Below are 56,177 nucleotides of genomic sequence, written 5' to 3' on the forward strand. Positions count from 1 at the left end.
ATGCCCGCCAGGCTCCGCTCGCGGTTCTGGCCGTACTTCAGCTCGACGACCAGTCGCTTGCCGACGGCGCTCTCCTCGGGCTCCTCGACCACCCAGGTGCTGATGTACCCCTCGGACTTGAGGACCTCGGCGATATTCGCCTTGATCTTCGAGTAGGGCATCGTCACCCGGTCGTGGTACGCCTGGTTGGCGTTACGCAGACGCGTGAGCATGTCTGCGATCGGGTCGGTCATCGTCATTAAACTCGTCAACCTTTCTCGCCGGGGTTCCCGGGTGATCCCGGGCCTACGGCGAAGAGACAGTGCAGCTGACGCGCGGAGCGCGCCGGGCTATTACCAGGAAGCCTTGGACACGCCGGGCAGCTCACCGCGGTGGGCCATCTCCCGGATGCAGACCCGGCAGAGACCGAACTTGCGGTAGACCGCCTTCGGACGCCCGCACCGCTGGCAGCGGGTGTACGCGCGAACCGAGAACTTCGGCTTCGCGGCAGCCTTGAGGATCAGCGCCTTCTTCGCCATCTCAGTTCTCCTTGAACGGGAAGCCCAGGAACTTGAGCAGCGCCCGGCCCTCATCGTCGGTCGTGGCGGTGGTGACCACCGTGATGTCCATGCCCCGCTGGCGATCGATCTTGTCCTGGTCGATCTCGTGGAACACCGACTGCTCGGTCAGACCGAACGTGTAGTTGCCGTTCCCGTCGAGCTTGCGCCCGTCGAGACCGCGGAAGTCACGGATTCGCGGCAGCGCGATGGAGAGCAGCCGGTCCAGGAACTCCCACATCCGGTCGCCGCGCAGAGTGACCTTCGCGCCGATCGGCATCCCCTCCCGCAGCTTGAACTGCGCGATGGACTTGGTGGCCCGCCTAACCTGCGGCTTCTGGCCGGTGATGGTGGCCAGATCGCGGACCGCGCCGTCGATCAGCTTGGCGTCCCGAGCGGCCTCGCCGACGCCCATGTTGACGACGATCTTGACCAGGCCCGGCACCTGCATCGGGTTGCCGTACTTGTACTGCTCCCGCAGCTGGCCCACGATCTCGTTGCGGTACCGCTCCTTGAGGCGCGGCATGGTCTTGGTTTCGGTAGCCGTGGTCATGATGGCAGGTCCTTACCGGTGCTACGCGCGATGCGGACCTTCTGGCCATTGTCGTCGATCCGGTAGCCGACCCGGGTCGGCTTGCCGTCGGAGTCCAAGACCATCACGTTCGAGACGTGGATCGGAGCCTCCTGGGTGACGATGCCACCGGTCTTCGCGCCACGCTGGGTGGTGCTGATGCGAGTGTGCTTCTTGACCCGGTTCACGCCCTCGACCAGGACCTTGTCCTGCCGCGGGTAGGCCGCGATGACCTTACCCTTGGCACCCTTGTCCTTGCCGGCGATGACGACGACCGTGTCGCCCTTCCTGACCTTCACGGTCACAACACCTCCGGCGCGAGAGAAATAATCTTCATGAACCGCTTGTCCCGCAGCTCCCGGCCAACCGGGCCGAAGATACGGGTGCCACGCGGATCCCCGCCGTCCTTGATGATGACGGCGGCGTTCTCGTCGAAGCGGATGTACGAGCCGTCCGGCCGCCGCCTCTCCTTGGCGGTACGAACGACGACCGCCTTCACGACATCGCCCTTCTTGACACCGGCGCCCGGGATCGCGTCCTTAACGGTGGCCACGATGACGTCGCCGATGCTCGCGTAGCGCCGACCGGAGCCACCGAGCACCCGGATGCACAGGATCTCCCGGGCACCCGTGTTGTCGGCGACGCGCAGTCGCGACTCCTGCTGAATCACGTCTATCTCCTATGTCTGCCGGTTCTCCGGCCGCACCACGGCGGCCGGAGCCTGGCGGAACCTGCGCCCGACCGGAACCGGCCGAGCTCGAGCCTTCGCTACTTGGCCTTCTCGAGGATCTCCACGAGCCGCCACCGCTTGGTGGCAGACAACGGCCGGGTCTCCATGATCAGAACCCGGTCGCCGATGCCCGCCGAGTTCTGCTCGTCGTGGACCTTCAGCTTGCTGGTGCGGCGCATGATCTTGCCGTACAGCCCGTGCTTGACGCGGTCCTCGACCTCGACGACAACCGTCTTGTCCATCTTGTCGCTGACCACGAGGCCCTCACGAACCTTCCGGCGGGCCCGCGTGGTCGCGGTGGTGTTCTCGCTCATCCTGCAGTCACCTCAGTCGGCGCGGCCGAGAGCCCCAGCTCGCGTTCACGCATGATCGTGTAGATCCGGGCGATCTCCCGACGAATGACCTGCAGCCGCCGGTTGTTGTCCAGCTGCCCGGTTGCGGCCTGCACGCGGAGGTTGAACAGCTCCGCCTTAGCCTCGCGCAGCTTCGTGACCAACTCCTCCTCGGAGAGCTCACGCAGCTCGGCGGCCTTAACGCCCGCTGCCATCAGGATTCACCCACTTCGCGTGTAACAATCCGGCACTTCATCGGGAGCTTGTGGATCGCGCGACGCATCGCCTCACGCGCGATCTGCTCGTTGGGGAAGGACATCTCGAAGAGAACCCGCCCCGGCTTCACGTTCGCGACCCACCACTCGGGAGAGCCCTTACCGGAACCCATCCGGGTCTCCGCCGGCTTCTTGGTTAGCGCCTGGTCCGGGAAGATCGTGATCCAGACCTTGCCACCACGCTTGATGTGCCGGGTCATCGCGATACGCGCCGACTCGATCTGGCGGTTGGTCACGTAGGCCGGCTCGAGAGCCTGAATCCCGAACTCGCCGAACACCACCCGGTTACCGCCCTTGGACGCGCCACTGCGGTCCGGGTGGTGCGGCTTGCGGAAGCCCTTCGGGGGCTTGCGCGGCATCAGCATCTGTCAGCCCTCCTGCTGCGTTTCTGCCGGCTGGGTAGCGGCCGACGCGATCGCGCCAGCGTCCACCGACTCGCCGCTCGGCGTCTCAGCCGCCTGCGCGATGGTGGTCGCGGCGGCTCGGCCGGCCTCGGTGCCACCGGCGGTGGTGCCGGACGAACCGGACCTACCCCGACGCGGACGCTCCGAGCGGTCGCCGCGCTCCCGGCGCGGACGCGACGGAGCCTCAGCCGGGGTCTCCCGGCCCGGCACCGCGTCGCCCTTGTAGATCCAAACCTTCACACCGATCCGGCCGAAGGTGGTCCGGGCCTCAAAGAAGCCGTACTCGATGTTGGCCCGCAGCGTGTGCAGCGGGACCCGGCCTTCGCGGTAGAACTCGGTCCGGCTCATCTCGGCACCGCCGAGCCGCCCCGAGACCTGCACCCGGATGCCCTTGCAGACCGGGTTCTTCATGGCCGACTGCATAGCCTTGCGCATCGCCCGACGGAAGCTGACCCGGCTGGACAGCTGCTCGGCCACGCCCTGCGCGACGAGCTGCGCGTCCGACTCCGGGCTCTTCACCTCGATGATGTTGAGCTGAACCTGCTTGCCGGTCAGCTTCTCCAGCTCCCCGCGGATCCGGTCGGCCTCAGCACCCTTACGGCCGATCACGATGCCCGGCCGGGCGGTGTGGATGTCGACGCGGACCCGGTCCCGGGTGCGCTCGATGTCGACCTTGGAGATCCCCGCCCGCTCCAGGCCCTTGGACATCATCCGCCGGATCTTGACATCCTCGCCGACGTAGTCCTTGTAGAGCTTGTCCGCGAACCAGCGCGACTTCCAGTCGGTCGAGATGCCGAGCCGGAACCCGTGCGGGTGAACCTTCTGACCCATTACTCGGCACCCTCCGTCTTGCTCTCGGTCGCAGCTGGCGTGGTCTCCTTCGCCGGGGCCGCCTTCTTCGCCGCCGCCTTCTTCGGCGCAGCCGGCGCGACCGCCTCAACCACCACCGTGATGTGAGAGGTGCGCTTCCGGATCCGGTACGCCCGACCCTGGGCGCGCGGCTGGAACCGCTTCATCGTCGGGCCCTCGTCCACGTACGCCTCGCGGACGAGCAGCGCGTCGGGGTCCAGCCGCTCGTTGTTCTCCGCGTTGGCGATCGCGCTCGCGAGTACCTTGTACACCTGCTCGCTCGCGGCCTGTGGCGCGAACTGCAGCACCGTGAGCGCCTCCTTCGCGGGCAGGCCGCGGACGAGGTTGACCACCCGGCGCGCCTTCATCGGCGAGATGCGCACGTATCGCGCAACCGCCCGCGCGCCCGGAAGCACCGGAGCGTCGCCCTTTCCTGGCATCGCTGTAACCCCTTGTTCCTCTATCCGTATGCCCGCGGCGTCAGCGCCGACGGCTCTTCCGGTCGTCCTTCTCGTGACCCTTGAACGTGCGGGTCAGCGCGAACTCGCCGAGCTTGTGCCCGACCATCGCCTCGGTCACGAACACCGGGACGTGTTTGCGTCCGTCGTGCACAGCGATCGTGTGGCCGAGCATCTCCGGGATGATCGTCGAACGCCGCGACCAGGTCTTGATGACGTTCTTGGTGCCCTTGTCGTTCTGCGTTTCCACCTTCTTGAGCAGGTGGTCGTCGATGAACGGGCCCTTCTTCAGGCTGCGAGGCATCTCTTATCTCCCTCAGCCGCGCTTACGCGTGGCGTAGCGACGGCGGACGATCAGCCGGTCACTCGGCTGGCCCTTACGGCGGGTACGGCCCTCGGGCTTACCCTGCGGGTTGACCGGGTGACGGCCACCAGAGGTCTTACCCTCACCACCACCGTGCGGGTGGTCGACCGGGTTCATGGCCACACCACGGACGGTCGGGCGCTTGCCCTTCCACCGCATCCGGCCGGCCTTACCCCAGTTGATGTTTGACTGGTCGGCGTTGCCGATCTCACCGATGCTGGCCCGGCAGCGCACGTCGACGCGACGGATCTCACCGGAGGGCATACGCAGGGTCGCGTAGGCGCCCTCCCGGCCGAGCAGCTGGATTCCCGTCCCCGCGGAGCGGGCCAGCTTGGCACCGCCGCCCGGACGCAGCTCCACGTTGTGGATCGTCAGACCGACCGGGATGTTCCGCAACGGCAGGTTGTTGCCCGGCTTGATGTCGGCGCCCGGACCCGACTCGACGGTGTCGCCCTGCTTCAGGTCCTTCGGTGCGAGGATGTACCGCTTCTCGCCGTCCAGGAAGTGCAGCAGCGCGATCCGCGCGGTGCGGTTCGGGTCGTACTCGATGTGCGCGACCTTCGCCGGCACGCCGTCCTTGTCGACCCGCTTGAAGTCGATGATTCGGTACTGACGCTTGTGGCCGCCACCCTGGTGCCGGGCGGTGATCCGACCGTGGGCGTTCCGCCCGCCCTTCTTCGGCAGCGGGGCCAGCAGCGACTTCTCCGGCGTGGACCGGGTGATCTCGGCGAAGTCGGCAACGCTCGAGCCACGCCGGCCCGGCGTCGTCGGCTTGTACTTACGGATAGCCATTGTCTACACCCCTCAGCTGACCGGGCCGCCGAAGGCCTCGATGCGGTCACCGTCAGCCAGCTTCACCATCGCCCGCTTGGTGTCCTTGCGCTTACCGAATCCGGTCCGGGTCCGCTTGCGCTTGCCCACGCGGTTGAGCGTGTTGACCGTAAGGACGCGGACGTTGAAGATCTGCTCAATGGCGATCTTGATCGCGGTCTTGTTCGCGTCCGGGTGCACCAGGAACGTGTACCAGTTACGGTTCAGCTCGCTGTAGCTCTTCTCCGAGACGACCGGCGCAATGATGATGTCGCGCGGGTCGGCGATCGTGCTCACTTGCCACCCTCCTCGGTGGTCTCAGCGGGAACGCCCAGGAACTCCTCCAGGGCCTCCTTGGTGAAGACCACGTCGTCGGCCAGCAGCACGTCGTACGTGTTGAGCTGGCCGGACTCGATCAGGTGCACCCGCGGCTCGTTGCGCAGCGACACCCAGTTCAGCTCATCGGTGCTGCTAAGCACCACCAGCACCCGGCGTGCGTCGGTCAGCTTCGCCAAGGTGGTCAGGGCCGCCTTCGTCGACGGCTGCTCACCGGCGACGAACGCCTCAACGACGTGCACCTTGTCGGCGCGGGCCCGGTCCGAGAGGGCACCCCGCAGCGCGGCGGCCTTCATCTTCTTCGGGGTCCGCTGGCTGTAGTCGCGCGGCACTGGGCCGTGCACCACGCCGCCTCCGGCGAACTGCGGGGCGCGGATCGAGCCCTGACGGGCCCGGCCGGTCCCCTTCTGCTTGTAGGGCTTCTTGCCGCCGCCGGCGACCTCGCCCCGCGTCTTGGTCTTGTGCGTGCCCTGTCGAGCCGCCGCGAGCTGAGCCACCACAACCTGGTGCATCAGCGCGATGTTGGCCTGCGCGTCGAAGATGTCAGCGGGCAACTCGACGGAGCCGGCCTTGGTACCTTCGACGGTGAGGACATCAACGGTGGTCACTTGGCTGCCCCACCCTTCTTCGCCTTGGCCGCAGTGCGAACCAGGACCAGCGCGCCCTTGGGGCCAGGGATGGCACCCCGGACGAGCAGGAGATTGTTCTCGGTGTCAACCGCCTGGACGGTGAGGTTCTGGACGGTGTAGCGCACACCACCCATCCGGCCGGCCATCCGGGTGCCCTTGAAGACGCGCCCCGGAGTGGCGCAGCCGCCGATCGAGCCCGGCGACCGGTGCTTGCGCTCCACACCGTGGCTGGCGCGCAGACCGTGGAAACCGTGCCGCTTCATCGGGCCGGCGTAGCCCTTGCCCTTAGTCTTTCCGGTCACGTCGACCGAGATACCGGCCGGGAACTCCTCGACCGTGACCTCCTGGCCGAGCGAGTACTCGGCGGCGTCGGTCGTGCGCAGCTCGACGATGCGCCGGCGCGGCGCGACCTCGGCCTTTGCGAAGTGGCCGCTGATCGGCTTCTTGACCTTGCGTGGGTCGATGGCGCCGTACGCCAACTGGACCGCCGCGTAGCCGTCCTTCTCCTGGCTACGGACCTGGCTGACGACACACGGGCCGGCCTGCACCACAGTCACCGGAACAACACGGTTGTTGTCCCAGACCTGGGTCATGCCGAGCTTCGCGCCCAGGATCCCCTTGACTTGCCTGTCCATTTGTCCGATCCCTACAGCTTGATCTCGATGTCGACGCCAGCCGGCAGGTCGAGGCGCATGAGCGAGTCGACCGTCTTCGGGGTCGGGTCGATAATGTCGATCAGCCGCTTGTGCGTGCGCATCTCGAAGTGCTCGCGCGAGTCCTTGTACTTGTGCGGCGAGCGGATAACGCAGAAACGGTTGATCTCCGTGGGCAGCGGCACCGGGCCTGCGACCTGCGCCCCGGTGCGCGTCACCGTCTCGACGATCTTCCGAGCCGAGGAGTCGACGACCTCGTGGTCATAGGCCTTGAGCCGGATGCGGATCTTCTGTCCCGCCATAGTGGCTTCTGTTCCTTCTCTCGATGCCGCTGTGTTGCGGACGCCCGCGCCGAATGGCACCGGGCCCGCTTCGCCGACCCCCGCGGTCGGGCGTGTCGCGCCCTCGGTTCAGAATCCGCCCCGGGATTCCGGAGCGATCCTGCCGCGGTGGGTCATCACGTCGATCGCACTACGGCGACCTAGACGCCGCGCGAGGGTGGTCAGCGAAACGAGTCGCCAACCACCCTGCGCCCGACTGGTTCACCCGCCCGGAGGTTCGGCGCTGCCGAACGCGAACGGGGAAACCATCGTTACGCAACCTGACCAGTATGCCGCACGGGTGGCGGCATGCCTAATCGGGGTTACCTAGCTCACTTGATGATCTTGGTGACGCGACCAGCGCCAACCGTGCGGCCGCCCTCGCGGATCGCGAACTTGAGGTTTTCCTCCATCGCGACGGGCTGGATCAGCTTCACGGTCATCGTGGTGTTGTCGCCCGGCATGACCATCTCGGTACCCTCGGGGAGGGTAACGACACCGGTAACGTCCGTGGTCCGGAAGTAGAACTGCGGACGGTAGTTCTGGAAGAACGGCGTGTGGCGGCCGCCCTCCTCCTTGGAAAGGATGTAGACCGTCGCCTCGAACTCGGTGTGCGGGGTGGCGGTGCCCGGCTTGATGACGACCATGCCGCGCTCGACGTCCTCGCGCTTCACACCACGCAGCAGCAGACCGACGTTCTCACCCGCGCGCGCCTCGTCCAGCAGCTTGCGGAACATCTCGATGCCGGTGCAGGTGGTCTTCGTCGACTTCTCACGGATGCCGACGAGCTCCACCTCCTCGTTCGGCTTCAGCACGCCACGCTCGGCGCGACCGGTGACGACCGTACCCCGACCGGTGATCGTAAAGACGTCCTCGATCGGCATCAGGAACGGCTTCTCGGTCTCGCGCTCCGGCTGCGGGATCGAGGTGTCGACCGCGGTCATCAGCTCCATGAGCTTGCCGCCCCACTCCGGGTCACCCTCAAGGGCCTTCAGCGCGGACACCCGCACGACCGGCAGGTCGTCGCCCGGGTACTCCTGCGAGGAGAGCAGCTCACGGACCTCGAGCTCGACGAGCTCAAGGAGCTCCTCGTCGTCAACCATGTCGCTCTTGTTGAGCGCCACGACGATGTACGGCACGCCAACCTGGCGGGCCAGCAGCACGTGCTCGCGGGTCTGCGGCATCGGGCCGTCGGTCGCCGCGACCACGAGGATCGCGCCGTCCATCTGGGCCGCACCGGTGATCATGTTCTTGATGTAGTCGGCGTGCCCGGGGCAGTCGACGTGCGCGTAGTGCCGCGCCTCGGTCTGGTACTCGACGTGCGCGATCGAGATCGTGATGCCGCGGGCCTTCTCCTCCGGCGCCTTGTCGATCTCGTCGAACGGCATGTACGGGTTCAGGTCCGGGTACTGGTCGTGCAGGACCTTGGTGATGGCCGCCGTCAGCGTCGTCTTACCGTGGTCGATGTGACCAATGGTGCCGATGTTGACGTGCGGCTTAGTCCGCTCGAACTTCGCCTTCGCCACTGGTGTCCTCCTGTGGACTTTCTTGGTTCGTTCGCCCCGGTGCGCCGGTCGGCGCTTAGGACTCTGTCGACAGCCTTTCCGGCCTTACGGCCGGGAAGCCATTTGTGGGCTCTGCGGCGATGAAGCCTACAGGCCCGGAATCATGCGGTCCGACCGAGGTGGTCGCGGGCGGGATACCCTCCCGCGACCCCCCGGCTCATCGACCGGCTCAGACGAGTGTCACTCGCCGGTCGCCTTAGCGATGATCTCCTTCGCCACGGAGGCCGGAACCTCGGCGTAGGAGTCGAACTGCATGCTGTAGCTAGCCCGGCCCTGGGTCTTCGACCGCAGGTCGCCGACGTAGCCGAACATCTCCGACAACGGCACCAGGGCACGGACGACGCGGGCACCGCCGCGATCCTCCATCGCCTGGATTATGCCGCGACGGGAGTTAATGTCGCCGACGACGTCACCCATGTTCTCCTCTGGAGTGGTGACCTCGACGGCCATCATCGGCTCGAGCAGTGCCGGATCGGCCTTGCGGGCCGCATCCTTCAGCACCATCGAGCCGGCGATCTTGAATGCCATCTCGGACGAGTCGACCTCGTGGTACTGACCGTCGACCAGCGTCAGCTTCACCCCGACCAGCGGGAAGCCGGCCAGGATGCCGTACTGCATGGCATCCTGCGCACCCGCGTCTACCGAGGGGATGAACTCCCGGGGGATGCGACCGCCGGTGACGGCGTTGGCGAACTCGTAGGTCGGAGCATCGTTGTCAAGAGGCAACGGCTCCAGGCTGATGATCACACGAGCGTACTGGCCGGAACCACCGGTCTGCTTCTTGTGGGTGTACTCGACCTTCTCCACCTTGCGGCGGATGGTCTCGCGGTACGCCACCTGCGGCTTACCGATGTTCGCCTCGACGTTGAACTCGCGGCGCATCCGGTCCACCAGGATGTCCAGGTGCAGCTCACCCATGCCGGAGATGACCGTCTGCCCGGTCTCGTCGTCCAGCTTGACGCGGAAGGTCGGGTCCTCCTCGGCCAGCCGCTGGATGGCGGTGCTGAGCTTCTCCTGGTCGGCCTTGGTCTTCGGCTCGATGGCCACCTCGATGACCGGCTCCGGGAAGGTCATCGACTCGAGGATGACCGGGTTCGCCGGGTCGCAGAGGGTGTCACCGGTGGTGGTCTGCTTCAGACCCTGAACCGCGATGATGTCGCCAGCCTTGGCGGAGCCACGCTCCTCCCGCTTGTTGGCGTGCATCTGGTAGATCTTGCCGATCCGCTCCTTGCGGTCCTTGGTGGAGTTGACCACCTGTGAACCGGTCTCGACCACACCGGAGTAGACCCGGACGTAGGTGAGCTTCCCGAGGTGCTTATCGGTCTGGATCTTGAATGCGAGACCGGAGAAGGGCTCCGAGGTGGACGGCTTCCGCAGCATCGGGGTCTCACCGTCGGTCGCGGTACCCTCAATCGCCGGGACGTCCAGCGGCGACGGCAGGTAGTCGACCACGGCGTCGAGCATCGGCTGGACGCCCTTGTTCTTGAAGGCGGAGCCGCAGAGGACCGGGTTGGCCTTACCGGCGATGGTCGCCCGGCGGATGGCAGCCTTGATCTCCTCGACGGAGAACTCCCCACCCTCCAGGTACTTCTCCATCACCGCGTCGTCGACGTCGGCCAGCGTCTCCATCAGCTTCTCGCGCCACTCGGTGGCAACGTCGGCCAGCTCAGCCGGGATCTCCTCGACCGCGTAGTCCTCGCCCTTCTGGGTTTCCCCACGCCAGGTAAGGGCACGCATGCCGATCAAGTCAACGACGCCGATGTGCTCAGACTCGAGCCCAATCGGGACCTGGAGCACCAACGGGATGGCGTTGAGCCGGTCGATCATCATCTGGACGCAGCGGAAGAAGTCCGCACCGGTCCGGTCAAGCTTGTTGACAAAGCACATCCGCGGAACGTTGTACTTGTCGGCCTGACGCCAGACGTTCTCCGTCTGCGGCTCCACGCCGGCGACTCCGTCGTAGACCGCGACCGCACCATCCAGAACCCGCAGCGACCGCTCGACCTCGACCGTGAAGTCGACGTGGCCGGGCGTATCGATGATCTGAATCGTGTGGCCCTTCCACTCGCACTTCGTGGCGGCGGAAGTGATCGTGATACCGCGCTCCTGCTCCTGCGCCATCCAGTCCATGACGGCGGCGCCCTCATGAACCTCACCGATCTTGTAGGTGATACCGGTGTAGAACAGGATTCGCTCGGTGGTAGTGGTCTTACCGGCATCGATGTGCGCCATGATGCCGATGTTGCGTACGTTGGCGAGCGCGTCTGCGGCGGCCACTTCAATCCCTACTTATCGTCGTCTCGACACAACTGGTGTGGTTCCGGCGCCGAGACGACGCCGGAACCTGGGTGTTACCAGCGGTAGTGCGCGAAGGCCTTGTTGGACTCGGCCATCTTGTGGGTGTCCTCGCGCCGCTTGACGGCGGCACCGAGGCCGTTGCTCGCGTCCAGCAGCTCGTTCATCAGCCGCTCAACCATGGTCTTCTCGCGCCGAGCGCGGGCGTAGGTGACCAGCCAGCGCAGGCCCAGGGTGGTGGCGCGGGCCGGACGAACCTCGACCGGCACCTGGTAGGTGGCGCCACCGACACGGCGGCTGCGCACCTCGAGCGTCGGCTTGACGTTGTCCATCGCCCGCTTGAGGGTGACCACCGGGTCGGTGCCGGACTTCTCCCGGCAGCCCTCCAGCGCCGCGTAGACGAGGGTCTCGGCGAGCTGACGCTTGCCGCGGAGCAAGATCTTGTTTACCAGCTGGGTGACCAGCGGCGAGTTGTACACCGGGTCAGCGACCAGCGGCCGCCGCGGAGCGGGTCCCTTACGCGGCATGTCAGCTCTTCTCCTTCTTCGCGCCGTAGCGGCTACGCGCCTGCTTGCGGTTGCGGACACCCTGGGTGTCCAGCGAGCCACGTACGATCTTGTACCGCACACCGGGGAGGTCCTTCACCCGGCCACCGCGGACGAGCACGATCGAGTGCTCCTGGAGGTTGTGACCGACGCCCGGAATGTAGGCGGTCACCTCGATCTGGCTGCTGAGCTTGACCCGAGCGACCTTACGCAGCGCCGAGTTCGGCTTCTTCGGGGTGGTGGTGTACACACGGGTGCACACGCCCCGCCGCTGCGGGGACCCCTTCAGGGCGGGGGTTTTCGTCTTGGTCGTCTTGGCCTGACGGCCCTTTCGGACCAGCTGCTGAATGGTGGGCACCGGGTTTCTCCGCTCCCTTCGGCCGCCCGGAGGCGACCGCGCCGTTTGCTTCTAGCCGGCCGGATGGACGGCTCTCCTACATTCCAACCAGGGCCACCTGCCGGGGTCCCAGCACCCGCGGTCGGGCGTGTCGCCGACCCACGGTTTCCCGGTCGTCACTCACGGGCGAAAACCGGGTTTGGTCACCGGCGCGAGGTGGCCGGATCTCTGGCTGTCGTCGCGCACCGCGAGAACACCCCACAAAGTGAGATCACAGCGCACGCACGAACTGCCCAGGCACGCCTGGGCACAAGGGGAAAGAGTACCTACCACAACCGCGCAGGTCAAAACTGGGCGGCCAGCGGGTTCACCCACCGGTCGAGACCATTCGGCCTGCGCGCCCGTGCCGGGCACCTACCGAGTCGAGTGTACCGGCTGCACCCGGCGACGATCCCACGGCCCTCGGTTCCCAATACCCACAAAATCAGGCATAAAACCGACGGTCAGGACAACCCCAGGAGCAACGCCAACCCAAGCCCGCCCACGTTGAGCAGCAGCCCGACACCACCGCAGCTCACTCCAACCCAGGCTAGTCCCGGCCCGCTAAACCGGACCGCCGGCGGTGGCAACGGCTGGCGGATCTGCCGGAGCCCGAACAGACCGACACCAACAGCGCCCGCCCCGGTGAGAGCACCCAGCGTGGTGAAGGCTCCCGCGGCCCACGCGCCGTCCGCATCCGCCCCAACCACGCCGACACAGGCCACCAGCAGCGAGACCAAAATCGAAGCAATCCCGGTGACCAGGGACCCCACCGCGAGACCGGAGGTTACCGCCGGCACGTCGAGGTGCACCACGCCGAACGGCGTGCCCGGCACGGGCTGAATGCGACTCGGCTGACCCAACGCGTCCCGCGGCGGAGGCGGAGGCACCACCGGCAGAGGTCCCCAACCGGGCGTTGAGGTCGGTGGCGTGCCCGCCGGGCCAGACGGCGCTGGTGGCCGGGCCCACGGGTCCGGCGTCGGCGCCCTCAGCCCCGACGGGCCGGGCTCGCCCTCCGCTGGCCCCCACGGCCCGCCGGGCGCCGTCGGGTCAGTGCCCTGCGGGCGTGCCGGATCCGTCACAGCTCCTCCAAGTCGGCAGTCGACGCCCAAGCGCCGAACACCGGTCAGGCTACCGCTGCGCGGCCAGCGGGCGATGCCCGACTTGGTCAACGCTCCCAGCGGTCAGTCCACGTTCGGGGCGAAGTCCTGGCCGTAGGGGGCCTCTGCCAGCCGGATGACACCGATCACCAGCAGGACGGTCACCACGACCATGGTCAACAAAAGGCCGGTCCACGCCAGTCGCTCCCCCCGCCGCAGCCATGCCGCGCCGGTGAGAAACCCCCCAGAAAGGTACGCCTCACGACGCGCCTGCCGCGCCAACACGAGTGCCACGGTGGCCGGTACCGCTCCCCCGACGAACAGGCCGGTCAGTGCCCCGAAGAGCCCGAGCGCGAAGACCGCCCGCGCCTTGGTCGACCGAACCGGGTCCGGGTCCTGCGGGTGCCGGGGCAGCCCCAGCGGGGCAAGCGGGTCAGGCCCGGAAGCAGTGCGCATGCCCCCATCATGCCCGGACCGAATAGGAACAGACCTCGAGCCGGTTACCCAGCGGATCACGGAACCAGAACCAGGTCACCGGCTGGTCCGGGGCCTGATTCAGCTCACCGACCTCAGCCCCACGCTCGATCAGCCACTGGCGGGCGGCGACGGCGTCGGGGGTGTGGAAGTTGAAACCGGACCACTCGCCCCCCTCCGGGTTGAGCAGGGTCACCGGCGGGCCCTCCGGGGCCTGGAGCACCACGATGTGCGAGGTGCGGAAGAGCTCGGGCCAGCCCAGGGTGTCCTGGTACCACCCGGCCACCGCATGTGGATCATCGACCTTGACGAAGACGGTGTCTACCTTACGTAGCGGACTGTCAGACATGCCGGGACGGTAGCCGCCGGCACCGACACCCGCCGGACACGACGCGGCCCCCGGCATCGCCGGGGGCCGCGTCAACAACCATCGTGCCTAGCGGTACGACCCGAAGTCGAAGTCGTCCAGCGGGACCGCCTGGCCACTGGCCGGCCCGAAGCCGTAATCGGTCTCCGGGTAGCCGGTCATCGAGTAGACCTTGGCCTTCGCCTCCTCGGTCGGCTCGACCCGGACATTGCGGTACTTGCTGATGCCAGTACCAGCCGGGATGAGCTTACCGATGATCACGTTCTCCTTGAGACCGATCAACGAGTCGCTGCGAGCGTGGATCGCCGCGTCCGTCAGCACCCGGGTGGTCTCCTGGAAGGAGGCCGCCGAGAGCCAGGAGTCGGTGGCCAAGGAGGCCTTGGTGATACCCATCAGCACCGGACGGCCGGCGGCGGGCTCGCCGCCCTCGGAGACGAGCCGGCGGTTCTCCGACTCGAACAGCGCCCGGTCCACGAGCACGCCCGGCAGGAACTCGGTCGAGCCGGAGTCGATGACCGTCACCCGCTTGAGCATCTGCCGGATGATGATCTCGATGTGCTTGTCGTGGATGAGCACACCCTGTGAGCGGTAGACCTCCTGGACCTCCTGGGTCAGGTGGACCTGGACCGCCCGCGGACCCAGGATGCGGAGCAGCTCGTGCGGGTCGATCGTACCCACGGTGAGCTTCTCGCCGACCTCGACGTGGTCGCCGTCGTTGGCCAACAGTCGGACCCGCTTCGAGATCTTGTCGTAGGCGATCTCGTCGCTGCCGTCGTCCGGTACCACAATGATCTTCCGGGACCGCTCGCCGTCCTCAATCCGGACTCGACCAGGGGTGTCCGCGATCGGGGCCTTGCCCTTCGGGATTCGAGCTTCGAAGATCTCCTGGACCCGGGGCAGACCCTGGGTGATGTCCTCCCCAGCGACACCACCGGTGTGGAAGGTACGCATCGTCAGCTGCGTACCCGGCTCACCAATCGACTGGGCGGCGATAATTCCGACCGCCTCGCCGACATCCACGGTCTTGCCGGTCGGCAGCGAACGGCCGTAGCAGGCCCCGCAGACGCCCAGCTTCGACTCGCAGGTGAGGACACTGCGGACCCGGACGGACTCCACCCCAGCGGCGACGATCTTGTCCACCAGGATCGAGTTGATGTCCGCACCCCGCTCGGCGACGACGGTGCCGTCCGGCCCCTTGATGTCGTCAGCCAACGTCCGGGCGTGCACGCTGGTCTCCGCGTGCTCGTGCACGACCAGCGAACCGGCCTCCCCGGCCAGCTGGCCCACCTGCATCGGAATGGCCCGGTCGGTGCCGCAGTCCTCCTCGCGGATGATCACATCCTGCGAGACATCCACCAGACGACGGGTCAGGTAGCCCGAGTCGGCGGTACGCAGGGCGGTGTCCGCCAGACCCTTACGGGCACCGTGCGTGGAGATGAAGTACTCCAGCACGGAGAGACCCTCGCGGTAGGAGGCCTTGATCGGGCGCGGGATGATTTCACCCTTCGGGTTCGCCACCAAGCCACGGATCGCGGCGATCTGCCGGAGCTGAAGCAGGTTACCGCGGGCGCCCGAGTTAATCATCTTCCAGAGCGGGTTCTCCTGCGGTAGCGCGGTGTCCATCTCCTTGGCGACCTCATTGGTCGCCTTGGTCCAGATCTCGATGAGCTCACCGCGACGTTCCTCGGCGGTCATCAGACCACGCTGGTACTGCTTGTCGATCCGGTCGGCCTCCTGCTCATACCGACCAAGGATCTCCCGCTTGCGCGGCGGTGCGAGGACGTCCTCCATGCCGATGGTCACCCCGGACCAGGTGGCCCAGTGGAAGCCGGCCTCCTTGAGCCCATCCAGGGTGGCCGCGAGGGCGACCTTCGGGAAACGCTCGGCGAGGTCGTTGACGATCGCGGAGAGCTGACCCTTGCGGATCTCATAGTTCACGAACCGGTAGCCCGGCGGCAGGGTCTCGTTGAACAGAACCCGACCAAGCGTCGTCTCCACCGTGACCGGGTCGCCCTCGACCCAGCCCTCCGGTGCGGTCCACGGCTCGGCGCCGGGGCCACTCTCCACCCCGACGAGACCCCGCAGGCGGATCTTCACCGGCGCCTGCAGGTGCAGCTCACCGTTGTCGAACGCCATCCGGGCCTCGGCGTCGGAGCTGAACGCCCGACCCTCACCCCGCTCACCCGCGGTGCGGTGGGTGAGGTGGTAGAGACCGATGATCATGTCCTGGGTGGGCATGGTCACCGGCTTGCCGTCAGCCGGCTTGAGGATGTTGTTGGAGGAGAGCATCAGGATCCGCGCCTCGGCCTGAGCCTCGGCCGACAGCGGCACGTGGACCGCCATCTGGTCACCGTCGAAGTCAGCGTTGAACGCGGTGCAGACCAACGGGTGGATCTGGATTGCCTTACCCTCGACCAGCTGCGGCTCGAACGCCTGGATACCCAGTCGGTGCAGGGTCGGCGCGCGGTTGAGCAGCACCGGGTGCTCGCCGATGACTTCCTCGAGCACATCCCAGACGACCGGCCGCTGCCGCTCGACCATCCGCTTGGCGGACTTGATGTTCTGTGCGTGGTTGAGATCCACCAGCCGCTTCATCACGAACGGCTTGAACAGCTCCAACGCCATCTGCTTGGGCAGGCCGCACTGGTGCAGCTTGAGCTTCGGACCGACCACGATGACCGATCGACCCGAGTAGTCGACCCGCTTGCCGAGCAGGTTCTGCCGGAACCGACCCTGCTTGCCCTTGAGCATGTCGGACAACGACTTGAGCGGACGGTTACCCGGACCGGTGACCGGTCGACCACGACGACCGTTGTCGAACAACGCGTCAACGGCCTCCTGGAGCATCCGCTTCTCGTTGTTGACGATGATCTCGGGAGCGCCGAGATCGATCAGCCGCTTGAGCCGGTTGTTCCGGTTGATCACCCGACGGTAGAGGTCGTTCAGGTCGGAGGTCGCGAAGCGGCCACCGTCGAGCTGCACCATCGGGCGCAGGTCCGGCGGGATGACCGGGACGCAGTCCAGCACCATACCGAGCGGCGAGTTGCTGGTGTTCAGGAACGCGGCGACCACCTTGAGTCGCTTGAGCGCCCGGATCTTCCGCTGCCCCTTACCGGTGCGAATGGTCTCGCGCAGGCTCTCCGCCTCGGCGTCGAGGTCCATGTTCTGGACCAGGGCCTTGATCGCCTCGGCCCCCATCCCACCAGTGAAGTACTCGCCGAACCGGTCGCGCAGCTCCCGGTACAGCAGCTCGTCGGTGACCAGCTGCTTCGGCTCCAGCTTGCGGAAGGTGTCCAGCACCTCGTCCAGGCGGTCGATCTCACGCTGGGCCCGGTCGCGGATCTGGCGCATCTCGCGCTCTCCGCCTTCCTTGACCTTGCGCCGGACGTCCGCCTTGGCGCCCTCGGCCTCCAGCTCGGCGAGGTCGGCTTCGAGCTTGCCCGCCCGCTTCTCGATCTCCGAATCCCGGCTGTTCTCGGACTGCCGCTTCTCGGCGAGAATCTCGTTCTCGATCGTGGCGAGATCCCGGTGACGCGCATCGGCGTCCACACTCGTCACCACGTACGAGGCGAAGTAAATGATCTTCTCGAGGTCCTTGGGGGCAAGATCCAGCAGGTAGCCCAGCCGGCTCGGCACGCCCTTGAAGTACCAGATGTGGGTCACCGAGGCGGCGAGCTCGATGTGCCCCATCCGCTCCCGGCGGACCTTGGAGCGAGTCACCTCAACGCCACAGCGCTCACAGATGATGCCCTTGAAGCGGACCCGCTTGTACTTGCCGCAGTAGCACTCCCAGTCCCGCTGAGGACCGAAGATCTTCTCGCAGAAAAGCCCGTCCTTCTCCGGCTTGAGAGTGCGGTAGTTGATGGTCTCCGGCTTCTTGACCTCGCCGTGGGACCACTGCCGGATGTCGTCGGCGGTGGCGAGGCCGATGCGCAGCTCGTCGAAGAAGTTGACGTCGAGCACGTTATATCCCTCGTGTCGTGTCTGATCTCTAGCTAGCTCTCGGCGGGGTTGCGGGCCGGCCGGCGAACTTCCGGATCAGGCCGGAAGTGCCCGGCCAGGCCGGCCCACAACCCTCGCCACTCACACCTCTTCGACCGAGCTCGGCTCGCGCCGGGACAGGTCGATGCCCAGCTCCTCCGCGGCCCGGAACACCTCGTCGTCGGTCTCCCGCATCTCCAGGGCCACACCGTCGCTGGAGAGCACCTCGACATTGAGGCAGAGCGACTGAAGCTCCTTGAGTAGCACCTTGAACGACTCCGGAATGCCCGGCTCCGGGATGTTCTCGCCCTTGACGATCGCCTCGTAGACCTTCACTCGGCCGAGGACGTCATCGGACTTGATCGTCAGCAGCTCCTGCAGGGCGTACGCGGCACCGTACGCCTGCATCGCCCAGCACTCCATCTCACCGAAGCGCTGGCCACCGAACTGCGCCTTACCACCCAGCGGCTGCTGCGTGATCATCGAGTACGGACCGGTCGACCGTGCGTGGATCTTGTCGTCGACCAGGTGGTTGAGCTTCAGGATGTAGATGTAGCCGACCGCGATCGGGTCCGGCAGCGGCTCACCGGAGCGACCGTCGAAGAGCTGGGCCTTGCCCGACGAGCCGATCAACTGCTTGCCATCCCGGTTGGCCCGGGTGGACGCGAGCAGACCGGAGATCTCCTCTTCGCGGGCACCGTCGAAGACCGGGGTGGCCACGTTGCTGTCCGGCTCGGACTCGTCGGCACTGATCGCCTGGAGCTGCCGCTTCCACTCGGCGTCGTCGCCCTCGACCTTCCACCCGGTCTTGGCCACCCAGCCGAGGTGCGTCTCCAGCACCTGGCCGATGTTCATCCGGGACGGCACACCGAGCGGGTTCAGCACGATGTCGACCGGGGTCCCGTCCTCGAGGAACGGCATGTCCTCCACCGGAAGAATCTTGGAGATGACACCCTTGTTGCCGTGCCGGCCGGCGAGCTTGTCGCCGTCCTGGATCTTCCGCTTCTGCGCGACGTAGACCCGGACCAGTTCGTTGACGCCCGGCGGCAGCTCGTCGCCCTCCTCGCGGGAGAAGGTGCGCACCCCGATGACCGTGCCGGTCTCACCGTGCGGCACCTTCAGCGAGGTGTCCCGGACCTCACGCGCCTTCTCGCCGAAGATCGCGCGGAGCAGCCGCTCCTCGGGGGTCAGCTCCGTCTCACCCTTGGGCGTGACCTTGCCGACCAGCACATCGCCGGGAACGACCTCGGCGCCGATCCGGATGATGCCCCGCTCATCGAGGTCGGCGAGCATCTCCTCGCTGACGTTCGGGATGTCGCGGGTGATCTCTTCCGGGCCGAGCTTGGTGTCCCGGGCGTCAACCTCGTGCTCCTCGATGTGAATCGAGGTCAACACGTCCTGCTGCACGAGGCGCTGCGACAGGATGATCGCGTCCTCGTAGTTGTGCCCTTCCCAGGTCATGAACGCCACGAGCAGGTTGCGCCCGAGCGCCATCTCACCGTCGTCGGTACACGGACCGTCGGCGATCACCTGACCGGCCTCGACCCGGTCACCCTCGAAGACGACCGGCTTCTGGTTGACGCAGGAGCCGGCGTTGGAGCGGCGGAACTTGTGCAGCAGGTAGGTGCGACGGTGGCCGTCGTCCTGGTGCACGGTGATGTAGTCGGCGCAGAGGTCCTCAACGACCCCACCGAACTCGGCGACCACCACGTCACCGGCGTCCACCGCGGCCCGGTACTCCATGCCGGTACCGACCAGCGGCGCCTCGGCCTTGACCAGCGGCACCGCCTGACGCTGCATGTTCGCGCCCATCAGCGCGCGGTTGGCGTCGTCGTGCTCGAGGAACGGGATCATCGCGGTCGCGACCGAGGTCATCTGCCGCGGCGACACGTCCATGTAGTCCACGGCCGCCGGCGCCACATCCTCGGTCTCGCCGCCCTTACGACGGACCAGGACGCGGTCTTCGGCGAACGAGCCGTCCGCCCGCAGCGGCGCGTTGGCCTGCGCCTTGACGAAGCGGTCCTCCTCGTCCGCGGTCAGGTAGTCGATCTGGTCGGTGACCCGACCGTCCACAACCTTCCGGTACGGCGTCTCGATGAAGCCGAACGGGTTGACCCGGGCAAAGGTGGACAGCGCGCCGATCAGACCGATGTTCGGGCCTTCCGGCGTCTCGATCGGACACATCCGGCCGTAGTGCGACGGGTGCACGTCGCGGACCTCGAATCCGGCCCGCTCCCGGGACAGACCACCGGGGCCGAGAGCACTCAGCCGACGCCGGTGGGTGAGGCCCGCCAGCGGGTTGGTCTGATCCATGAACTGGGACAGCTGCGACGTACCGAAGAACTCCTTGATCGCCGCCACCACCGGACGGATGTTGATCAGAGTCTGCGGCGTGATCGCCTCGACGTCCTGCGTGGTCATCCGCTCCCGGACGACCCGCTCCATCCGGGACAAGCCGACCCGGACCTGGTTCTGGATCAACTCGCCCACGGTACGCAGCCGACGGTTACCGAAGTGATCGATGTCGTCGGCCTCGTAGCCCTCCTCCCCGGCGTGCAGCCGGCAGAGGTACTCGACGGTGGCGACGATGTCGTCCTGGGTGAGCACCCCGGTGTCGATCGACAGGTCCAGTTCGAGCTTCTTGTTGAACTTGTACCGGCCGACCTTGGCGACGTCATACCGCTTCGGGTTGAAGAAGAGGTTGTCGAGCAGGGTCTGCGCGTTCTCCCGGGTCGGCGGCTCGCCCGGACGCAGCTTGCGGTAGATGTCTAGCAGCGCCTCGTCCTGGCTGCCGATGTGGTCTTTCTCGAGCGTCGTCATCATCAGCTCGGACCAGCCGAACCGCTCGCGAATCTGCTCCGCCGTCCAACCGATGGCCTTGAGCAGCACGGTGACGGCCTGCCGGCGCTTACGGTCGATCCGAACCCCGACAGTTTCGCGCTTGTCGATGTCGAACTCCAGCCAGGCACCCCGGCTCGGGATGACCTTCACGCTGGAGAGGTCGCGGTCGGAGGTCTTGTCCGGCTGCTTGTCGAAGTAGACACCCGGCGACCGGACGAGTTGGCTGACGACGACGCGCTCGGTACCGTTGATGATGAAGGTGCCCTTCGGCGTCATCATCGGGAAGTCACCCATGAACACCGTCTGGCTCTTGATCTCGCCGGTGGTGTTGTTGGTGAACTCCGCGGTCACGAAGAGCGGGGCGCAGTAGGTGAGATCCTTCTCCTTACACTCCTCGATCGAGGCCTTGACCTCATCGAAGCGTGGGGCCGAGAAGGAGAGTGACATAGTGCCAGAGAAGTCCTCAATGGGACTGATCTCGTCGAGAATCTCCGCGAGACCCGAGCGCGCGTGCGGATCGTCCGCCGACCGGCCCTGCCACGCTTCGTTGCCGACCAGCCAGTCAAAAGACTCGTTCTGGATGGCAAGGAGGTTGGGGACCTCGAGGTGTTCGGTAATCCGACCGAAAGAAACTCGGCGGGGAGCGAAAGCGCTCGACGTACGACTGGTCTTCGCAGGGCGGGAAGCTGCCAAGATGCGTCCTTCCGAGGACCGGTGCTGCAGAACGGCTGGTACGCGCGCACTCCAATAACCCCACCAGAAATATCCGCAAACGGACATTTCCGAGCAGGGGTAATTTCGGAAGGCAGCGCAAACTAGCAGTGTAGCCGAGAGGCTGGCCGCTGTCCAGCCAACCCCGCAGGTCATCGCGGAACGTGCCTCGGAACCTCAGCCGAGCCGCTCAGAACGCGACGCTCCCACCGGGCCACTTGCGACCATCGGGCGATCACCTCGCCGATGCCCTCACCCGAGTGGCGGCCGTTGCAAGCGCGGAAGGTTTTGCTGGTTTCAGCGTGCCTGCCGGGCCGGGCGGCGTCAAGGGCCGGCTACCGCCCGCTGCGACTCCCCGGCTCCAGCCCGCGGGTGGAGGCCGGCACCACCGCGGGGTGGTAGCGACGCCCCGCTCGGCAGCGGGGGCCCGGGCCCACCAACACGGGCGGGCGGCGATCCGCTAATCGGATCGCCGCCCGCCGCGCCGGAGTGTGCCCCGGCTCAGTGACACCAGGACACCCAGCAGGGTTAGAACAAGGTCACTTGAGGGTGACCTTGGCGCCCTCGCCCTCGAGCTTGGCCTTGGCCTTGTCGGCGGTCTCCTTGTTGGCCTTCTCCAGGATCGCCTTCGGCGCGGACTCAACCAGGTCCTTGGCCTCCTTGAGGCCCAGGCCGGTCAGCTCACGCACGACCTTGATGACCTGAATCTTCTTGCCGCCGTCGGCCTCGAGGACGACGTCGAACTCGTCCTTCTCCTCCTCAACCGGCGCAGCAGCACCGGCGGCCGGGGCACCAGCGGCCACGGCGACCGGCGCCGCGGCGGTGACCTCGAAGGTCTCCTCGAACTGCTTCACGAACTCAGAGAGCTCGATCAGCGTCATCTCCTTGAACGCGTCGAGCAGCTCGTCGGTGCTGAGCTTCGCCATATCTGGCGTCCTTTCTCAAGTGGTGTTGCTAAGAATCGTGTGCACCGGGGAAGCCTCAGGCCGCCTCGGCGCCCTCCTTCTCGCGCTTGTCCTGCAGGGCAGCCGCCAGGCGGGCCGTCTTGGCCAGCGGCGCCTGGAACAGCGACGCGGCCTTGCTCAGGTTGCCCTTCATGGCACCGGCCAGCTTGGCCAGCAGCACCTCGCGGGACTCCAGGTCGGCGAGCTTCGTGACCTCGGCCGCAGAGATGGCCTTGCCCTCGAAAACGCCGCCCTTGATGACCAGCTTCGGGTTGGCCTTCGCGAAATCGCGAAGACCCTTGGCCGCCTCAACGACGTCGCCCGAAACGAAAGTCAGCGCGGTAGGACCGGTGAACAGCTCGTCGAGCCCGGCGATACCCGCATCCGCCGCGGCACGCTTGGCCAGCGTGTTCTTGGCGATGGTGTAGGTGGTCTCCGTGCCGAGCGAGCGCCGCAGCTGGGTGAGCTGGGAGACCGTCAGACCACGGTACTCGGTCAGCACGGTCGCGCCCGCGTTGCGGAAGCTCTCGGTCAGCTCGACGACGGCCGTGGCCTTGTCGGCCCGGATCGGCTTGTCCGCCATGTCCCTCCTCTCTCGTTGCTCCAGGCTGGTCACCGTCATCGGCGGTAGCCGACAGCGGATACGGAGGAAACACGGCAACGAGAAAAGCCCCGGCGCAGGGCGCACGGGGCGAAAGATTGGCGCTGACACCACAGTCGGCGGACCGCGGGAGACAGCCAGTTTTCGCTTACCGCCCTGCGCGGGTCGCCCGTCTTCGCGGAACCTTCGACCGTGCCGAGGCACGGTGACCAGCGGTCTCTGGGTGGAACTTCGCCGAAAGAATACATGATGCCCACGGGCGGCTGCCAATCCGCCCCCGCCGGACCGGCGGCCCACCGCTCGGCTGGTCGCCGAGCGGGGTCAGCAGAACGCAGAACGGGGCCCAGCCAGCTGGCTGGGCCCCGTTCGAACGCAAGTGCTCAGCCCTCGGCGGAGTTCTCCTGCAGGTCCTTCACCACGTTCGGGTCGATGGGAACACCCGGCCCCATCGTGGTGGTGAGGGTGACCTTCCTCAGGTACTTACCCTTGGCCGCGGACGGCTTCGCCCGCAGGATCTCGTCAAGGACCGCCGCGTAGTTCTCCACCAGCTGGCTCTCGGAGAACGAGGCCTTGCCGATGATCAGGTGCAGGTTGGAGTGCTTGTCCACCCGGAAGGCGATCTTACCGCCCTTGATGTCCGCAACCGCCTTGGCGACGTTCATCGTCACCGTGCCAGTCTTCGGGTTCGGCATGAGACCGCGCGGGCCCAGGATCCGCGCGATCCGACCGATCTTTGCCATCTGGTCCGGCGTGGCGATCGCCGCGTCGAAATCGAGCCATCCGCCCTGGATCCGGGCGACCAGCTCGTCCGTGCCCACCTCGTCGGCGCCGGCGGCAACGGCCTCCTCGGCCTTCGCCCCGGCGGCGAACACGATCACACGCGCGGTCTTACCGGTGCCGTGCGGCAGGTTGACCGTCCCGCGAACCATCTGGTCCGCCTTACGCGGGTCGACACCGAGGCGCATCGCAACCTCGACCGTGGCGTCGAACTTGACGGAGGTGGTCTCCTTGGCCAGCTTGACGGCCTCGGCGGGCGTGTACAGCTTCGACCGGTCGATGGCCGCAGCCGCCTTGCGGTAGTTCTTGCTGTGCTGCATCTGTGTTACTCCTGTGGTCTCTGGCGGGCCGCGGTGCTCGCGAGCCCTCCCACAAACGGGATCGGCGGGTCGGCTTGGGTCAGTCGACGACGTTCAGGCCCATCGACCGGGCAGTGCCGGCGATGATCTTCTCGGCCTGGTCGAGGTCGTTGGCGTTGAGGTCAGCCATCTTCTTCTCGGCGATCTCCCGCAGCTGGGCGCGGCTGACCTGGCCGACCTTCTCCATGTGTGGGACACCCGAGCCCTTCGCCACACCGGCAGCCTTGATCAGCAGCCGGGCAGCAGGCGGGGTCTTCAGCACGAAGGTGAACGAGCGGTCCTCGTAGACGCTGATCTCGGCGGGGACGATGTCGCCCCGCTGGGACTCGGTCTGCGCGTTGTAGGACTTGCAGAACTCCATGATGTTCACACCATGCTGACCCAGCGCGGGGCCAACCGGCGGCGCCGGGGTGGCCTGGCCCGCCGGCAGCTGAAGCGTGAACGTCTTGACGAGCTTCTTCTTCGGAGGCATGTCACTTCCTGGGACGTGAAACGGGAATTCGCACCGCCCGTCGGGCATGCACGGTCAGCATGCCGCGTAGACGGCGACGTTCTAGGGTAGCGCATGCCAACTGCCGACCTTCCGGGGTCCGGCTGCCAGCCGCTCTGGGCAGGAACGAGTACGTCGGCGGCGGGTAGCCACCCACCGCCGACGTACTGAAGGTCAGATCTTGGCGACCTGGTTGAAGTTCAGCTCCACCGGCGTCTCGCGACCGAAGATCGACACCAACACCTTGAGCTTCTGCTGGTCGGCGTTGATCTCGCTGATCGTCGCCGGCAGGGAGGCGAAGGCGCCGTCGGTGACGGTGACGGAGTCGCCAACCTCGAAGTCGAGGACCTTGACCTCGGGCTTCGCCCTCTTTTCTACGGCCTCGACCGCTGGCGCCAGCCACTTCAGCACCTCGTCGAGGCTCAACGGCGCAGGACGGTCGGCCCGGTCGGTGGCGCCCACAAAGCCGGTCACACCCGGGGTGTTCCGGACGCAGGAGTACGACTCCGCGGTGAGTTCCATTCGCACCAGGATGTAGCCCGGGAAGACCTTGGCCTGGATCTGCGAACGCTTGCCGTTCTTGACCTCGACCTCGTCCCGGGTCGGCACCTCGACCTGGTAGATGTAGTCCTCCATGTCGAGGGAGGTGATCCGGGTCTCGAGGTTGGTCTTGACCTTGTTCTCGTAGCCGGCGTACGAGTGCACCACATACCAGTCGCCCGGCGCGTAGCGCAGCTTCTGCCGCAGCTCGGCGACCGGGTCGAACTCGTTCTCCTCGGCCGGCTCGCTGGCGCTGGCGGAGAGCTCCGGCTCGCTGGCGGCCTCAACCGACATGTCACCAGCCGCCGTCGCGACCGCGGACTGCTCGTCCACAGGCTCGGCGGTCTCGTCGTACTCAGGCACGCTTGCTCACTTCCGTCACTATCAGCACAGTCAGCCGGTCAGCTGGGGTTACCGAAGACCCACAGCACACCCTCGGCGAAGGCGAGGTCCAGGCCAGCCACGATCGCCAGCATCACGGCGACGAACACGATCACCACGGAGGCGTAGGTCAACAGCTCCTTGCGCGTCGGCCAGATGACCTTACGCAGCTCAGCCACGACCTCGCGGACGAATCGCGGGACTCGACCGAACGGGCCGACCTTGTCACCCTGGTTACGGCTCTTCGACCGGTCAACCGACTCGGCCCGGGAACGCGAGCTGTCGCCGTCGGAGGCCGACTCCTCGCCGGCATCGCCGGCAGCGTCAAGCTCGCCGTCCAGACGCTCGTCGTCGGCATCCTCGCCGCGCCGCTTGTTGTCGGCCACATCGCCCTCCGTAGCGGGATGTCGGTTCGCACGCCGTCACAGCATACGCGGCGTCTGGTCACGCCGGCCGGCCCGACCGTCCGCGACGGGCCGTAGCCAGCGGTCCGAACTTGGGGGCCCGAGTGCCTCGGAGCCGCCCCGCCGAAACCACCACCCACGGGCCGGACGCCGCCAGCCGGCGACGCGACCCACGAAACGGTCAGGCCTGAGGCGCAGGGGTGACAGGACTTGAACCTGCAGCCTGCGGTTTTGGAGACCGCTGCTCTGCCAATTGAGCTACACCCCTTTGCGGCGGACGTCACCTCACCCGGCCAAAACGGCTGGGTGGGGTCACGTGCCCCACGGCGGACCAGTGTACGGGTAGTGGCACGACTTTCCCAACCGGTCCACCCTCGCGCGTCGAAGATCGGTCAGCCGGGGGTCCGGATGGTCGCCTTCGCCTGCGACAACACTTTCTCTCCGCCGCAGGTCGCGGTGATGTCGATCCTGGTCAAGCCCGCATCAGTGACCTCCCGAACCGCCGCCGTCACCTCGATCTCGGTGCCCTGCTCATCGTCTGGGACAACGACCGGCCGGGTGAATCGGACGCCGTAGTCGACCACCGCGTCGGCAGCACCGGCCCACTCGGTGACGGCCCGGCCCACCAACGCCATCGTGAACATGCCGTGGGCGATCACGCCGGGCAGCCCGACCGAAGTCGCGATCCGGTCGCTCCAGTGGATCGGGTTGAAGTCTCCCGAGGCCCCCGCGTAGCGGATCAGGTCCGCCCGGGTTACCCGGAATGTCTTGGCCGGCAGCTCCATCTCAGCCCTCCCCCCGTACGACAATCTTCGACCAGACAGTGACCACCGACTCACCATCAGGCGTGGTGACCTCGGTGCGGGTAGTCAGGAACCCGTGCCCGCCACGGGTGCGGACATCCTCAATGGTGTTGACGCAGACCAACTCGTCCCCCGCCACGACCGGGCGGGTGTAGGCGAAACGCTGATCGCCGTGGACCACCCGGCTGTAGTCGACACCGAGGTCCGGATCCTCCACGATCTGACGGGTGGCGGCCATGGTGAGCACGACCGGAAAGGTCGGCGGGGCGACCACGTCCGGATGGCCGAGCGCGCGAGCGGCGGCCGGGTCGTGGTGGGCCGGTTCGGTAGCGCCGATCGCGGTCGCGAACTCACGAATCTTCTCTCGGCCCACCTGATAGGGGGCGGTCGGCGGGTAAGTCCGGCCGACGAAGGAGGGGTCCAAGGACATGCCGCGAACCTACACGCAGAACACGGCCGCCGACCCACCCGACCGGCGGCAAAGCCACGCGGGTCGGCGGATCGGCGACCGTGGGTGAATCAGCGGCGGACCGCCAGGATCAGCGGGTCTCGCGGTGGATCGTGTGCCGCCCGTCACGCGGGCAGAACTTCTTCAGCTCGATACGGTCCGGGTCGTTACGCCGGTTCTTGCGCGTGATGTAGTTGCGCTCCTTGCACTCCACACACGCCAAAGTGATCTTCGGCCGGACATCGGTCGCCTTCGCCACGGCGGAGTGCCTTCCTCGTAAATGGGTGACAACTACGGGCGCATCAGCCTACGCGCTGAGCACGTGGACATGCAAAGCGGGCGCCGAAGGCGCCCGTCCCATCATCCGCCGGGTGAGGCCCGATGGACGAAAGTAGCGGTGGCCGGACTTGAACCGGCGACACAGCGATTATGAGCCGCTTGCTCTGCCACCTGAGCTACACCGCCGGGTGGGTCCAGCCGGACCCTCTGAGCCCCCTTACGGAATCGAACCGTAGACCTTCTCCTTACCATGGAGACGCTCTGCCGACTGAGCTAAGGGGGCCTGCGCAACCACTCGGTGGCCGTGCAGAGGTAAGCCTACACGGCGGGATCGCGGAGCTGAAATCGGATCCCCCGGTGGCCCGTCGGCCCAGCTCAGGGCACGACCCGCAGTCGCGGCGGCTCCCCCGGGGCCGCTGTCCCCGACTCCAGCTGGGCGCCGAACCACGCCTCCAGCCGCTCATAGGGCAACGGACGGCTGAACAGGAACCCCTGCCCGTACTCACACCCGATGTCCTGGAGAAGCTCCAAGGTCAACTCGCTCTCCACCCCCTCGGCCACCACGGCGAGGCCGAACTGTTGAGAGAGCGTGACCACCGCGTTGACGATGGCCAGGTCCCCGGGGTCGGTCGCCATCCCCTGCACGAACCGGTGATCGACCTTCACCTCGTGCACGGGGAGCCGGCGCAGGTGGGCAAGCGACGAGTTACCCGTACCGAAGTCATCCACCGACAGGCGGACGCCCAAATCACGCAGGCGCCGCAGGGTCGGAATGGGGCGGTCGGTGCCGTCCAGCACCCCGGACTCCCGGATCTCCAGCGTGAGACGCTCCGGCGGCACCCCGTACTCCTCGAGCAATTCCCGCACCCGCTCCGGAAAGTGCTGGTCGGTCAGCGTACGCGGGGAGAGGTTGACCGCGACGGAGAGCGGGTGACCCCCGGGCGCCCAGTCCCGACTACGCCGTAGCCCCTCCCGGAGCACGAACTCGGTGAGCCGCCCCAGTTGACCGGTGTACTCCGCGACCGCCACGAAGTCCTCCGGCGAGACTGCCCCATGGGTCCGGTCCTCCCAGCGGGCGAGGCACTCGACGCCCACCAACCGCCGGTCCCGCAGGGTGACCTTGGGCTGGAAGTACACCTCCAGCTCCCCATTAGCCAGGGCCCGCCGCAGGTCGCCGGCGAGACCGAGCCGCCGCAGCGACCGGGACTCCAGCGCCGGGTGAAACAGCTGGACGCTCCCGGGCGCGAACTTGGCCGCCCGTACGGCCAGGTCGACCCGTTGCAGCAGCATCGCAGACCCACTGCCATGATCCGGGTGAACAGCGACACCCACCGCGGTGTCCACGTCGAGGGTAAGCCCGTCAAAAATCACCACAGCCCGGATCTGCTCCCGCATCCGCGCCGCCAGGTCCAGAGCCGCATTCGCCCCCTCCAGCCGGAGGGTCACCAAAAACGCGTCACCGCTGACCCGTCCGACCAATGCCGAAGACGGTGCGCAGGACCGAAGCCGCGCGGCGACCTGGACCAACACCGTGTCCCCGGCGACACGCCCGAGAGACTCGTTGACCTCCCGGAGTCGATCAACCGCGAAGAGCAGCAGTGCCACCACCTCACCCGGCGCCCGGATCTTCACCGCCTCGTCCAGCGCCTCGGTGACCCGCCGCCGGTTGGGCAGCTTAGTGAGCGTGTCGTGGTAGGCGTCGTGCCGCAGCCGGTCCACCAGCCGGGAGTTCTCGAGCGCGACGGCGGTGTGCGCGGCGACGGTCTCGAAGACGGGGATGTCCTCCGGGGTGAAGTGACCCCCGGCGCTGAGCCGGTTGACGACCTCCAGTGTGCCGATCACTGCCTTTCCTGACCGTAACGGGACGACGATCACGTCCTTCACCCCATGACCGGCCAGGTCCCGCGAGATGGCGGGAAGTTTCGGAAGGGCCCGGCCCGCCGCGAGGGTCACCCCGGACTCCCGGACCTGTTCCCGCAGGTCGGCAGGGGTTGGGGCGATGTCTAGCAGGCCCCGGTCGTCCACCCGAGCGCTGAGCAACATCTCGGGGTAGCGGCCCAGAGCGGGAAGCCACAGGGTCGCGTACTCGGCCTGCATCAGCGCCCGGATCCGGCCCAGCAGCGCGTCGGCGACAGCACCTTCCCGACCGCCCTCGGTCATCGCCCGGGTCAACTCGTACATGCTGCTCAACATGCGGTGCTGCCGGAGGAACTGCGCGTACGAGCGGTAAATCACCACCATCGCGACGGCCAGCACGGCGATCAACAGCATCGACCACCCGGTCGACTCCAACGCCAACAGCAGGATCAGGCCGATCACTACATTGATAGAGTTTACTATCAGCGGCACCGGGGACCTGCGGACCAGTTCCCGGCCGGCCTGCCAGCCGTGCAACAAGGTCACGACGCCACTGACCGCGATCAGGGAGACCACCGAGTTCACCGTCACCGCGGCGAACAGGACCGCCCACGTCCGGGGGCCAGCTCCGTCAACGCCGGAGAGTCCGACCAGGACGACACCGCCCAGCGAGGCGGCCGCGCCGGTTCGGGCCAAGTTGAATCCGACCTTGACCACGCCGACCCGACGCCAGAGATACCCGACGAGGGCAGACAGCACCATGAGCGCCACAACCGTCACCGGCGGCAGGTAGTAGAAGGCCAGTACAAGCGGGATCTCGGTGGCGATCACCTCGAGCGCCTGGCGGCGGACGACGATCTGCAGGACCTGCGTGCCCGCCGCGACCATCGCGACGAGCAGGGCTGTGGTGATGATCAGATTGCCGGGCGACGACTCGGTCGCGAGTGCCAGGAAGACGGTGCAGAGCACCGCGACCATAGCCAGCGGGGCGGTGATCAGCCAGACCTGCTCGGTGGGCTTCCGCACCGGCGGTGAGCTGCCCGACATACCGCCCCCTGGTCAGTGGCGCGGAGCTACGGAAGTACCGAAACGCCTGCTTCCAGGGCCGGCGCAGTCCAACCGAAGTCAGCAAGTTGGACACTCGAATCCAGCGTGAGCAGGCCACCCGCGAACACAGCCACCACCGCAAACACGAGGGCGGCACCACGCCAGCGGCACGTCGATTGAGACATAGGTGAACTCCTGTCGAGGGGACCGGAGGCGGTTACCGGTGCCACGATGGTGCCACACGTGAATCGCCGGGCAAAGTCGCCGGAACCACTACCGCAGCCAAGCGGGAGGCCCGGCTGAACGGACTCATCAGGACAGCGCGGGACAAACCCAATCCACACCTCACCTGCGCTGTCCCGGCGCACCTCCCTCGGGGTGCGGTCCGGCGATTCCGGGGTATGTCAGCCGCCATGCCAGATCAGGAGCGGTCAGTGGACGCGGAACACTCCCGGCCGGCAGGGGTCGATGACGCCACCGTCGAAGCACTGGGCGGGTTGAGCGAGGCGTTGGAGACAGTCCACCGGGCACGCGGTCACCTGTATTCGGCACACCAGCTCATCGGGGGAGCAGATCTCACCCTCGACCGGGTGGTACGGCTGCTCCGCGGTGCCGGGCACGACGACGTGGCCGACCGGGTCGAGCACGAGCTGCTGGGCCGCAACGTGCTACCCGGGAGATGGACGTTCCAGGTCGTGGAGGAGTTCGACGACGGCTACTACGCCACGTTCCAGGAGATCGAGCGGGACGCACGGGAGCGCCTGGCCGGTGGGCGGCGGCACATCTACGAGGCGGAGATGAAGCAGCGGCGCCGTACCCACGGGTTGCCGGGGCACGAGGCCACGCCGGAGGCGGGGGCTCCGTAAACGTGGCCGGGGCAGCGCCAACGGGTGCGCGGATCGGGCAACGCCCAAACGTTCATCGGTTGACCGGGACTGTCGGGAGCCCGACCCGAGTGGTGCGCAGCGGCGCGGACAGGAGCGCCAGCAGCCCGACGCCGCCGGTGGCCACCGCGCAGATCACGACCGCCACCACCGCACCACGGTGTTCGACGACAGTGCCGAGCACGTTGAGCATGACCAGCGAAGCCAGGCTCTGTACCAGGGTCAGCAAGGCCTGAATCCGGGACAGGTGCGTCTTCGGGGTCGTCCCCAGGATCAGGGGCCCGATGTGCGCGGCGAAGAGACCACTCCCGAGTCCCAGGACCACCGCCGTGCCGATGGCGACAGCGGCGGTGGGTGAGAGGGCCAGTCCGAGGACGCCAACGCTCGCTGTCAACAGACCCCAGGCGGAGAGGAGACCGGGCCGGCCGAGCGGTCCTCGGCGCGCGACAGCCAGGGTGACAACCAGCATGCCGATGCTCTGCGCCCCGAGAATGAGACCGGCAGCCGCGGCGTCCCAGTCTTCCGCCCGCGCGAGCAGCGGGACCAGCAACGACAGCACCGGGAGTAGGAACGCCGCCGCGGCCCCGGTCATCGTCAACCCGGGACGCAGGAGCGGATCACGAAAGCCAACGCGGAGGCTGTCGAAGGCGTCACGGACAACCCCGCTGCCCGCGGGCGGTGGCGGGCCGCCGTACCGCGGCCGGATGGCGATCAGCAGCATCAGTACCGCGGCGAAGGTCACCGCGTTGACCAGGGCGGCCCCCGCCAGCCCGGCCAACCCGACGAGAATCCCACCGAGCGGACCGCCGCCCACGGCCACCAGCTGACCGCCGGCCTGACGTAGCGCCAGGGCCCGCGGCAGTTGGTCCGCGTTGACCAGCCGTCGCGGCATCGAACCGGACGCTGGCAGATAGAAGGCGTCGGCGACCCCCACGGCCACCCCGGCGGTGAGTAGCAGCCAGGGCGGCGCGCCAAGGTGGTAGGCCGCTGCCGCCAGGGCGACCGAGAAGACGAGCATCGCCGCATCCCCGATGATGAGCACTCGGCGTGCGCTCACCCGATCCCCGACCGCCCCACCGATCAGGAGCAGCAGCACCCGCGGCAGCGTGATGGCGGTGAGCACCAGACCGGTGATGGCACCGCCATGCGCACTCGCCTGCCAGCCGAGGGCGAAGTAGAACAGCGAGTTGCCCAGCAGCGAGGCGAGGATCCCGACGAGCCAGAGCAGGTACGAGGTGGGCAGTTGGTACCTCCGGCGACCGAGACGCGGATCTGGACCACCGGACAATGCCGGATCTTGGCCGCTGCCACAAGGCCGGCCAGGAACGGCCGTACCGCGGGGCTACCGTAGGTGCGTGACGCTCTCGCTGGCGATCTCGCCCTGCCCCAACGACACGTTCGTCTTTCACGCGCTGGCGCACGGGCAAGTCCCCGGCGCCCCCGCGGTCACGGTGACCTACGCCGACGTGGACGTGACCAACACGGCCGCCGAGCGGGGTGCGTTCGACCTGGTGAAGGTGAGCTACGCGGCGCTACCGTGGCTGCTCGACGACTACCATCTCCTGCCCTGCGGTGGAGCACTTGGCCGGGGATGCGGGCCCCTGGTGCTGACCCGACCCGACCCTGCTGCGTCACCCGGGGCTTCGGGCAGCCGGGTGACCGGGGCCCCGGATCGGGCCGACCTCTCCGGGGCCACGGTCGCCGTACCCGGTGACCGGACCACGGCCTACCTGCTCTTCCGGCTCTGGTCAGCCGGCCGGCCACCCGCCCGGATCGAGGTGGTGCCGTTCCACGAGATCATGCCGGGAGTCGCCGCCGGTCGGTACGACGCCGGCCTGGTGATCCACGAAGCCCGATTCACCTACCACCGGCACGGGCTGACCGCCCTAGTCGACCTGGGCGAGTGGTGGGAGGCCGACACCGGCCTCCCGATCCCACTCGGCGCTATTCTCGCCCGCCGCGGCAGCGTGGACCCCGAGGCCGCCACCGGATGGATTCGGGAGTCGGTCCACCGCGCCTGGGCAGACCCGGCGGCCAGCCGCGAGTACGTGCTGAGGCACGCGCAGGAGATGGAGCCCGACGTGGTCAAGCAGCACATTGACCTCTATGTGAACGAGTTCACCGCCGACCTGGGTGAAGCCGGGTACGCCGCCGTCAACGCGCTGCTGGGCCGGGCTGCCGACGCCGGCCTGGTGCCTCAGACCTCCAACTCGCGGGCGACCGCGTGGACCAGCTGAGCGATCTTCTGCGCGGTCTTCCGGTCGGGGAACCGGCCTCGGCGTAGGTTCGGCTGCACCTTCGCCTCCAGCACCTTGATCATGTCTTCGACGAGGCCATGTAGCTCCTCCGCCGGGCGACGACGTAGCTCCGCCACCGACGGTGGAGCCTCCAACAGCTTGACCCCCATCGCCTGGGCACCACGACGGCTGTCGACCACACTGAAATCGACCCGCTGCCCACCCTTGAGGTCGGTGACACCCGCCGGAAGCGCAGCCTTGGGCAGGAACACGTCGCCGCCCTCGTCGCTGGTGACGAACCCGTATCCCTTGGTCGCGTCGTACCACTTCACTCGACCCGTCGGCACTTGAAAACCTCTGCTTCACTCACGACGTCTACTGCTCTAAGGCTAGCCGGACCGCGGCGTCGGGCGCCGCTGGGAATCCAGTGAGATCATCGCGCACCGGCGCCACCCCGGCCACAGCTGCCACGGTCCGGCGGTCACCGATGCGGTGGGGGCGACTGGCCGACCGAGGGGCGGAGCGGGCACCCGTCGGGCTAGCGTGGAAAGACGATGACCAACTCACTCGCCGACCACCTGCGTGCGCTTCCCGACCAGGCGCTCGCGGCCCTGCTCCAGCAGCGGCCGGACCTCGTCGTACCGGTCCCCACCGACCTCGCCGCGCTCGCCCTCCGAGCCCAGTCCCGGGTATCGGTGGCCCGCGTGCTGGACAGCCTGGACCGGTTCACGCTTCAGGTCCTCGACGCCGCCCGGCTCACCCGCGACGCGGCGGCCGGCACGACCAGCCTCGACGTGATCCTCGCCATGGCCGCCGCCAACGCCCGCCCGCCCGACCCGGCCGCCGTCCGCGAAGCGGTGCGACTGCTCCGATCCCGCCTGCTGCTGTACGGGCCCGACGAACGCATCCACGTGATCGGCGGCATCGACGAAATCTCCCCGTACCCCGCCGGTCTGGGCCGGCCGGCAGCGGAGCTGGACTCGCGGGCGGCCGCCCTCTGCGCGGACCCGGCGAAGCTGCGGCGCACCCTGCTCTCGGCGCCGCCGTCGGCGCGGGCCATCCTGGATCGGCTCGCCGCCGGCCCGCCGGTCGGCAGCGTGCCACCGGGGGCATTGCAGGCCCCACCCCTGGGCGCCGAGGATTCCCTACCACCGGACCCCACGAACGGTGGCGCACCGACCGGGTCACCGGTGCGCTGGCTGGTTGACCACCGGCTCCTGGTTTCGGTCACCACCGGTGGAGGCGGCCGGCCTGGGACTGTCGAGCTGCCCCGGGAGGTGGGGCTCCTGCTCCGCCGGGACACCGGCTCGCTCGGCCCCATGCCCACCGACCCGCCGCTGGTCGCGGCCCCACCCCGGGAACCAAAGGCGGTCGACTCGGCCGGGGCGGGTCAGACCATGGAGGTGGTCCGCCAGGCCGAGGCGCTGCTGGAACAGCTTGCCGCAGAGCCGGCCTCGGTGCTTCGCTCCGGCGGCCTGGGCGTCCGCGACCTGCGCCGGCTGGCCCGCGCCCTCGGCCTGGACGAACCGACCGCCGCACTGCTGCTGGAGGCGGCGCACGCCGCCGGGCTGACCGGGGAGCTGGAGGCCCCCGGGGTTGCCGCGCCCCGTTCCGGCGCCGAACAACAGGTGCTGCCGAGCGCCGGCTACGAGGCCTGGCGAGCCGGTTCGCTGGCGCAACGGTGGGAACAGCTGGCCCGGGCCTGGCTGACGATGACCCGGCAACCCGGGCTGGTCGGCCAACGCGACGACCGGGACCGCCCGATCACGGTGCTCTCCCCCGAGGCGGAACGTGCTGGGGCGCCGATCGCCCGGCAGGCGGCGCTCGGTGTCCTCGCCGACCTGGAGCCGGCGACGGCGCCCACCCCGGACGAGGTGTTGGAGCTGCTGGACTGGCGAGCGCCCCGGCGCAGTCGGGGACGGGAGGCGGCGCACCGGGAGGTGCTGACCGAGGCGGCCACGCTGGGCGTGACCGGGCTGGGGGCGCTCACCTCGTACGGGCGGCTGCTGCTCGCCGACACCACCGCCGGCGAGCAGCGGGGCGCTGACGACCCGCTGGGCCTACAGGCCGACGGCGAACCGTCAACGGCGGTACGGGCGCTGGACGGGCTGCTACCCGCCCCGGTTGATCACTTCCTGGTGCAGGCCGATCTGACCGTCGTCGTACCCGGACCGGCTGACCCGACGCTCGCCGCCGAGCTGGACGTGGTGGCCGAGCACGAGTCGGCCGGCGGAGCCAGCGTGCACCGGGTGAACCCGGCAAGCGTCCGGCGGGCGCTGGACGCCGGCTACTCGGCGGACGACCTACACGGGTTGTTCGCTCGACGCTCGCGGACCCCAGTGCCGCAGGGGCTCACCTACCTGGTTGACGATGTCGCCCGCCGGCACGGCGGGCTGCGGGTCGGCGCCACCGGGGCGTACCTACGCAGCGACGATGAGGCGCTGCTCGGCGAGGTACTCGCCGACCGTCGGCTGGAGGTGCTGGCCCTCCGCCGACTCGCGCCGACCGTGCTCGTCACTCCGGGACCGGTCAACCGCCTGCTCGCCACGCTGCGCGAGGCCGGCTACGCGCCGGTGCCCGAGGACGCCACCGGCGCGGCGGTGCTCACCCGACCCAGGACCCGCCGGGCACCGGCGCGCTCGCCGGGCACCGCCCGGATCGTTGACCCGCTCGCCGCCCCGAGGCTCCCGATGCCCCGGCTCCTCGGCATGGTCGAGCAGATCCGGCGGGGCGACGCCGCCACCCGAGCCGCACAGCGGGCACCGGCGTTGCTCCGCGGCCAGGAAGGCGCCGGAGCCGCGCACCGCCACACCGATGCGCTGGCCGTACTCCAGCAAGCGGTTCGGGACAAGGCGCTGGTCTGGGTGGGGTATGTCGACGCGCACGGGGCGACCGCCTCCCGGCTGGTCCGGCCGGTCTCGATCGGGGCGGGTTACCTCCGGGCAGAAGACGAGCGGACCGAAATGCTGCACACCTTCGCCCTGCACCGGGTGGCGGCCGCGGTGCTGGCGGACTGACCGCCGGGACTACGCGGCAGTGGCGCTGGCGGACTGACCGCCGGAACTACACAGCCCCGGTCGCGGGTGGGAGGGTCGCGGCGGATCAGCGCCGGTCGCGGCGGAACGTGCCGACCACGGCCACCACCAGCAGCAGACCAAACGCCGTACCGGCGGTCTCGCCGACCGAGTCCACGAGACCCTGCTGCTGCACCAGCAGACCAAACAGGAACCAACCGAACAGGAGCACCCCGCCGGCCACGTAGGCGACCATCATGCCGGCGGAGACGGGCGGAGCAGGTCTCCGCGGCGTCTCGGCCATCACGTCCTGGTCGAGGGTCATTCCGTCCTCCCCGCCATCGGCACAGCTCGAAGGTCCAGGGTGACACCCACAACGGCCGTGGGCCAGCACCTCGACCGGCCGGTCCGGCCCGGGCGTTGCGCCCGCCCCCGTTGGCGACTCCGCCGCCCCGACCGACGCGGGCCCTCCGCCCCCGCCGCCCTCGGCCACGGATCGAACGCGTACGCACCGGCGCCGACCAGCGTGACGACCGTGCGGGCAAGGTCCGGTAGGCGACCCGGAAGCAGAAACATGAAACTCGCCCGTGTTAGTCGTCACCCTGCAAGACGTACCAGTGCCCCGCCAGGTTGCATGGCGCGCGCAAATTCCTGCATCCGGTGCGGAGCGTGCAACACTGGTTGGTCGTCTCGCGGCACCACTGCCCGGTTCGACAGCCGGCATCCGAAGATCAAGAGAGGCGCTCACGTGAGTGGTGGACCCCTGATCGTGCAGTCGGACAAGACCCTGCTGTTGGAGATCGAACACCCCGATGCGCAGGCATGCCGGTTGGCGATCGCACCGTTCGCCGAGTTGGAGCGCTCACCGGAGCACGTGCACACTTACCGGCTGACCCCGCTGGGGTTGTGGAATGCCCGGGCCGCCGGTCACGACGCCGAGGGCGTGGTCAACGCGCTGATCACGTACAGCCGCTATCCGGTGCCGCACGCCCTGCTGGTTGACGTGGCCGAGACGATGGACCGGTACGGCCGGCTGCAACTGATCAACGACCCGGCGCACGGCCTGGTGCTGCGGGCCGTGGACCGGGTGGTACTGGTCGAGGTCGCCAAGAGCAAGAAGCTCGCCGGGATGCTCGGCGTGAAGCTCGACGACGACACCATCGCGGTGCATCCGTCCGAACGCGGGCGGCTCAAGCAGGCGCTACTCAAGCTCGGCTGGCCGGCCGAGGACCTGGCCGGGTACGTCAACGGGGAGGCCCACCCGATCGAGCTGGCCGAGGCCGGCGCGGACGGCGGGAAGCCGTGGACGTTGCGCTCCTACCAGCGGGAGGCGGTGGAGGCGTTCTGGGCCGGCGGGTCGGGCGTGGTGGTGCTGCCCTGCGGCGCGGGGAAGACCCTGGTCGGGGCGGCGGCGATGGCCGAGGCGAAGGCGACCACGCTGATCCTGGTGACGAACACCGTGGCGGGACGGCAGTGGAAGCGGGAGTTGGTGGCCCGCACGTCGCTGACCGAGGCGGAGATCGGCGAGTACTCGGGCGAGCGCAAGGAGATCCGTCCGGTCACCATCGCGACGTACCAGGTGTTGACGTCCCGGCGCGGCGGCGCCTTCACCCACCTGGACCTGTTCGGGGCGCGGGACTGGGGTCTGGTCGTCTACGACGAGGTCCACCTGCTGCCCGCACCGATCTTCCGGTTCACCGCCGACCTGCAGGCCCGTCGCCGGCTAGGGCTGACCGCCACCCTGGTTCGCGAGGACGGTCGGGAGGGGGACGTGTTCAGCCTGATCGGTCCGAAGCGGTACGACGCGCCGTGGAAGGACATCGAACAGCAGGGCTGGATCGCCCCAGCCCGGTGCACCGAGGTACGGGTGACGCTCACCGAGGCCGAGCGGATGGCGTACGCGACGGCGGAGGCCGAGGAGCGCTACCGGATGGCGGCGACCACCCGGACCAAACTGCCGGTGGTGAAGGCACTGCTCGACCGACACCCGGGCGAGCAGACCCTGGTGATCGGCGGGTACATCGACCAGCTACACCAGCTGGGGGAGTATCTGGACGCACCGATCGTCCAAGGGTCAACCACGAACCGGGAGCGGGAGCGGCTCTTCGACGCGTTCCGCTCCGGTGAGCTGCGAACCCTGGTGATCTCGAAGGTGGGTAACTTCTCGATCGATCTGCCGGAGGCCGCGGTTGCGGTCCAGGTGTCAGGCACGTTCGGCTCCCGGCAGGAGGAGGCGCAGCGGCTCGGCCGGGTGCTCCGGCCCAAGGCCGACGGCCGGCAGGCGCACTTCTACACCGTGGTGTCCCGGGACACGATCGACACCGAGTACGCCGCGCACCGGCAACGCTTCCTCGCCGAGCAGGGGTACGCGTACACGATCGTGGACGCCGACGATGTCCTCGGCCCGTCGCTACCCTCGGTCGACTGACCGCCCGGGCGGGGGGTAACTCCGAGTTCGACCACCCGTGGCACCCAAGCAGGGTCGCAACGACCCCGCCCGGCCGGGCGGATCACGACGATCAGGTAGAGCCTTCCGGATCATTGCCACCAGCAGCCCTTCCCGCTCCTTCAGGAATCCCTCGAGTTCCTTGTCGGAAGACCCTTGGCGGAAGCGTCCTGGCCATTCAGGGCTCTTGTAGTCAGCCGTCATTCCGCCCGCCTGGCCCATGTCGGAGCGAAACCGGCGGAGAACTTACTCCCTCGTCAACCCTGGATGTCGAGCATCAAGGCATAGATCAACCAGAAGGTCCGCAATCTGTCCTCTTGATACAGGGCGGCTCTGGTTGGTGCAGGGCGGCTCTGGCTACCGCCCATCCACGATCAAGCTACTGGTTGACGAACCAGGCAATCGCCCCCGCCACGGCTCTACCACCCATTGCCGACGCAACCGACACACCTCTACACTTCACCCGCTATCGATATCCGTCGACAGTCAGGACCATGAATATGCGCAAGCGAAGCCTCGCCCTGGTCTCCGTCATGACGGTAGTCGGCCTGACTCTACCCAGTACGACCGCAGTCGACAGCGCGGCTGGGCGCCGCCTGCCCATCCCCATCGATCCCCGCGGCGTCGGGCTACAGCCGTTCACGGGTCAGCCGGCCACAGCCCACCCGATCGACAACGGAGAGGTGCCGCAACATCCCTTCATGGCCGCCAACGGCACCAGCAACATGCATGGCGACGCATACCAGACCGACGCGTACCAGATTCCCGGCCCTTCCGGGCGCGATCTGACGGTAAGCAGCCGGTTGCAGGGCGGAGTATGCGCTTCGGTCACCTTCGACTCCAAGGGCCGGATCGTCACGGTCTGCATCACCCCGGGCCAGGCACCTCGGCTACTCCTCCTGGATCCGGACACCCTCGACGCGATCGCCGCCCTGAGCCTGCCTGGCGCCGCCAGCGCCAGCCCCACCGACGCCGTCGGCGGGGCGTACTTCTATCTCGACAACCACGACCAGGCGATCATCCCCACCAACACCGGCGAGATCCTGGTCGTCGCCGTCCAGGGCGACCACCTCGCACCCCAACGCCGCTACGACCTCACCCCCGCCATCGGCACCAGCGGCATCGTGTCGGCCCTGCCGGACTGGTCGGGACTGCTCTGGTTCGCCGCCAAGGACGGAACCGTCGGCACCCTTGACATGACCAATGGCCGCATCAAAACGCACCAACTCGACGGCGAGCAGATCGCCAACAGCATCGCCGTGGACGAATCCGGCGGAGTGTTTGTCGTCAGCGACCACGCGCTCTATCGGTTCGACGCGACCCCAAGCGGCCGGCCCGAAGTCACCTGGCGCGCCCCCTACGACCGAGGGAGCCGACTGAAGCCCGGCCAGTTCAGCCACAGCAGCGGTACCACCCCCACCCTGATCGGCCCGGCGTCTGGCCCGGATGGGGGCTACGTGGCCATCACCGACAACGCCGATCCGACCATGCGAGTACTCGTGTTCGCCCGCGGCAAGAACGGGCCGACCGAAATCTGCGCCCAGCCGGTCTTTCCCGCCGGCACCAGCGCCACCGAGAACAGCCTCGTCGCCGTCGGCGGTGACATCATCGTCGAGAACAACTACGGATACCAGTTCGATGGACGGGCGCTACTCAAAGGGCTGACCGGGGCCAGGCAGCCCGACACGGTGCCGGGTCTGACCCGGATACACGTCGACTACCCCGGCCGAAACTGTTCCGTCGACTGGTCCAACACGGTCGAGCGGATCCCGAGTGTGGTCAGCAAGGTCTCGCTGGCCAATGGGCTGCTGTACACCTACACCCACCCCGCTGCCGACGAACTGGCGTTCCGCCCCGGCGGCCAGCTACTTAGGCATCCGGACGCGTGGTACCTCACCGCGATCGACGTACGGTCCGGTGAACGGGTATGGAGCAGGCTGGCCGGGGCCGGACCGCTCGTCAACAACCACTACGCCCCCATCTCCATCGGACCCGACGGTGCCGCGTACATCGGTGCCGTCGGCGGCCTCATCCGCATCGCCGACAAGGAACCCGGCTGATTCGTGGTCCGCACCCGATACTGCCGGCCGGGCCGCCGACATGCCACTGGAGTGGCTGCTGCTGTCAGTCGCTGCGGAACGTTACCTTGCCGTCAACCACTGCGGCCCGACCGGTGACGTGGAAGGAGGTGCCGAAATCGTCCTTCGACCCGTCGAAACGGCTATACGTCACGTTGATGCGTCCCGACCAGCCGGCAACAGCGAGCTCACTGCCACGCATCTCGAATTCGAGCTCCGGATACGTCTCGATCGTCCACTGGACGGTCTGCGAGGGCCCAAACACAACCCACGAAAAGGGGCAACCTTCCGGTGACGGGTCGGTGCTCGCAGCGCACTCGTCAAGGTACGCCTTCACCTGACTTTCGACCTCGCTGCGCGCTGACTCACTGACGGTCGGCCGCAGTCGTGCCTCGCGCGGCTCCAGCAGGCCAACCTCCATGGCCACCGGCTCCGCCTCGAAGAGCAGGTCATCAGCCAGTCGCACCTCATGGACGCCGGGGAAGACGCGGGCCCTCGCGTACCTGTCGCGGGCCGGCACCGCCTGCCCGTTGATGAGCACCCGCGCATCGTCGTGCCAGACCGGCACGGTCAGCTCATTGACTCCGCCATAGATCTGCCAGCCATGGAGAACACCCAGCTCCTTCCGTTCCTGCCGGTGTAGATACAGCATTTCCCGATAGGTACGGTCACCAACCCGGTACGAAACACTGGCCGACCGCCAGTCGGCACGGTCGGCCCCGGCCGGAGCGCCCGCCAGCTCGATCTCGTTCAGCTCCTGGATCGAGGTGACCTCCGCCGCCGACGGCGGCTGGTACGACGCGTTCAGGGGGATCAACGGCAGCTCCCCAGGATCGTTCGGGTCTTCCCTCGACGGTTCCTCCAGGAGGGAACGCGCGGCGGCGAAGTCCCGCTCGGAGAGGGCGGAGAAGTACTCCTCGACCACGCGCTCGGGGGTGTAGAAGACGCTTTGGACCACGTAGAGCCCGGTAATACCGGTCAACAGCACTGCCAGACCGAGGCCGGTGAGCCGGTACACCCAGCGATTAGGGTTACGAACCTTGGCGAACGCGGTAGGCGACGGCAGCGGGGCTGCCGGGTCGGTGCCGGGTTCCGGTGCCGTAGCCGGGTCAACGGCGGGCACCGGCGACCGCTGCCCCAGCCGCTGTCCGCAAGCGGGGCAGTAGCGCGCGTCCACCGCGGTGGAATGGTGGCAGGTGGAGCACTCCTGCGTCTGTTCAGCAGCCGGAAGGCCACATCGCACGCACCCCTGCTGGCCCGGAAGGAGCACGGTCCGGCACTTCGCACAGGCTTGAATCGTCGTCATCGCTGCCTCTCCGCGATCGGCTCAGTCACGGGAGGAGTGAGCTGGAAACGACCACCGGAAGCGGACGTGCCGGCGAGTCCCGGTCGGGCAGCGGATAGTCGATGCCAGGCGCCTCGGCGCGCTCCAAACGCAGCTCGTTCGGGGGATGGCTGGCACAGACAGCGAGTTCCCACCCGTTGCGGGCTCCGTCGAAACCTCCCCGGCGCCGGCTCAACACCTGCCGCAGCCCGACATGGTGCCCCGCCCAGATCGCGCCCTGGTCGGCGAGGTATTCGGCGGCGCGGGTCCCCGCTGCCTGCATCGGCAGGACGAAGTACCGGACGGTCAGCAACAACGGCCAGGTGCTGAGCGCCAGGACGAGGGAGAAGATCGGGTGCCGGAAGCTTTGCCGCAGCCACGTGACCAACGCGTAGGCGAGATAGAGCGGCAGGCCGAGCCCGCGCACGAAGAGGCCGGACACCGGGTCGGCGTTGCGCCAGTGCGTCAGCTCGTGACACAGCACCGCAGCGATCGGCTCGGGCGCGTAGTCAAACTCGTCGAGCAATCCGCGGCTGATCACCACGTGTCGAGTCCCGCTGACCGCGTGCGGATCGTGGCTGTCGTCAATGAGAAGCTTCGGGTGCGCGTCAAGCTGCAGCCGCATCGCGCAGTCCGCGAGGATCGGCTGGAGTAGTTCCCGTTCTCGGCGGCTTGGTTCGCGGTAGCCGGCAGCCCGGAACCGCCATCCCTCGGCAACGATTCCATAGCTGGTGTAGAGCAGGCTGAGGAGAATCGCGACGATGGTCTGGGCGACGAAGTAGCCGACGGCGTAGCCTGGCTCGGTGGTGACCAGAGACCACGGTACGAACAAGCCGCCGAAGAACCCGGCCAGGCAGCCGAGCAGCACGCCGACCAGAAGGCCGAGCACGCCGCCCACCTGAAGCACGGCACCGCTGAGTAGCGAACCGAGCAGGGGAACCTCGGCGAGGAAATCGGGGCCGAATTCATTGCCACTGGTGAACCCACCGAGGTAGCCAGCTATCCCGCCGTAGACGATCCCCAAACCGCCGGCGAAGACGGCGAGCGGCAGGTTGAACCAGGCGGCGATGAACGCGCCGAGGGCACCACGGCGGTTCCGAAACGCGCCGGTCACCAGCCAGGAGACGAAAGTCGGATAGCCAGGAGGACGGGCGAAGAGCCGTTGCCCCCGGGCCGGCTGGACATCGTGCGGCGGGACAGAGATCGGCTGCGCCGGTCGCTGGCCAGGCACCTCCGCTCCGATTGGCTGCGGCAACGGAGTGCCGCACTCGCACTCACCCTTTACCGAATCAATGTGATTGCCGCAGTTCGCGCACTGCACCGTCGACTCCCATGATCCTCGTCCTGAATCCGAACGGATTCTTGCACGGACGGCGGACGGGCGATGCCCCGCCCGTCCGGAAATGGCGAGGAGCGTAATCGAATCGGTGTCCCTTTTCACCACCCTGCACTACTTCACCCGCTATGCGACCGACCCCTTTCGAGGACCGCTCTTTCGTAGCGGCACTTTGGTCGTACCCGGCGGGCACGATCTGGTGCATGACCGACTCTGTGACACACCGTCAGCACGCCATCGACTATGTCGAGTTCGCCGTCACCGACCTCGCGGAGGCGAAACGGTTTTACGGCGAGGCCTTCGGCTGGCAGTTCACCGACTACGGGCCAGAATACGCCGGCATCCGCAGCCCGCACGGCGAGTCCGCACCCGAGGTGGGTGGACTTCGGCGGGACACCCAGGTGCAGGCGGGCGGCCCACTGGTCGTACTCTTCTCCACCGCACTGGAGGAGTCGGTCCAGGCAGTGACCGGGGCCGGCGGCACCGTGGTAAACGGTCCATACGACTTCCCGGGCGGGCGTCGGTTCCACTTCACCGACCCGAGCGGCAACGAGCTGGCCGTCTGGACCGAGGCGTAGCAACCGCAGCAGGGCGGGGTGCTGCCCAACTAGGGGCGGCACCCCGTCAGCGATTTGGTGGCTCGGCGACGAAGACGCCGCGCCCGGCGCTTCGGATTGCCTCAGCGGAGACGGCGGGTCGGTCGATGTTGGTGGGCGAGGCGGATGAGGGTGGCACCGGTGAGGACCAACAGGGCGGCGGCGGCAAGGCTGATGGGCAGGCTGGCGCCGGTGGTGGGCAGGTCCGGTGGCGGGGTGGTGGCGTCCGGTGGTGGTGGGGTGGAGGCCGGTGGTGGTGGGGTGGAGGCCGGTGGTGGTGCGACTAGGGCCATGCTGTGGGAGGCACCGGCGGTGGTGGCGGTGACGGTGGTGCCCGCCGGCAGACTGACCTCGACCGGCGTACTACTGTCCGTGGTCGTCCCGTCCCCCAACTCGCCGTCGTTGTTATCGCCCCAGCCAAGGGCGGTGCCGGCGGAGGTGACGGCCAGGCTGTGGAACCTGCCGGCGGCGATGGCGGTGATGGTGGTGACGGTGGTGCCCGCCGGCAGACTGACCTCGACCGGCGTACTACTGTCCGTGGTCGTCCCGTCCCCCAACTGGCCCCGGACGTTGTCGCCCCAGGCAAGGGCGGTGCCGGCAGACGTCACCGCCAGACTATGGCCTCGTCCGCCGCCGACGGCGGTGACGGTGGTGCCCGCCGGCAGACTGACCTCGACCGGCGTACTACTGTCCGTGGTCGTCCCGTCCCCCAACTGGCCATCGGCGTTCAGGCCCCAGGTAAGGACGGTGCCGGCGGAGGTGACGGCCAGGCTGTGGAGACTGCCGGCGGCAATGGCGGTGACGGTGGTGCCCGCCGGCAGACTGACCTCGACCGGCGTACTACTGTCCGTGGTCGTCCCGTCCCCCAACTGGCCATCGGAGTTCAGGCCCCAGGCGAGGACGGCGCCGGCAGACGTCAACGCCAGGCCATGAGCGATGCCACCGGCGATGGCGGTGACCGTGGTGCCCGCCGGCAGGCTGATGGGGACCGGTGTGCTGCTGCGGGTGGTAGTCCCGTCGCCCAACTCACCCCGGTCATTGTCGCCCCAGGCAAGGGCGGTGCCGGCGGACGTCACCGCGAAGCTGTGGTCGTCACCGGCGGCGATGGCGGTGACCGTGGTGCCCACCGGCAGACTGACGTCGACGGGCGTGATGCTGTCCGTGGTGGTCTCATCACCAAGCTGGCCAAAGCGGTTGTCGCCCCAGGCGAGGGCGGTGCCGGCAGAGGTGACCGCCAGACTGTGGTCGTGGCCGGCGGCGATGGCGGTGATGGTGGTGCCCGCCGGCAGACTGACCTCGACCGGCGTACTGCTGTCCGTGGTGGTTCCGTCGCCCAACTCGCCGTCGTTGTTATCGCCCCAGGCGAGGATGGTGTCCGACGCGTCAGGTGTTGCTGCTAGTCCGTGCTGCGCGATCGCAGGCGACACACCGACCGCCAGTGGAAGTGTCACAGCCAGGACGAGGCAGAACCATCCGGTGCCGGCTCGGGCCACCTCGCGCGCTCGAACGCTACGACTTGCCCGCTGACGGATCCCCTGCATCGCCCCTGACCTCCGAGCAGACAACTAGGACAGATGCCCTTTTTACCCCGCTCCCCCAGCTCTTCTTAGCATGAAACGCCCCAAAGGCCAGTAATCCAAGGTTGCCGGCTGGCGCCCCCTTAAGGAGTTGATCGAGGCACTCGATACTTCGGCGCCCAACCCAGTGCCAGCTATGGGGAGCCCGTCGTCCGCAGGTAGCAGGGCGGCCGGCGGATCACACGGGCGACACCTCAGCCAGCCACAGCCGAGGGCTCGACCCGGTGGAGATCCGCGACTTCCTGCACCGGGTCGCCAACGAGTTGACCACCGCGCAGACCGCTCTGGTCGCGGTGCGGGAGGAGAATGTGCGAATCAAGAACGCCCTGCGGGAGTGGCAGGGCGCCCAGTCGGCTCGCCACCACAACCGATGCCCGCCGCTGGGTGATCCACCTCCCGGTCACCGCTGCCGACCTGATGCGAGCCCGAATCCTGGCCCGGACCGCCGCCCGGGTGCTGATTCGGTTCAGCACCCGGGTCGAACCGGGCGGGGTAACCGTCTCCGCCGAGGACCAGCAGGATGTGCGCCACTGGGTCTTCTACGACCGGCTGCTGCCGGAGGGACGTGGCCGGTGCGTACTCGCGGTGGACCACACCTCCCGCTGCCGGCCACGCCCGCCCCGGTAACGACGCTGCCCGGCCGGTAAGCCCGGCCGGGCAGCGTGTGACGATCAATAGGACCGCGTTCAGATCAGGTGGTGGTGCCGAGTTCCTCTCCAAGGTCACCGAGGAGCTCGGCGAAGTCGGTGGTCTCGGCGGCCGGCGGCGTCTCGATGGTCACCGGCTCGTTGTAGTCGGTGTAGTCGATCGTCATCACGCCCATCTCGCCCATGGTCACGCGGGCCCGGCGCGGCCAGTACTGCTCGTCGATCCACAGCTCGGTCTTGATCTCAGTGACGCCGTACTTGGCTGCCTGGCCCGCGACGTTCCCCAGGTCGCCGGAATCGAGCTCGGTCTGCTCCTTCAGCAGGGCGAGGTGCTCCTCCGTGGTAACGGTGACGCTGTAGTGGACCGTGGGCACCCCGTCCACTGTCTCCTCGCCGACAACGGTGACTCCCTCAAGCCCCAGCAAGGTCTTGACCTGCTGGACCGGGTCGGCGTCCCGCATCTGTTCGTCGATGCCCATCTCCGCGGCGGCAGAGAAGTCCATCTTCATCCAGCGCTTACCGTCGGCGAGTTCGTGTTCTGCCTCGGGAATCTCCACGTACGCCACGGAATCGATCATGCGGACGGTGGTGACTTCTCCCTCCATCTCCATGACCATCTCGACACTCACGGAGTCACGCAGATCCATCGCGATCTGCATCTCGAAGTCCTCGGGGCCCGAGCCCACCATCGTCGCCCGTACGGTCTCGACCTCGCCGGTCCGGTCCGCCGCCTCCTGGAGGGAACCCTGGAGGTCGTTGGCGAGCAGCTCCAGCACGCTCGACTGCTGTGCCGCTTCCTGCGAGGCCGTGCTGGGCCCGCAGCCGGTCACCGCGACCGCCGAGGCGGTCGCAGCCGCCAGGACGGCGATGTTCTTCCAACGTGACACGTGAAGCCACTCCCCCGAGAGGATGAAATTGTCGACAGGTCACGCTATCCCAGTCGACGGAACTCCGCATCGCCCTTTCGGGCATGCCAGGCAGGCAAACCGACCATCGCTGAGGAAGCGCCCCTGGTGGGAAATCAGGTGCGCAGGCCGACAAGGGCGACAGAGAGGAGCCGCTCCGCCCGGGCAGGGCTATCCGCAGCCAGAGCGATACCGATCGCCAGTTGCAGGATGTCCTCGACCTCAACGTCCGCACGCACGGTGCCAGCCTCCCGGGCTCGCGCGACCAGGCGCCCCCCCGCCGTACGCAGCTTCGTGGCGCAGTCCGGGTCGGAGCCCGACGGCGCCTTCATGACTGTTTCGGCCAGGCCCCGATCCGTCAGGCAGTGCTGGAGGAACGCCTCCAACCATGCCGCCAACGCGTCGCCCGGCGGCCGGATCTGGGCCAGCTCCCGGGCGCGCACGCACAAGGTCTCGATCCGGGACGTGAAGACCTCGAGCAGAAGTGACTCCCGGGTCGGGAAATGTCGGTACAGGGTGCCGGCTCCGACGCCGGCCTGTTGCGCGATCTCGTTGAGGGAGGCGGCGGGGCCCTGCTCGGCGATGACGGCGGTGGCCGCCGCCACCAGCCGGTCCCGGTTGCGCTGTGCGTCGACCCGCATCCTTCACTCCCTCCGGGACCAATCAACAAGCGGAGAATCTCTCCGGATGTTACGTTACCCCTATGCGGAGAACCTCTCCAGATTATCCCGGGCGATATCCACCAAGGGGCACCGACACGAACAACAGGCACCGGGGCTCGGTCGAGTCGGAGCGGGCGTCGCCAACCTCGCCATCCGAGACCCGATCGCGATGACTGCGGCCCACCGCGCGCTGGACGACGCCTTCGCGGGACGGTTCGTGCCGGGACTCCCGACTCCATCGGGACCGAGATGGCGGAAAGGATCGAAAGCTACATGAACGCCGAACCACCGACGACGACGGATGCGGACAGCACAGTCCTCGCCTTCCCCCACCGAATTGGAGTCACCATCGACTGCCCTGATCCGGACTCAGCAGCGGCCTTCTGGGAACGGTTTCTCGGCTACCAGCGGCGCCCACACTCCGAAGGGAGCGCCTACGTCACGGTCGAGTGCCCAGAAAGCGTGGCGGGGCCACCACACCTGACGTTCCAACGGGTTCCCGAGCCCCGGACCGGCAAGGTGCGGACCCACCTCGACCTCTTCGTCGACCACGCACGACCGCTGACGCGACAGATGGTGGCCGCCGGCGCCAGCCAGGTCAGCGTGACCGACGCCGGCGAGTGGACGACCCGTGTCCTGACCGATCCGGCGGGCAACGAGTTCTGCGTCATCGGCCCGGATTGACCGACACCAGGCACAGGCCCTGGGCTCCGCCTAGCCCGGCAGCTCGGGGCCCCCATCAAGCAGCGGGGCGAGCAGGTCGCCCTGCTCGGCGACGCGGATCAGCACCTCGGCCGCCGGGTAGGGCTTGACCGCCGGGCGTTTGCCGGCCGCCCCGGCCGTAACTTCGGCCCAGGTCAACGGGGTGGACACCGCCGGCACCGACTGGGCACGCAGCGAGTACGGCGCCACCGTCGTCTTCGCCGCGTTGTTCTGGCTCCAGTCAATGAAAACCTTTCCCGCCCGCAGCTTTCGTGCCATCTTGGACACGATCAGCTTCGGGTGGGCCCGCTCCAACTCCTGGGCGATCCGTCGGGCATAGCCGGAGACCGCGTCGGCGGGTTGGGTACCGGCGATCGGGCAACAGAGCTGCATGCCCTTCTTCCCCGAGGTTTTCGGATACGACTCGATCCCGTCGTCGGCGAGCCGATCGCGCAGCAGCAGGGCGACCTGACAGCACTGCCGGAGCTCGGCCGGCGCACCGGGGTCGAGATCGACCACCATCAGGTCCGGATGTGCCCCGACCTGCCACTGTGGCGTGTGCAGTTCGAGGGCGGCGAGGTTGGCCAGCCAGACCAGGGTCGGCAGTTCGTCGGCGACCACGTAGTCGATCGTCTCCCGGCCCTTCGCCGAGCCGGGGACCGGCAACGTCTCGGTGTGAACCCAGCTTGGTGTCGCCGCCGGGGCGTTTTTCTCGAAGAAGGAGCTGCCGTCAACGCCGTTCGGAAACCGGATCCGGGTCAACGCCCGGCCGGCGAGGTGCGGCAGGAGCACCGGGGCGACCCGGGTGTAGTAATCGATCACCTCACCCTTGGTAAATCCGGTCGCTGGGTACAGCACCTTGTCCAGATTCGACAACTCCAGCGTGCGGCCAGCCACTTCGACCCGAAGCCGGTCAGGCATCGTCAACCTCCTCGGCGAGTTTGTCCGGGCGCAACCGCAACACCCGGGGGAAGCGCAGGCGTCCATCCGGGGTGAGCTGGCCGTACTTCACCTCCACCACGATCCGGGGCGCGACCCAGACCACGGCCCGGGTGTCCGCGCGGGGAAGCTCACCGGCGAAGGGGGAACCATCGGTGCGCAACGGCTCCAGCTCGCGCAGCAGCTCCCGCTCCAACGCCGCGCCGATGCCACCGCCGACCCGCCCCCGGAAGGTGAGGCGGCCGTCCGGCCGTGGCACGCCGACCAGTAGCCCGCCGAGCCGGCGGGCGCCCGGCCGCCAGCCACCCACCACGAAGTCGCCGGTCGTCTCCAACTTGACCTTGACCCAGTCCGGTGAGCGCGTACCCGGCCGGTAGACCGAACCGACCCGTTTGGCCATCACCCCCTCCAAGCCATGCTCCCCCGCCGCCTGGAAGGTCGCCGGGCCGTCCGAGAAGGCGGGCGGAACCGCCCATCGGGGCCCGGCCAGCCCTAACTCGTCGAGCACGGCTCGCCGCCGCTGCCACGGGTAGCCGGTCAGGTCGACGCCGTCGAGGCGCAACAGGTCGAAGACCAGGTAGGTGACGGGCAGGGATGCCGCGAGCCGTGCGGCCCTGGTCCGGTCCCGGACGTGCATTCGCTCGGCGAGCGCCGTGAACGAAGGCTGCCCGGTCGCGCCGAAGAGCACCACCTCGCCGTCGAGGAGGGCGTCATCCACCTGCGCGGCGAGGCCGGCCAGTTCCGGGTAGGCGACGGTGACCTCGACGCCGGAGCGGGCGTACACCCGCTGCTGGCCGTCGCCGATGTTGGCCAGCGCGCGGATTCCGTCCCATTTGAACTCATAGGCCCAGCCCGGTCCCACCGGCAGCTCCCCGGTGGTCGCGAGCATCGGCTTGGACGGCACGCCGGGCACGAACCGACCTTAGTCGAATGCGGAACTGCTCGCGCCCGGTTCCATCGGATGAGAACATGGTCGATACCGGCGAAAGGAGCGCAGCGTGCGGGCAATTTGGAAAGGAGCCGTGTCGTTCGGGCTCGTCTCGATCGGGGTGAAGCTGTATTCAGCAACCGAGGAGAAGGACATTCGGTTCCACCAGGTGCACCGGGATGACGGAGGCCGAATCCGCTACAAGCGCACCTGCCAGGTCTGTGGCGAAGAGGTCAGCTACGACGACATCGCCAAGGGATACGACCTCGGCGGCGGCGAGTTGGTCATCCTCACCGACGACGACTTCGCCGACCTGCCACTGAGCACCTCACGGGCGATCGACGTGCTGGAGTTCGTCCCCGCCGAACAGGTCGACCCGATCCTCTACAACAAGGCGTACTTTCTCGAGCCGGAGGGCACCGCCACCAAGCCGTACGTGCTGCTGCGCAACGCGCTCACCGACTCCGAACGGGTGGCCATCGTGAAGGTGGCGATCCGGCAACGCGAGCAGCTCGCGACGCTCCGGGTCCACCAGGGCGTCCTGCTGCTCAACACGATGCTCTGGCCGGACGAGATCCGGACGCCGGAGTTCGGCTTTCTCGACGAGGACCTGAAGGTCCGCCCTCCGGAGCTCGCGATGGCCAGCTCCCTGATCGACTCGATGGCGGGTGACTTCCAGCCCGATGCCTTCACCGACGACTACCGGACCGCGCTGAAGGAGGTCATCGACGCGAAGGTGGAGGGCCGCGAGGTCGTCCAGCCGGAGGAGGTCGAAGAGGCTCCGGCAGCGGCGGTGGACCTGATGGCGGCGCTGAAGGCATCGGTGGAGCGGGCCCAGGCGGCACGCGGTGAGAAACCCGCCGGCCCCGGCGCGGGCGAACCGACCCCCATCTCGGCGGCGCGTTCCGCCCAACGAAAGGCCGCCGAGGAGCAGGCCCCACCGAAGAAGGCCACCGGCAAGAAAAGCGAAAAGACAACCCCGGCGAAGAAGACAGCTGAAAAGGAGAAGACCGAGGAGAAGAAGGCCGGCAAGAAGACTCCCGGGAAGAAAACGGCGACCAAGACGACCGCCAAGAAGGATGCGGGACAGCGGGCGGAGCCGGCCAAGAAGGCCACGGCCCGCAAGGGTGCTCGCAAGACCGCCTGAGCGGCGAGACGGCCACCACCGGCGATACCGGCTTCCACCGGACAAGGGGACGTCCGGCACCTGCACCGCGGGGGCCCCGGCGGGTACCGTGTTCGTCGGCCTTCCCCCGGCACGCGGTGCCGGCCACCATCTTCGAACAGGGAGTCGACGCCGTGAGCGAGCGGACGCAGAACCGGGCACAGAAGTCGGAGCGGCGGTTGGCCGCGCAGCTCGCCGAGCAGAAGGCGGCCGAGGCGAAGCGCCGCCGACGACAGGCCTGGGCCGGCGGCCTCGCCGGGGTCGCCGTGGCCGCCCTCCTGGTCACCGTGTTCGTGCTGGTCGGCCCGGCCGGTGAAGAGGAGAGCAACCCGACCGCGGCCCCGTCGACGGGTGCTCCGTCAGCGGATGCCCCCGACCCGGCTGCCGGCGGCACCGAGCTGCCAAACGGGGCCGACCCCGCGCTGAACACCCCACCGACCGTGGAGGCGGGCGAGGGCGAGCTGACCGAGCTCGTCGTCACCCCGCTGATCGAGGGCACCGGGCCCGCGGTGGAGAGCGGTCAGACGATCACCGTCAACTACGTCGGCATCCTCTACAACGAGGGCGAGGAGTTCGACTCGTCCTGGTCGCGCGGGCAGCCGGCGAGCTTCCCGATCGGGGTCGGCGGAGTGATCCCCGGCTGGGACCAGGGCCTGGTCGGCGTGACCATCGGCAGCCGGGTGCAGCTGGACATCCCCGCAGAACTGGCGTATGGCACGGAACCGGAAGGTGGCCGTCCAGCCGGTCCGCTGCGCTTCGTCGTGGATGTCCTCGGCGCGCAGTAACCCGCCGCCTGCCCCGCCCCGCCACCGGTGCGGTTGGCCACAGTGGGCTTCCACACCGTTACCGAACGGCAGTAGGTTCGTCGAACCGGGGACAGCTAACCCCAAGAGGCCGGTACGGACGCGGAGGTGCGCATGACAGACGACGCGGGGCGGACAGCCCGGTTGATGTGGACCCACTTCGAGCCGGTGCACGCGGTGACATACTTCCACCCCCGGGCCCGCGCGGCGTACGAGGCGACCGGGCTACGCGGCTACTGGCGGGGCTACTTCGCCGGCCGGTCCGCGCCGCTCGGCGCCGCCACCGCGGCACCGGTGACCACGGCGTTCTACCACTTCGCCCCGCACATGGTGCAGCGCGCGCTGCCCGCGGTCTGGCAACTGGCGTCCCCGGAGGAGGCCCTGCGCGCCCGACTCACCGGCGCGGTCCAGGCCCTCGCCGAGCTCACCTACGAGCTGCCCGAGTCCCACCTCACGGAGACCGCCGACCTGATGGAGGCCGCCGCGGCCGAAACCAGGACGGCGGGCCGGGTGCTGGGGGCCGCGAACGCGGCACTGCCGCGCGGCGAGTACCCGCTCGCCCGGCTCTGGCAGGCGGCGACGGTCCTGCGGGAGCACCGTGGGGACGGGCACATCGCCGCGCTCGTCGCGGCCGACCTCGACCCGGTGGAGACGCTCGCCTGGCGGGTCGCGGTGGGAATGCCCGTGGTCACCCTGCTCGGCCGGGGCTGGACCGAGCAGGAGTGGGCGGCGGCCAAGAGTCGGCTCCACGACCGGGGGTGGCTGACCGCCGACGGCGAGCCGACCGAGCGGGGCCGGGCCGGATTCGACACCGTCGAGGCGGCCACCGACACGGCCGCGGTCCGCCCGTGGCAGGCGCTCGGTCCGGAGCGCAGCGCCCGACTCCAGGAACTGCTCGACCCGGTGGTCCGGGCCGGGCACACCATCATCCCGCCGGACAACCCGATCGGCCTGCCGTCCCTGGGTTGACCGGCGCCGCTGACCCGGTCCGGCAGGATGAGGTCATGACAGCTGCGGTGATCTTCGACCTGGATGGCGTGATCGTCGACTCCGAGCCGGTCTGGGAGGAGGTCCGGCGGGCGTACGTTTCGGCGCACGGCGGCACCTGGCAGGCCGACTCGCAACGCCGGCTGATGGGCATGAGCACCGGCGAGTGGTCCCGCTACCTCAGCGGCGAACTCGGCGTCGACCGGACGGCCGAGCAGGTCGCCACCGAGGTGGTCACGGAGATGTCCCGGCGATACGCGCACCGCGTACCGCTGATCGACGGTGCCGTCGCCGCCGTGCGGCGGACGGCTGGGCGGTGGCCGCTGGGCCTGGCCAGTTCCTCCCCCACCCAGCTGATCCGGACGGCGCTGGACGCGACCGGGCTCAGTGACACCTTCGGCGCGACGCTGTCGACCGAGGAGACCCGGCATGGCAAGCCGGCGCCGGATGTCTACCTGGCGGTTGCGGAACGGCTCGGTGTCGACCCGGCCCACTGCGTCGCGGTCGAGGACTCCGCCAACGGCGTCCGGTCCGCGGCTGCCGCGGGGATGGCCGTGGTGGCGATACCACACGGGGCGTACCCGCTGGAACCGGAGGCCGAACGGCTCGCCGCGGTGGTGCTCTCCTCGATCGGCGAGCTGACGCCGGAGGTCGTGGCGACGGTCCACGGCGGTATGGCCGAGCGACGGCCGGGTACGGCAGACCAACAGGGCAGCTGAGGAGATGACATGAAGGCGATGGAGACGAGCATGAAGATGGTGGAGACGGCATGAAGGCGATCGTGTACGAGCGCACCGGCGACCCCACGGTGCTGCGGCCGGTTGACCGGCCGGTGCCCGAGCCGGGGGCCGGCGAGGTGCTGGTCCGGATGGCGGTCGCGGGGGTGAACCCGACGGACTGGAAGGCACGACGAGACGGCCAACTGCCGGCGGGCTGGCAGACGCCCGGCCAGGATGGCGCGGGGGTGGTCGAGGCGGTCGGCGAGGGGGTCGACCGGTCCCTCGTCGGCGAACGCGTCTGGGTGTGGGAGGCCGCCTGGCAGCGCCCCTGGGGAACAACCGCCGAGTACACGCTGGTCCCAGCCGGGCAGGCCGTCCGCCTCGGGGCCGCCTCCTTCGACCTCGGCGCGTGCCTGGGCATTCCGTTCCTGACCGCGCACCGATGCCTGACCGCTGGTGAGTACCTGCCGGACGCACTGCACGCTGGGGCGCTCGCTGGTCACACCGTGCTGGTACAGGGTGGAGCGGGCGCGGTGGGTAATGCGGCGATTCAGCTCGCGCGCTGGGCGGACGCCTGCGTGGTCACCACGGTGAGCAGCGCAGAGAAGGGGAAGCTCGCGGCGGCAGCCGGGGCCGACCTGGTGGTCAACTACCGGGAACAGGACGTGGTGGCGGAGGTCCGCAAGATCGCGCCAGCGGGGGTCCACGCGATCGTTGAGGTCTCCACGCGGAACAGTGAGATCGATGTCCAGCTGCTCCGGACCGGCGGCGCGGTGTGTGTGTACGCCGACGATGGCGGCGGTGAGGTGACCCTGCCGGTCCGGCCCCTCATGGCCTTGAACGCCCGCTGGCAGTTCGTCCTGGTCTACACCGCGCCGAAGGCCGCGAAGGCGCAGGCGGTCGTGGATGTGGCGGCGGCGGTGGAGCAGGGTGGCGTCCGGGTGGGCGAGGAGGCGGGGCTGCCGCTGCACCACTACCCGTTGACGGCGGCCGACGCGGCGCACCAGGCAGTGGAGGAGGGGGCGGTCGGCAAGGTGTTGATCAACACCGCGAGCGACCGGTGAACTCCGATCGAGCCGGGCGATCCTCCCCCGGTATCAAGTTCTCAGGTATCGAGGACAGAGGCGAATCTTCCTCGCGAGAATGACGGTGCGGGTCGCCCCGCGTTGAACGGGCGGCCCCGGCGCGGTGCGAACGCCGGGGCCGCCCCCCTTGGCCACAACAGCGGCAACCCTCCCGTGCACCGGTCCGAACCGGCCGGCCGGGTGTGGGGGCGGCTAGTGCCGCAACCCGATGTTGCGACGGGAGCTGTAGCGGCTCATTGATTGGGTGTGCTGGGTGGCGGGGTGCTCGCGGAGCGGCAGGCCCGGTCGTGCCCTTCGACGGTGATGGCGAGCCCGTCGATCAGTCGTCTCGTAGGGAGTCGGCGCCACGGTGGCACTGCTGGGACAGGATCCGCAAGGCGTCAGCGGAGCCCGAGTCGTTGGGCGTATAGACCTCAAGGCGATGGTCCGGGCTGTCCGGCTGCAACCAGACCTGGTAGTCGACACTCAGGCCACCCACCGTCGTGTGCTGTATGTGCATGGTTCCCGTGGTGCAGTCCGCGACATCCCGATCCGCCCACAGCGCCGAGAAATCGTCGCTGCGCATGGTGAGTTCACCGATCAGCCCCGCCAGGCGCGCATCGGTGGGATAGCGGCCCGCGGTGAGCCGGAGGTACGCGACATGCGCGCGGGCGAGCGTGTGCCAGTTGCCGTACCGGTCGCGCATGACCGG

General features: G+C 68.3%; 59 protein-coding genes, 3 tRNA genes and 1 pseudogene (2 of these 63 running past the window's edge). 14 read left to right on the plus strand and 49 right to left on the minus strand.

Features of this window, described 5'->3' with window-relative positions; genetic code table 11:
* The 38 genes from rpsH to SALPAC4_RS0105655 all read right to left on the minus strand — a co-directional run.
* Positions 1-239, minus strand: the 5' portion of a protein-coding gene (gene rpsH, locus SALPAC4_RS0105470) for a 30S ribosomal protein S8 (protein WP_018729115.1). It extends 169 nt beyond the left edge of the window; 239 of the gene's 408 nt are visible here — the first part of the coding sequence; the start codon lies at positions 237-239; its stop codon lies off the left edge, out of view.
* A 93-nt stretch (positions 240-332) separates the two neighbouring features.
* Entirely contained in the window at positions 333-518 is a 186-nt protein-coding gene (locus SALPAC4_RS0105475) for a type Z 30S ribosomal protein S14 (RefSeq protein ID WP_007073023.1), read from the minus strand.
* Between the two features lies 1 nt (position 519).
* Positions 520-1,089 carry a 50S ribosomal protein L5 gene (gene rplE, locus SALPAC4_RS0105480; protein WP_012184318.1) on the minus strand — a complete coding sequence of 190 codons (570 nt, stop codon included), beginning with the start codon at positions 1,087-1,089 and terminating at the stop codon, positions 520-522.
* Positions 1,086-1,412 (minus strand): 50S ribosomal protein L24, encoded by a 327-nt coding sequence (gene rplX, locus SALPAC4_RS0105485; protein ID WP_019869470.1) that lies wholly within the window; start codon positions 1,410-1,412, stop codon positions 1,086-1,088. Before rplX ends, rplE begins: the two co-directional genes overlap by 4 nt.
* Complete coding sequence (gene rplN, locus SALPAC4_RS0105490) at positions 1,409-1,777, minus strand: 50S ribosomal protein L14 (RefSeq protein WP_007465279.1); 369 nt, start codon at positions 1,775-1,777, stop codon at positions 1,409-1,411. The genes rplX and rplN overlap by 4 nt, the downstream gene beginning before the upstream one ends.
* Positions 1,778-1,875: 98 nt before the next feature.
* Complete coding sequence (gene rpsQ / locus SALPAC4_RS0105495; RefSeq protein WP_012015117.1) at positions 1,876-2,151, minus strand: 30S ribosomal protein S17; 276 nt, start codon at positions 2,149-2,151, stop codon at positions 1,876-1,878.
* A complete protein-coding gene (rpmC, locus tag SALPAC4_RS0105500; protein WP_012015118.1) occupies positions 2,148-2,384 on the minus strand; it encodes a 50S ribosomal protein L29 in 237 nt (78 codons plus the stop codon). The genes rpsQ and rpmC overlap by 4 nt, the downstream gene beginning before the upstream one ends.
* Entirely contained in the window at positions 2,384-2,809 is a 426-nt protein-coding gene (rplP, locus tag SALPAC4_RS0105505) for a 50S ribosomal protein L16 (RefSeq protein ID WP_007465292.1), read from the minus strand. The genes rpmC and rplP overlap by 1 nt, the downstream gene beginning before the upstream one ends.
* A 3-nt stretch (positions 2,810-2,812) precedes the next feature.
* The gene (gene rpsC, locus SALPAC4_RS0105510; RefSeq protein WP_018810195.1) at positions 2,813-3,679 is read right to left on the minus strand and encodes a 30S ribosomal protein S3; all 867 of its coding nucleotides are present in this window, start codon (positions 3,677-3,679) and stop codon (positions 2,813-2,815) included.
* Positions 3,679-4,137 carry a 50S ribosomal protein L22 gene (rplV, locus tag SALPAC4_RS0105515; protein WP_018729111.1) on the minus strand — a complete coding sequence of 153 codons (459 nt, stop codon included), beginning with the start codon at positions 4,135-4,137 and terminating at the stop codon, positions 3,679-3,681. The genes rpsC and rplV overlap by 1 nt, the downstream gene beginning before the upstream one ends.
* A 40-nt stretch (positions 4,138-4,177) precedes the next feature.
* Positions 4,178-4,459, minus strand: a complete 282-nt coding sequence (gene rpsS, locus SALPAC4_RS0105520; RefSeq protein WP_012015121.1) for a 30S ribosomal protein S19 — start codon at positions 4,457-4,459, stop codon at positions 4,178-4,180.
* Positions 4,460-4,471: 12 nt separating this feature from the next.
* Positions 4,472-5,311, minus strand: coding sequence for a 50S ribosomal protein L2 (gene rplB, locus SALPAC4_RS0105525; RefSeq protein ID WP_018820240.1), 840 nt, complete (start codon positions 5,309-5,311; stop codon positions 4,472-4,474).
* A 12-nt stretch (positions 5,312-5,323) separates the two neighbouring features.
* Positions 5,324-5,626 (minus strand): 50S ribosomal protein L23, encoded by a 303-nt coding sequence (gene rplW, locus SALPAC4_RS0105530; RefSeq protein ID WP_012015123.1) that lies wholly within the window; start codon positions 5,624-5,626, stop codon positions 5,324-5,326.
* Positions 5,623-6,273 (minus strand): 50S ribosomal protein L4, encoded by a 651-nt coding sequence (rplD, locus tag SALPAC4_RS0105535; protein WP_018729109.1) that lies wholly within the window; start codon positions 6,271-6,273, stop codon positions 5,623-5,625. Before rplD ends, rplW begins: the two co-directional genes overlap by 4 nt.
* Entirely contained in the window at positions 6,270-6,929 is a 660-nt protein-coding gene (rplC, locus tag SALPAC4_RS0105540) for a 50S ribosomal protein L3 (protein WP_018217062.1), read from the minus strand. The genes rplD and rplC overlap by 4 nt, the downstream gene beginning before the upstream one ends.
* Before the next feature lie 11 nt (positions 6,930-6,940).
* Positions 6,941-7,249: a 30S ribosomal protein S10 gene (rpsJ, locus tag SALPAC4_RS0105545; protein ID WP_007073037.1), complete on the minus strand. Its 309-nt coding sequence runs from the start codon at positions 7,247-7,249 to the stop codon at positions 6,941-6,943.
* Positions 7,250-7,599: 350 nt separating this feature from the next.
* Positions 7,600-8,793, minus strand: coding sequence for an elongation factor Tu (gene tuf / locus SALPAC4_RS0105550; protein ID WP_018729108.1), 1,194 nt, complete (start codon positions 8,791-8,793; stop codon positions 7,600-7,602).
* Between the two features lie 219 nt (positions 8,794-9,012).
* Positions 9,013-11,109, minus strand: coding sequence for an elongation factor G (gene fusA / locus SALPAC4_RS0105555; protein WP_019869471.1), 2,097 nt, complete (start codon positions 11,107-11,109; stop codon positions 9,013-9,015).
* 74 nt (positions 11,110-11,183) lie between these two features.
* Positions 11,184-11,654 (minus strand): 30S ribosomal protein S7, encoded by a 471-nt coding sequence (rpsG, locus tag SALPAC4_RS0105560; RefSeq protein ID WP_012015128.1) that lies wholly within the window; start codon positions 11,652-11,654, stop codon positions 11,184-11,186.
* A gap of 1 nt (position 11,655) precedes the next feature.
* Positions 11,656-12,030 carry a 30S ribosomal protein S12 gene (gene rpsL / locus SALPAC4_RS0105565; protein ID WP_007465318.1) on the minus strand — a complete coding sequence of 125 codons (375 nt, stop codon included), beginning with the start codon at positions 12,028-12,030 and terminating at the stop codon, positions 11,656-11,658.
* A 482-nt stretch (positions 12,031-12,512) separates the two neighbouring features.
* Positions 12,513-12,884: a hypothetical protein gene (locus SALPAC4_RS0105570; RefSeq protein WP_019869472.1), complete on the minus strand. Its 372-nt coding sequence runs from the start codon at positions 12,882-12,884 to the stop codon at positions 12,513-12,515.
* 348 nt (positions 12,885-13,232) lie between these two features.
* Positions 13,233-13,604, minus strand: a complete 372-nt coding sequence (locus SALPAC4_RS0105575) for a hypothetical protein (RefSeq protein ID WP_019869473.1) — start codon at positions 13,602-13,604, stop codon at positions 13,233-13,235.
* Positions 13,605-13,611: 7 nt separating this feature from the next.
* Positions 13,612-14,028 carry a VOC family protein gene (locus SALPAC4_RS0105580; protein WP_019869474.1) on the minus strand — a complete coding sequence of 139 codons (417 nt, stop codon included), beginning with the start codon at positions 14,026-14,028 and terminating at the stop codon, positions 13,612-13,614.
* A gap of 30 nt (positions 14,029-14,058) precedes the next feature.
* A complete protein-coding gene (locus SALPAC4_RS0105585; RefSeq protein WP_019869475.1) occupies positions 14,059-17,952 on the minus strand; it encodes a DNA-directed RNA polymerase subunit beta' in 3,894 nt (1,297 codons plus the stop codon).
* A 120-nt stretch (positions 17,953-18,072) separates the two neighbouring features.
* Complete coding sequence (rpoB, locus tag SALPAC4_RS0105590; RefSeq protein ID WP_026323160.1) at positions 18,073-21,504, minus strand: DNA-directed RNA polymerase subunit beta; 3,432 nt, start codon at positions 21,502-21,504, stop codon at positions 18,073-18,075.
* 557 nt (positions 21,505-22,061) lie between these two features.
* The gene (rplL, locus tag SALPAC4_RS0105595; protein ID WP_018217070.1) at positions 22,062-22,448 is read right to left on the minus strand and encodes a 50S ribosomal protein L7/L12; all 387 of its coding nucleotides are present in this window, start codon (positions 22,446-22,448) and stop codon (positions 22,062-22,064) included.
* 55 nt (positions 22,449-22,503) lie between these two features.
* On the minus strand, positions 22,504-23,049 hold the full coding sequence (rplJ, locus tag SALPAC4_RS0105600; protein WP_018729101.1) for a 50S ribosomal protein L10: 546 nt from the start codon (positions 23,047-23,049) through the stop codon (positions 22,504-22,506).
* Positions 23,050-23,447: 398 nt separating this feature from the next.
* The gene (gene rplA, locus SALPAC4_RS0105605) at positions 23,448-24,164 is read right to left on the minus strand and encodes a 50S ribosomal protein L1 (protein WP_019869476.1); all 717 of its coding nucleotides are present in this window, start codon (positions 24,162-24,164) and stop codon (positions 23,448-23,450) included.
* Between the two features lie 79 nt (positions 24,165-24,243).
* On the minus strand, positions 24,244-24,675 hold the full coding sequence (gene rplK / locus SALPAC4_RS0105610) for a 50S ribosomal protein L11 (protein ID WP_018726252.1): 432 nt from the start codon (positions 24,673-24,675) through the stop codon (positions 24,244-24,246).
* Positions 24,676-24,867: 192 nt separating this feature from the next.
* On the minus strand, positions 24,868-25,596 hold the full coding sequence (gene nusG, locus SALPAC4_RS0105615; RefSeq protein ID WP_019869477.1) for a transcription termination/antitermination protein NusG: 729 nt from the start codon (positions 25,594-25,596) through the stop codon (positions 24,868-24,870).
* Positions 25,597-25,634: 38 nt separating this feature from the next.
* Positions 25,635-26,000 (minus strand): preprotein translocase subunit SecE, encoded by a 366-nt coding sequence (gene secE / locus SALPAC4_RS0105620; RefSeq protein ID WP_019869478.1) that lies wholly within the window; start codon positions 25,998-26,000, stop codon positions 25,635-25,637.
* A gap of 213 nt (positions 26,001-26,213) precedes the next feature.
* Positions 26,214-26,286, minus strand: a tRNA-Trp gene (locus SALPAC4_RS0105625).
* Between the two features lie 124 nt (positions 26,287-26,410).
* Positions 26,411-26,803 carry a MaoC family dehydratase gene (locus SALPAC4_RS0105630; RefSeq protein WP_019869479.1) on the minus strand — a complete coding sequence of 131 codons (393 nt, stop codon included), beginning with the start codon at positions 26,801-26,803 and terminating at the stop codon, positions 26,411-26,413.
* A 1-nt stretch (position 26,804) separates the two neighbouring features.
* Positions 26,805-27,251, minus strand: coding sequence for a MaoC family dehydratase N-terminal domain-containing protein (locus SALPAC4_RS0105635; protein ID WP_018729096.1), 447 nt, complete (start codon positions 27,249-27,251; stop codon positions 26,805-26,807).
* Positions 27,252-27,360: 109 nt separating this feature from the next.
* Positions 27,361-27,528 carry a 50S ribosomal protein L33 gene (gene rpmG / locus SALPAC4_RS0105640; protein ID WP_012184342.1) on the minus strand — a complete coding sequence of 56 codons (168 nt, stop codon included), beginning with the start codon at positions 27,526-27,528 and terminating at the stop codon, positions 27,361-27,363.
* A 133-nt stretch (positions 27,529-27,661) separates the two neighbouring features.
* A tRNA-Met gene (locus tag SALPAC4_RS0105645) sits at positions 27,662-27,734 on the minus strand.
* A gap of 24 nt (positions 27,735-27,758) precedes the next feature.
* Positions 27,759-27,831, minus strand: a tRNA-Thr gene (locus tag SALPAC4_RS0105650).
* Between the two features lie 92 nt (positions 27,832-27,923).
* Positions 27,924-30,452, minus strand: coding sequence for a putative bifunctional diguanylate cyclase/phosphodiesterase (locus SALPAC4_RS0105655; RefSeq protein WP_019869480.1), 2,529 nt, complete (start codon positions 30,450-30,452; stop codon positions 27,924-27,926).
* Between the two features lie 401 nt (positions 30,453-30,853).
* Between SALPAC4_RS0105655 and SALPAC4_RS0105660 the strand changes: the two genes are divergently transcribed.
* Positions 30,854-31,318 carry a hypothetical protein gene (locus tag SALPAC4_RS0105660; protein ID WP_019869481.1) on the plus strand — a complete coding sequence of 155 codons (465 nt, stop codon included), beginning with the start codon at positions 30,854-30,856 and terminating at the stop codon, positions 31,316-31,318.
* Positions 31,319-31,370: 52 nt separating this feature from the next.
* Here SALPAC4_RS0105660 and SALPAC4_RS0105665 read toward each other — a convergent pair whose 3' ends face one another.
* Entirely contained in the window at positions 31,371-32,624 is a 1,254-nt protein-coding gene (locus tag SALPAC4_RS0105665; RefSeq protein WP_019869482.1) for an MFS transporter, read from the minus strand.
* A 67-nt stretch (positions 32,625-32,691) separates the two neighbouring features.
* Here SALPAC4_RS0105665 and SALPAC4_RS0105670 point away from each other — a divergent pair, with 67 nt between their 5' ends.
* Positions 32,692-33,573, plus strand: coding sequence for a 1,4-dihydroxy-6-naphthoate synthase (locus SALPAC4_RS0105670; protein ID WP_019869483.1), 882 nt, complete (start codon positions 32,692-32,694; stop codon positions 33,571-33,573).
* Here SALPAC4_RS0105670 and SALPAC4_RS0105675 read toward each other — a convergent pair.
* On the minus strand, positions 33,534-33,920 hold the full coding sequence (locus tag SALPAC4_RS0105675; protein ID WP_012184346.1) for a cold-shock protein: 387 nt from the start codon (positions 33,918-33,920) through the stop codon (positions 33,534-33,536). The two genes, SALPAC4_RS0105670 and SALPAC4_RS0105675, sit on opposite strands and share 40 nt — an antisense overlap.
* A 207-nt stretch (positions 33,921-34,127) precedes the next feature.
* Between SALPAC4_RS0105675 and SALPAC4_RS0105680 the strand changes: the two genes are divergently transcribed.
* Entirely contained in the window at positions 34,128-36,590 is a 2,463-nt protein-coding gene (locus SALPAC4_RS0105680; protein WP_019869484.1) for a helicase-associated domain-containing protein, read from the plus strand.
* A gap of 85 nt (positions 36,591-36,675) precedes the next feature.
* On the opposite strand, the gene SALPAC4_RS0105685 is transcribed toward SALPAC4_RS0105680, so the two are convergent.
* On the minus strand, positions 36,676-36,912 hold the full coding sequence (locus tag SALPAC4_RS0105685; protein ID WP_018729089.1) for a hypothetical protein: 237 nt from the start codon (positions 36,910-36,912) through the stop codon (positions 36,676-36,678).
* Positions 36,913-37,335: 423 nt separating this feature from the next.
* On the opposite strand from SALPAC4_RS0105685, the gene SALPAC4_RS0105690 reads away from it, so the two are divergent.
* Entirely contained in the window at positions 37,336-39,015 is a 1,680-nt protein-coding gene (locus SALPAC4_RS0105690; protein ID WP_019869485.1) for a DNA repair helicase XPB, read from the plus strand.
* A 518-nt stretch (positions 39,016-39,533) separates the two neighbouring features.
* Positions 39,534-41,093, plus strand: coding sequence for a hypothetical protein (locus tag SALPAC4_RS0105695; protein WP_019869486.1), 1,560 nt, complete (start codon positions 39,534-39,536; stop codon positions 41,091-41,093).
* A 64-nt stretch (positions 41,094-41,157) separates the two neighbouring features.
* On the opposite strand, the gene SALPAC4_RS0105700 is transcribed toward SALPAC4_RS0105695, so the two are convergent.
* Entirely contained in the window at positions 41,158-42,417 is a 1,260-nt protein-coding gene (locus tag SALPAC4_RS0105700) for a zinc ribbon domain-containing protein (protein ID WP_027644381.1), read from the minus strand.
* Positions 42,418-42,442: 25 nt separating this feature from the next.
* Positions 42,443-43,756 carry a M48 family metalloprotease gene (locus SALPAC4_RS0105705; RefSeq protein WP_027644380.1) on the minus strand — a complete coding sequence of 438 codons (1,314 nt, stop codon included), beginning with the start codon at positions 43,754-43,756 and terminating at the stop codon, positions 42,443-42,445.
* Positions 43,757-43,974: 218 nt separating this feature from the next.
* On the opposite strand from SALPAC4_RS0105705, the gene SALPAC4_RS0105710 reads away from it, so the two are divergent.
* Positions 43,975-44,349 carry a VOC family protein gene (locus SALPAC4_RS0105710; RefSeq protein ID WP_019869489.1) on the plus strand — a complete coding sequence of 125 codons (375 nt, stop codon included), beginning with the start codon at positions 43,975-43,977 and terminating at the stop codon, positions 44,347-44,349.
* A 101-nt stretch (positions 44,350-44,450) separates the two neighbouring features.
* Here SALPAC4_RS0105710 and SALPAC4_RS0105715 read toward each other — a convergent pair whose 3' ends face one another.
* A complete protein-coding gene (locus tag SALPAC4_RS0105715; RefSeq protein ID WP_050564968.1) occupies positions 44,451-45,908 on the minus strand; it encodes an RCC1 domain-containing protein in 1,458 nt (485 codons plus the stop codon).
* 453 nt (positions 45,909-46,361) lie between these two features.
* Between SALPAC4_RS0105715 and SALPAC4_RS0105725 the strand changes: the two genes are divergently transcribed.
* Positions 46,362-46,571, plus strand: coding sequence for a hypothetical protein (locus SALPAC4_RS0105725; RefSeq protein WP_050565015.1), 210 nt, complete (start codon positions 46,362-46,364; stop codon positions 46,569-46,571).
* Between the two features lie 64 nt (positions 46,572-46,635).
* Here the strand turns inward: SALPAC4_RS0105725 and SALPAC4_RS0105730 are convergent, their stop codons facing one another.
* Both SALPAC4_RS0105730 and SALPAC4_RS0105735 read right to left on the minus strand, forming a co-directional pair.
* Complete coding sequence (locus SALPAC4_RS0105730; protein ID WP_019869492.1) at positions 46,636-47,478, minus strand: LolA-like protein; 843 nt, start codon at positions 47,476-47,478, stop codon at positions 46,636-46,638.
* 134 nt (positions 47,479-47,612) lie between these two features.
* Positions 47,613-48,137, minus strand: coding sequence for a TetR/AcrR family transcriptional regulator (locus SALPAC4_RS0105735; protein ID WP_019869493.1), 525 nt, complete (start codon positions 48,135-48,137; stop codon positions 47,613-47,615).
* Positions 48,138-48,199: 62 nt separating this feature from the next.
* Between SALPAC4_RS0105735 and SALPAC4_RS29090 the strand changes: the two are divergent.
* Positions 48,200-48,387, plus strand: a pseudogene (locus SALPAC4_RS29090) (TIGR03620 family F420-dependent LLM class oxidoreductase); the annotation flags it as partial.
* A gap of 44 nt (positions 48,388-48,431) precedes the next feature.
* Positions 48,432-48,842: a VOC family protein gene (locus SALPAC4_RS0105740; protein WP_019869494.1), complete on the plus strand. Its 411-nt coding sequence runs from the start codon at positions 48,432-48,434 to the stop codon at positions 48,840-48,842.
* A 30-nt stretch (positions 48,843-48,872) separates the two neighbouring features.
* On the opposite strand, the gene ligD (SALPAC4_RS0105745) is transcribed toward SALPAC4_RS0105740, so the two are convergent.
* Both ligD (SALPAC4_RS0105745) and ligD (SALPAC4_RS0105750) read right to left on the minus strand, forming a co-directional pair.
* Positions 48,873-49,781: a non-homologous end-joining DNA ligase gene (gene ligD, locus SALPAC4_RS0105745; RefSeq protein ID WP_019869495.1), complete on the minus strand. Its 909-nt coding sequence runs from the start codon at positions 49,779-49,781 to the stop codon at positions 48,873-48,875.
* The gene (gene ligD / locus SALPAC4_RS0105750) at positions 49,774-50,712 is read right to left on the minus strand and encodes a non-homologous end-joining DNA ligase (RefSeq protein WP_019869496.1); all 939 of its coding nucleotides are present in this window, start codon (positions 50,710-50,712) and stop codon (positions 49,774-49,776) included. The genes ligD (SALPAC4_RS0105745) and ligD (SALPAC4_RS0105750) overlap by 8 nt, the downstream gene beginning before the upstream one ends.
* A gap of 85 nt (positions 50,713-50,797) precedes the next feature.
* On the opposite strand from ligD (SALPAC4_RS0105750), the gene ku reads away from it, so the two are divergent.
* The 5 genes from ku (at position 50,798) to SALPAC4_RS0105775 (ending at position 55,465) form a co-directional block, all read left to right on the plus strand.
* On the plus strand, positions 50,798-51,874 hold the full coding sequence (gene ku / locus SALPAC4_RS0105755; protein ID WP_027644378.1) for a non-homologous end joining protein Ku: 1,077 nt from the start codon (positions 50,798-50,800) through the stop codon (positions 51,872-51,874).
* Positions 51,875-51,990: 116 nt separating this feature from the next.
* Positions 51,991-52,677 carry an FKBP-type peptidyl-prolyl cis-trans isomerase gene (locus tag SALPAC4_RS0105760; RefSeq protein ID WP_019869498.1) on the plus strand — a complete coding sequence of 229 codons (687 nt, stop codon included), beginning with the start codon at positions 51,991-51,993 and terminating at the stop codon, positions 52,675-52,677.
* A 132-nt stretch (positions 52,678-52,809) separates the two neighbouring features.
* Positions 52,810-53,664: an SCO6745 family protein gene (locus SALPAC4_RS0105765; RefSeq protein WP_029127491.1), complete on the plus strand. Its 855-nt coding sequence runs from the start codon at positions 52,810-52,812 to the stop codon at positions 53,662-53,664.
* Between the two features lie 35 nt (positions 53,665-53,699).
* Entirely contained in the window at positions 53,700-54,401 is a 702-nt protein-coding gene (locus SALPAC4_RS0105770) for an HAD family hydrolase (protein ID WP_027644376.1), read from the plus strand.
* Positions 54,402-54,451: 50 nt separating this feature from the next.
* Positions 54,452-55,465: an NADPH:quinone reductase gene (locus SALPAC4_RS0105775; protein ID WP_019869501.1), complete on the plus strand. Its 1,014-nt coding sequence runs from the start codon at positions 54,452-54,454 to the stop codon at positions 55,463-55,465.
* A gap of 340 nt (positions 55,466-55,805) precedes the next feature.
* Here the strand turns inward: SALPAC4_RS0105775 and SALPAC4_RS0105780 are convergent, their stop codons facing one another.
* Positions 55,806-56,177, minus strand: partial view of a helix-turn-helix domain-containing protein gene (locus tag SALPAC4_RS0105780; protein WP_019869502.1) — the end only. The gene runs 495 nt beyond the window's last position; only the last 372 of its 867 coding nucleotides appear in the window; its start codon lies beyond the right edge, outside the window — the gene reads right to left on this strand; the stop codon is at positions 55,806-55,808.

Source organism: Salinispora oceanensis (assembly GCF_000383575.1).
GTDB classification, from domain to species: Bacteria; Actinomycetota; Actinomycetes; order Mycobacteriales; family Micromonosporaceae; genus Micromonospora; species Micromonospora oceanensis.

Bases quoted from the DNA above. Each gene is read 5' to 3' on its own strand.
- SALPAC4_RS0105475 (WP_007073023.1), bottom strand. From the start codon at position 518: ATGGCGAAGAAGGCGCTGATCCTCAAGGCTGCCGCGAAGCCGAAGTTC.
- rplE (WP_012184318.1), bottom strand. From the start codon at position 1,089: ATGACCACGGCTACCGAAACCAAGACCATGCCGCGCCTCAAGGAGCGG.
- rpsQ (WP_012015117.1), bottom strand. From the start codon at position 2,151: ATGAGCGAGAACACCACCGCGACCACGCGGGCCCGCCGGAAGGTTCGT.
- rpmC (WP_012015118.1), bottom strand. From the start codon at position 2,384: ATGGCAGCGGGCGTTAAGGCCGCCGAGCTGCGTGAGCTCTCCGAGGAG.
- rplP (WP_007465292.1), bottom strand. From the start codon at position 2,809: ATGCTGATGCCGCGCAAGCCCCCGAAGGGCTTCCGCAAGCCGCACCAC.
- rpsC (WP_018810195.1), bottom strand. From the start codon at position 3,679: ATGGGTCAGAAGGTTCACCCGCACGGGTTCCGGCTCGGCATCTCGACC.
- rplV (WP_018729111.1), bottom strand. From the start codon at position 4,137: ATGCCAGGAAAGGGCGACGCTCCGGTGCTTCCGGGCGCGCGGGCGGTT.
- rpsS (WP_012015121.1), bottom strand. From the start codon at position 4,459: ATGCCTCGCAGCCTGAAGAAGGGCCCGTTCATCGACGACCACCTGCTC.
- rplB (WP_018820240.1), bottom strand. From the start codon at position 5,311: ATGGCTATCCGTAAGTACAAGCCGACGACGCCGGGCCGGCGTGGCTCG.
- rplC (WP_018217062.1), bottom strand. From the start codon at position 6,929: ATGGACAGGCAAGTCAAGGGGATCCTGGGCGCGAAGCTCGGCATGACC.
- rpsJ (WP_007073037.1), bottom strand. From the start codon at position 7,249: ATGGCGGGACAGAAGATCCGCATCCGGCTCAAGGCCTATGACCACGAG.
- rpsG (WP_012015128.1), bottom strand. From the start codon at position 11,654: ATGCCGCGTAAGGGACCCGCTCCGCGGCGGCCGCTGGTCGCTGACCCG.
- SALPAC4_RS0105575 (WP_019869473.1), bottom strand. From the start codon at position 13,604: ATGCGCACTGCTTCCGGGCCTGACCCGCTTGCCCCGCTGGGGCTGCCC.
- SALPAC4_RS0105580 (WP_019869474.1), bottom strand. From the start codon at position 14,028: ATGCCGGGGGCCGCGTCGTGTCCGGCGGGTGTCGGTGCCGGCGGCTAC.
- rplL (WP_018217070.1), bottom strand. From the start codon at position 22,448: ATGGCGAAGCTCAGCACCGACGAGCTGCTCGACGCGTTCAAGGAGATG.
- rplJ (WP_018729101.1), bottom strand. From the start codon at position 23,049: ATGGCGGACAAGCCGATCCGGGCCGACAAGGCCACGGCCGTCGTCGAG.
- rplA (WP_019869476.1), bottom strand. From the start codon at position 24,164: ATGCAGCACAGCAAGAACTACCGCAAGGCGGCTGCGGCCATCGACCGG.
- rplK (WP_018726252.1), bottom strand. From the start codon at position 24,675: ATGCCTCCGAAGAAGAAGCTCGTCAAGACGTTCACGCTTCAGCTGCCG.
- SALPAC4_RS0105630 (WP_019869479.1), bottom strand. From the start codon at position 26,803: ATGGAGCTGCCGGCCAAGACATTCCGGGTAACCCGGGCGGACCTGATC.
- SALPAC4_RS0105635 (WP_018729096.1), bottom strand. From the start codon at position 27,251: ATGTCCTTGGACCCCTCCTTCGTCGGCCGGACTTACCCGCCGACCGCC.
- SALPAC4_RS0105655 (WP_019869480.1), bottom strand. From the start codon at position 30,452: ATGTCGGGCAGCTCACCGCCGGTGCGGAAGCCCACCGAGCAGGTCTGG.
- SALPAC4_RS0105660 (WP_019869481.1), top strand. From the start codon at position 30,854: ATGTCAGCCGCCATGCCAGATCAGGAGCGGTCAGTGGACGCGGAACAC.
- SALPAC4_RS0105680 (WP_019869484.1), top strand. From the start codon at position 34,128: ATGACCAACTCACTCGCCGACCACCTGCGTGCGCTTCCCGACCAGGCG.
- SALPAC4_RS0105685 (WP_018729089.1), bottom strand. From the start codon at position 36,912: ATGACCCTCGACCAGGACGTGATGGCCGAGACGCCGCGGAGACCTGCT.
- SALPAC4_RS0105695 (WP_019869486.1), top strand. From the start codon at position 39,534: ATGCGCAAGCGAAGCCTCGCCCTGGTCTCCGTCATGACGGTAGTCGGC.
- SALPAC4_RS0105700 (WP_027644381.1), bottom strand. From the start codon at position 42,417: ATGACGACGATTCAAGCCTGTGCGAAGTGCCGGACCGTGCTCCTTCCG.
- SALPAC4_RS0105710 (WP_019869489.1), top strand. From the start codon at position 43,975: ATGACCGACTCTGTGACACACCGTCAGCACGCCATCGACTATGTCGAG.
- SALPAC4_RS0105715 (WP_050564968.1), bottom strand. From the start codon at position 45,908: ATGCAGGGGATCCGTCAGCGGGCAAGTCGTAGCGTTCGAGCGCGCGAG.
- SALPAC4_RS0105725 (WP_050565015.1), top strand. From the start codon at position 46,362: ATGCGAGCCCGAATCCTGGCCCGGACCGCCGCCCGGGTGCTGATTCGG.
- SALPAC4_RS0105735 (WP_019869493.1), bottom strand. From the start codon at position 48,137: ATGCGGGTCGACGCACAGCGCAACCGGGACCGGCTGGTGGCGGCGGCC.
- SALPAC4_RS0105740 (WP_019869494.1), top strand. From the start codon at position 48,432: ATGAACGCCGAACCACCGACGACGACGGATGCGGACAGCACAGTCCTC.
- ligD (WP_019869495.1), bottom strand. From the start codon at position 49,781: ATGCCTGACCGGCTTCGGGTCGAAGTGGCTGGCCGCACGCTGGAGTTG.
- SALPAC4_RS0105765 (WP_029127491.1), top strand. From the start codon at position 52,810: ATGACAGACGACGCGGGGCGGACAGCCCGGTTGATGTGGACCCACTTC.
- SALPAC4_RS0105770 (WP_027644376.1), top strand. From the start codon at position 53,700: ATGACAGCTGCGGTGATCTTCGACCTGGATGGCGTGATCGTCGACTCC.
- SALPAC4_RS0105775 (WP_019869501.1), top strand. From the start codon at position 54,452: ATGAAGGCGATCGTGTACGAGCGCACCGGCGACCCCACGGTGCTGCGG.